The sequence below is a fragment of the Citrobacter sp. CFNIH10 genome, assembly GCF_002934585.1.
In the GTDB taxonomy this organism is placed as follows: domain Bacteria; phylum Pseudomonadota; class Gammaproteobacteria; order Enterobacterales; family Enterobacteriaceae; genus Citrobacter_A; species Citrobacter_A amalonaticus.
This window is the reverse complement of sequence record NZ_CP026216.1, coordinates 4,075,996-4,133,666: the sequence shown is the minus strand read 5'-3', so window position 1 is coordinate 4,133,666 and position 57,671 is coordinate 4,075,996. Positions and strand designations below refer to the sequence as shown.

The window sequence follows — 57,671 nt, the reverse complement described above, 5'->3', positions numbered from 1 at the left end:
TGGGGAAAGTCAGCGTGAGTCCCACGCCCGTTTCTTTGAGATCCACATAACGGGACAGATGGATTTTTGCGGCAAGATCGGTGCAATGGCTGGGATAAAGCGTAGTAGCCGACAATGCGCTAAGATATTTCCCGGTTTCCGAGAGTAAGGATTCATCAGCATTAAGGAGATGAAAGCCGCCTATAACGGAAGCAATTTTCGATTCTCCAGTGACTGATTTTGCGTGCTCAATAATATTACAAATCCCGGCGTGGGAACATCCGGTGACAATCACCAGTCCATCCTTTGTCTTAATTGCCATTGCACTATCATCAATCACGTAATCAGCCGTTAACTCACCATCATGATTATGTGTGTGGCCTACCGGATTTTGCGCTTCAAAATGGTTAAGGCGGGGGATTTGCCCTAAAAAAGTGATGTCTTCGGATAATTTCAGGGGTTGTGTGGAACTGACGATATTAAAGAAGTAATCAAAACAAAGGGCATTATGGTTCATCCCAATGGGTTTCGACTCATAAAATTTAGGCGTAAATGCGGCGGGGTGGGCGATGATATCGACTTTCTTTGCTGGAGATGATGGAAGTCTGTCGTAATGCTGGAATAAATGGTTTAACCCCCAGGTGTGATCGTTATGTCCATGTGATAATACAATTTTATCAATGTGCGTAAGATCGATATCCAGGATCTGTGCATTTTTTAAAAAAATATCAGAATAGCCAACGTCAAAAAGAAGTTTTAAGCCTGAGCATTCAATGTAATAGCAAACGCCAGGTTCTCCGGTCAAATACCTGTCAATGTAAGTATTGTTATCTACCAGTATGGTTAATTTCATCACTCTGCATCCCATTCGGATTCACTATATCGATTGAGGCCATTATCGAACCTTTTGATTTTCTGACGCAAATCATAACCGCGATCTCTGTCACATAAGCGAGGAGCGGAAACGGCGGACGTCAAAACAAGGGGTAGTCGCACAGCGCAATGTGGTGTATAAAAGACTTATACAAAAAGTATAAATTAATACATTATGTATTATCTATGGAACGCAGGAGAGATGCACATGCACCCGGATATCACATTGAACACAACATCCCATGGGCTTCCTCCCGCTGGACACTACTCGGCGAGCGTGACAGCAGGGGGATTTGTTTTTATCTCAGGGCAACTGCCAATCACCCCGCATGGTGAGAAAAAGGCGGGGGCGTCTTTTGAGGAACAGACCAGACAAGTTCTGGAAAATGTCGATGCCTGTCTGAAGGGGGCCGGTGTCTCCCGTCAGCATCTGGTTTCCGTACGTGTCTATGTGACAGATATCAACCAGTGGCCGACGTTTAACGACATTTACGCCGAATGGATTGGCGATTTCCGTCCATCTCGTGTCGTTGCTGGGGTGGCAGAACTGCATTATGGTTCTGCCTTAGAAGTAGAAGCACTCGCGCTGGCGCAATAAGCCCGACGCTTAACGCTATACAGGTGAAAAAATGGTTGAGATTACACTCCCGGAATATGCTGATGTTGCCGCCGCCGCAGGGCGTATTGAAGGATATGCAAACAAGACGCCGGTGATGACCTCCCGGACCGTCAATGCGGAATTTGGCGCTGACGTTTTCTTTAAATGTGAAAACCTACAGCGTATGGGAGCCTTTAAGTTTCGTGGGGCGATGAATGCATTACGCCAGTTTACGCCGGAACAACGTGCTGCTGGCGTGGTGACATTTTCTTCCGGAAACCATGCTCAGGCGATAGCGCTGTCAGCTAAATTGCTGGGTATTCCGGCGACAATCATCATGCCTCATGATGCGCCAGCCGCGAAAGTAGCGGCAACCAAAGGGTATGGTGGCAATGTTGTTATGTACGATCGCTATACGGAAGATCGTGAACAGATTGGCCGTGAACTGGCTGAGAAACAGGGACTGACGCTCATCCCTCCCTACGATCATCCGCATGTTATCGCCGGTCAGGGCACGGCCACCAAAGAGTTAATTGAAGAGGTTGGTCCGCTGGATGTTCTTTTTGTCTGTCTGGGGGGCGGTGGTTTACTTTCAGGTTCAGCACTGGCCGCCCGGCAACTTTCGCCAGATTGCATAATTTATGGCGTGGAGCCTGAAGCCGGTAACGACGGACAGCAGTCTTTTCGAAGCGGAAAAATCGTTCACATCGATACGCCAAAAACGATTGCTGATGGTGCACAGACGCAACATCTGGGGCACTATACGTTCCCTCTGATTCAAAAATACGTCAATGATATTCTGACCGTTTCAGACGATGAATTAATTGCTTCGATGAGGTTTATGGCCGAGCGTATGAAAGTCGTCGCAGAACCCACGGGCTGTCTTGGCTTTGCAGCGGCAAGGGCGAGAAAAGCAGAACTCAGCGGGAAAAAAGTCGGCATTATCATCAGCGGCGGCAATGTGGATATCGCGCGCTACGGTGAGTTTCTGGCCGGGAAATCCGTTTCGTGAGGCTGTAAACGGATAGCAATAATGACAACGGGCATCACTGTGGGAGACCGGCATGCCAAAAAACGACGAGAATTCGCTTCTCAGCCAACTTGACACTATCGCGAAGGGATTAAGCGAAACGTTTTCTCCTTTTTGCGAAGTGGTTGTTCATGATCTCAAGGATCCTGAGCATGCGATTATGTCGATACATAATAATTTATCCGGTCGTGAGGCGGGACAACCGGCGACGGAACTCGGGCTGGCAAGGATTGCCTCTCCGGATTTTCCTGAAATTATTGCGAACTACGGCAATCAGTTTGCTGATGGCCGTCCGGTAAAGAGTACGTCTATTGGCATTAAGGATGAAAAGGGTAATTACGTCGCCGCATTATGCCTTAATGTCGATATGACGCTTTTCCGGGGGATGCAAAGCGCGCTGGCGCGTTTTACCGAAACAGAGAGTTCACCGGTGCGTGAACATCTTGACCCCGGGAGCACTGAAGTCATTCGCCAGCGCATCGATGACTTTGCCGCGAAACGCGCCACCACGGCGCGCGCGCTTAAAACGGAAGACAGAAAGGTTCTGATCCAACAGTTACGCAAAGAGGGATTGCTGAATGTGCGTAAATCCATGGATACGGTGGCACAGCATTTAGGGGTGTCACGGGCGACAGCCTACCTCTATGCGCGCCAGTCCGGGTGAATTCGCCGGTGTGCGATATATCATCTCTTATATATTGCCCAGCATGAATAATGAGCAAACGAACGGTAATAATAAGGGAAAGTCATCCACACCTATTGCAGGGGTAATTTGAGTTATGTATTATCTCGCCCGGTTCTGATAATGAGTAGATTCTCAATCGGAAATAAAAACCGGCAGACCGCCATTAGCTCATCTGGAAGAGCGAACGACTTTTGTTGTAGGGAACGGGGTTCGAGGCCTCGATGGCGGCCCAAATTTGAAGGCCCAGACATCTGTCTGGGCCTTTTTGCTTTCTTCGCTTACCCGCCGGGCTCAAAGCCCTTCCGTCACAATCTTTGCAGCGGCGGCCAGAATATCTTTACGCCCTTTGGCGTCCTGCTGTGGCTGTGTAAAGTAGGTGACGAGGATCAGCGGCGCACGATCTTCGGGCCAGATCACCGCGATATCATTGGTTGTACCGTAATCACCGCCTCCAGTTTTATCGCCAACCACCCAGCCTTCAGGGAGTCCGGCACGAATGCTCTGACCGCCGGTCGTATTGCCTTTCAACCATTCGACAAGCTGTGCACGCTGTGCGCCAGCCAGCGCATCGCCCAGCGTCAGTTTGTGCAGGCTTTTCGCCATCGCCAGCGGCGAGGTCGTGTCGCGCTCATCGCCAGGGATGGCGGTGTTCAGCTCGGGTTCTTTCCGGTCCAGACGAAACGTCGTGTCGCCAATTGAGCGGGCAAAAGCCGTGACGTTACTGGTACCGCCCAGGTGCTCAAGTAATTTATTCATTGCCGTATTATCGCTGTATTGCAGCGTGGCAGCGCTTAGCTCCGCTAATGTCATCTCTTTATCGACATATTTTTCCGTCACCGGATTCCAGTTTGTCAGATCGGCTTTTTTGATGACCATTTTCTGCTGCAAAATATCGTGCTGAGTTTCACTCTGTTTTAATACCGCGGCAGCGACCATTGTCTTACTGGTACTGCACATGGCAAAGCGCTCATCACCGCGATAAAGGATTTGCGAACGATCGGCGGTATTAATCAGCGCAACGCCCAGTCGGCCACCCGATTGTTTTTCTAATGCTGCCAGCTTTTCTTGGACCTGTGCGGGATCCCCCTGCGTGCGAGCCAAAAGCGGTGAACTGGCAGTAAAGAAAGCGAGCACGGCGGCAATAAGTACCGTCTGATGATCTCGTTTTTTAAACATAAATAACATCCTTGATAATCAGTAAATTGATCAATGCACGCACTTTATTTTTCCGCTCAAACAGACAAAAGAAGAAAGAGAATTAAAGGCGCATGATGTGTTTGCGATGCCAGAACTATCCGCTCTCTGCGCTTGCTTAACAAGCGAGAAGAATTTACCCTGGGATAAAGAAAATCTTATGAGTCTTTATTATGCGCTCTAATCTTCCGCTTAATGCCCTACGGGCCTTTGAGGCTTCGGCTCGCCATTTGAGTTTTACTCGTGCGGCACTGGAACTTTGTGTCACGCAGGCCGCCGTCAGCCAGCAGGTACGTATCCTGGAAGATCGCCTGAACAGAGTGCTGTTTAAACGTCTGCCCAGAGGGCTGGAGATGACGGATGAGGCGCAGGCACTGTTTGCCGTCCTGACCGACGCCTTTGGTCAAATCGACACCATTTTTCGTCAGTTTGAGGGTGGGGAATATCGTGAAGTGCTCACGGTTGCTGCAGTCGGTACCTTTGCCGTTGGCTGGTTACTGCCGCGCATTGAACAATTCCGGCAGGCGCATCCGTTCGTTGAGTTACGCCTGCGTACAAATAATAACGTTGTGAATCTGGCGGCTGAGGGACTGGATTTTGCCATCCGCTTTGGCAATGGCTTGTGGCCCGCCACCCATAACGAAATGCTGTTTGAGGCTCCGCTGACTGTCCTGTGCACGCCAGAAACGGCCCAACGGCTCAGGCGGCCAGCCGATCTCTTGCAAGAGAATCTTCTGCGTTCATATCGGGTAGATGAGTGGGATAACTGGTTTGCTGCAGCAGGCGTGACGGCAGAGCGGATCAATGGTGCCGTTTTTGACTCCTCACGTCTGATGGTTGAAACGGTTATCCATACCGGCGGTGCGGCACTGGTTCCGGCAGTGATGTTTGCCAGAGAACTGGCGGCCGGACAACTCGTTCGCCCCTTTGACATTGAGATCCAAATGGGCGGTTACTGGCTCACCCATCTGAAGTCGAAACCGATGACGCCCGCGATGGAAATCTTCCGCGACTGGATCGTGAAAATGGCATAAACGGGAGCCAGCAGACTCCCGTTTGCGGCTCAGCGAACGACCAGCACCGGACAGTGCGCGTGACGCACAACGGCGGCGGCGGTAGAACCTAACAGATATGTTGAAATACCGGGCTGGTGTGACGCGATGATCACCAGGTCAGCACTGACGGTATCCGCCAGCTTCAGGATCTGATCCTTCGGGGGGCCGTATACCACATGCGTCTGTACCCGTCCTTCAGGGATATCGAATTGCTTCACAATTTCGTTGAGTTTTTGTAATGCCTTCGTCTGCAGTCCATTTTTATCCGGGAGTTCGCCAGAGTAGGCGAGCCCCAGGGATGCATAAAAGGGGACTGAGGGAATGACTGACAGAAAATGGACTTTTGCCGTTTTGGCGTGGATTTTGACCTGAGGAATAAGCTGCCGGGTGAGATCGGCTTCTGAGATATCAATGGGCACCAGAACAGAACGATACATAGTCATTACCTCCTGTTTTTTGTCTCCGGTTTCAGTATATCGAATCTGGTTTTTGCATAAAAAGTGACCAGATCAAGTTTCCTTCATTTACGCGCAACAGTGTTGAATAAATTTTATTGTTATAATATAACATTTCATCTTGTTCATTTGATTGAGGGTACGACGTTGGCTATTCATTGGAAAAAATTATCTGTTTCTCTGGGAATGTTGTGGTTCAGCAGTTATGCCTTCGCCCATGGCGATCACGCGCATGGTGTGCCGTTGACGGAGATGGAACAGAAAGCAGCGGAAGGCGAATTTGCGGATAGCAATGTTAAGGACAGGGCGCTTACCGACTGGGATGGCATGTGGCAATCCGTTTATCCTTATCTGGTCAGCGGTGAGCTGGATCCGGTTTTCAAACAGAAGGCGGCAAAGGATAAGGGGAAAACGGCGGAAGAGGTGAAAGCCTATTACCGGAAAGGCTATGCGACGGAAGTCGACACCATTGGTATCGAAAATGGCGTGATGGAGTTTCATACCGGTAAGCAGGTGGCTTCCTGTCAGTATGACTATGCCGGGTACAAGATCCTGACCTACACCTCAGGTAAAAAAGGGGTGCGTTATCTGTTTGAATGCAAAGACGCAAACAGTAAAGCGCCGAAGTTTGTGCAGTTCAGCGATCATATTATTGCGCCGCGGGCGTCGAACCACTTCCATATTTTTATGGGCAATACCTCACAGCAGGCGCTACTGGAAGAGATGGATAACTGGCCAACCTACTATCCTTATCAACTCAAGGCGCAGGCCGTGGTAGACGAAATGCTGCACCACTAAATTCAGGCTCAGCCCGTTGCTTGTCAGCGGGCTTCCTGTCGCGCTAAGGTGGCACCTGACATGATGACGGTGAGGCGATGACATTGAAGATTCCGGATACCCTTCGGAAACAACTGGAAAAGGCGACGGCCATCATTGAACGGATCTTTGAAGAGGATCTGTTGGCTATTCACCTGTACGGATCTGCCGTTGAAGGTGGGTTAAAACCTTACAGCGACATTGATTTGCTGGTCACCACGCGTGTGCCGCTGACGACGGCACAGCGAGAAGCGCTGATGCAGGAACTCCTGTCGGTGTCAGCCTGGCCTGGTACGTCGACGCTCTGGCGAGCGCTTGAGGTGACGGTTGTGGTGCATACCGATGTGGTGCCCTGGCGTTTTCCTCCCCGACGGGAAATGCAGTTTGGCGAGTGGTTGCGCGAGGATATTCTCGCCGGGAAGTATGAACCCGCACAGCAGGATAGCGATCTGGCGATTTTATTGACTCAGGTGCGTAGTGCCAGCATGGCTTTAACCGGCGAGCGTGCGGATTTGCTTTTTGAGCCGGTCCCGGAAAACGACATTCGGAAGACGTTCCGTCAGACGCTGACGCTCTGGCAGGACAACGGTGATTTACAGGGCGACGAGCGCAATATCGTGTTGACCCTGGCGCGCATCTGGTACAGCGTGGCGACAGGTGGCTTTACCGCGAAAGACAGCGCGGCAGACTGGTTAATGCCTTATCTCCCGGACGAGCACGCTTCTCTACTTGCAGCCGCGCGGCTCGACTATCTGGGACAGGCAAGCGTTGACTGGGCAGAGATAATGCCCGCTGTTTCGCGCTTTGTCTGCTATGCAAAAGCAAAAATAGCCGAACAGTTATCGCACGTGGATAAGTGATGCCATATTTCAGGCATCGTGATTGCCGCAACAGAAAAATGGCTGATAATAAAAAAGGCAGATTGCTCTGCCTTTTTTTATCAGGAATTATCTGAGAAGAGCGTTTATTTCAACTCTTCAGCTTCCGGCAATGTAACGTTAAGTTCGAGAATGGAAATATCGCCGTCCTTTTGTTCAAGCTGAACGGTGACCATTTCCGGATCAATTTGTACATACTTACAAATGACCTCAAGAATATCTTTACGCAACTGCGGTAAATAATGCGGCTCAGCGTCACTACGACGACGCTCAGCAACGATAATCTGCAATCGCTCTTTCGCGATGTTCGCTGTACTCTTTTTCCGCGAGAGAAAAAAATCCAGTAATGCCATAACTTATCCTCCGAACAGGCGTTTGAGGAAACCTTTCTTCTCTTCGTCAATGAAGCGGAAAGGACGTTCTTCTCCCAACAGACGATCTACCGTATCGGCATACGCTTTACCTGCGTCTGCATTGATGTCCAGAATGACCGGTTCGCCCTGGTTAGAGGCGCGCAGAACAGACTGATCTTCCGGGATAACTCCGACGAGTTTAATGCGCAGGATCTCCAGCACATCTTCCATACTGAGCATGTCGCCACGGTTAACACGGCCTGGGTTGTAGCGCGTCAACAGCAGATGTTCTTTAATCGGATCTTCACCGTTTTCGGCACGGCGCGATTTAGACGCCAGGATACCCAGGATACGGTCAGAGTCGCGTACCGAGGAGACTTCCGGGTTGGTGGTGATAATCGCTTCGTCAGCGAAATAGAGCGCCATCAGCGCGCCAGTTTCAATCCCCGCAGGGGAGTCGCAAACGATAAACTCGAAATCCATTGCTTTCAGATCGTCGAGAACCTTTGCCACGCCTTCACGCGTTAATGCGTCTTTATCGCGCGTCTGAGAGGCCGGAAGAATAAAGAGATTCTCAGTGCGCTTGTCCTTGATGAGCGCCTGATTGAGTGAAGCATCACCCTGAATGACGTTGACGAAATCATAAACAACCCGACGCTCACACCCCATGATCAGATCGAGGTTACGCAGGCCGATATCAAAATCAATAACGACAGTTTTCTTTCCCTTCTGGGCCAAACCAGTAGCGATGGCCGCGCTGGAGGTGGTCTTGCCAACGCCCCCTTTACCCGAAGTAACTACAATAATGCGTGCCATAGAAATTCCTTGTTAAAAAGGGATCAATTCAACGGTTGAACTGTCAAAGCGTTATCTGCTAACTGCAGACGTGCCGCTTTGCCATAAAATTCTGCTGGGATTTTATCACTCAGCCAGTAAACACCTGCGATAGACACCAGTTCTGCCGTCAGATGGGTACAAAAAATTTGCGCATCCCGGTCACCACTTGCCCCTGCCAGCGCGCGGCCTCTCATCATGCCATAGACATGAATATTGCCATCGGCGATCAGCTCAGCGCCAGCACTGACGTGACTTGTAACAATCAGATCACATTGTGGTGCATAAATGCGTTGACCGGAACGAACGGGTATATCAATAAATCGCGTTTTTGTGACGGGAGTAGCGTTTTGCACTACAGCGGCGGGAGCAATGGGTTCAGCCGGAGCGGAACGCGCCATTTTCTCTTTACCTTCAGTGAGTAAAGGAAGGCCCATTTTGTCGATTTCAGCTTTGAGCCGGGCATCTTTACAACCGCTGACGCCAACAATACGCAATCCCGTCGACGCCACCACCTTCTGCAACTGCGGCCAGTTTACCGGCGCATCAAGGCTACTGACATTCACTACCACAGGAGCATGTTTTAAAAAAGCAGGAGCCTGAGCGATTTTGTCTTCTAACGCCTGACGAATAACCTCGGGTTCTGCTTCATGTAAATGAACCACTGATAAGGTGAAGCTACTGCCTTTAAGTTCGATGGGCGTGTTTGACATCCTGGCCTTACTCAATTTGCTATTTATCATCCCCGATGTGGAGTGATATTCCGAAGTCCAGAAGGCATGTTATAGTCACTATTATATTGAGGCAAGTCGCCATCCGTTTAATTCAGAGTAAAATGTATGTTTTGTGTGATCTACAGAAGTGCTAAGCGTGACCAGACCTATTTGTATGTCGAAAAAAAAGACGATTTCTCACGTGTGCCTGAAGAACTGATGAAAGGATTTGGTCAACCACAGCTGGCAATGATATTGCCGTTAGATGGTAGCAAAAAGTTAGTCAACGCCTCGCTGGATAAAGTAAAACAAGCCTTAACGGAGCAGGGATATTATTTACAACTGCCTCCGCCACCCGAAGATTTATTGAAGCAACATCGTTTCAACGCCTCACAAAACAATCCAGAAACCGATAAATAAACGGTACCCGGCGTCATACCTGTCGGTGCCATTCCTGAAGTCAACGATGACAAATTAGGGGAAAATGAATGTATCAACATCATAACTGGCAGGGTGCGCTGCTTGACTACCCGGTAAGCAAAGTGGTGTGCGTGGGGAGCAACTATGCCAACCACATCAAGGAAATGGGCAGCGTCACGCCGGATGAGCCGGTGCTGTTTATCAAACCGGAAACCGCCCTGTGTGATTTGCGCCAGCCGCTGGTCATTCCGACGGATATGGGCTCGGTGCACCATGAAGTCGAACTGGCGGTATTGATCGGCGCGACGCTGCGTCAGGCGACCGAAGAGCATGTTCGTAAGGCTATCGCTGGATATGGCGTGGCGCTCGATCTGACGCTGCGTGATATCCAGGGCAAAATGAAGAAGGCCGGGCAGCCCTGGGAGAAGGCAAAAGGATTCGATAATTCATGCCCGTTATCCGGATTCATTCCGGTCGCAGAATTTAACGGCGATCCGCAGGCGACGCCGCTGGGTCTGACGGTCAATGGCGAGGTTCGCCAGCAGGGTACAACGGCGGATATGATCCATAAAATCGTCCCCTTAATCGCCTACATGAGCAAATTCTTTACCCTCAAAGCGGGTGACGTCGTGCTGACCGGCACCCCGGAAGGCGTCGGACCGCTCGCCAGCGGCGACGAGCTGGTGGTCAATTTTAACGGTCACACCCTGACAACCCGTGTCCTGTAATGCCTGCTTGCCGCCTTTTTAGGCGGCAAAACTTGCATCAACGTGCCAGACTGGTTATAAGGTGCAGCTTTATAGCAATGGCGGATACCCTGATGAGCGATTTACCTTTCTGGCAACGTAAAACCCTGGATGAAATGACCGATGCCGAATGGGAGTCGTTATGTGATGGCTGCGGTCAGTGCTGCCTGCATAAGCTGATGGACGAGGATACCGACGAGATTTATTTCACCAACGTCGCCTGCCGCCAGCTCAACATCAAAACCTGCCAGTGTCGCAATTACGAACGTCGGTTCGAGTACGAGCCTGACTGTATCAAGCTAACGCGTGATAACCTGCCCACCTTTGAATGGTTGCCGATGACCTGCGCCTATCGTCTGCTGGCGGAAGGGAAAGGACTGCCTGAATGGCACCCGCTGCTGACGGGATCGAAAGCGGCAATGCACGGCGAGCGAATTTCGGTGCGTCACATTGCGGTAAGAGAGTCAGAAGTCCATGACTGGCAGGACCATATTCTCAACAAACCGTCATGGGCGGACTAAACCGCCCGGTCTGATTTCAGGCTAACGGCAAAAAAAACGCTCCCGGTTGGGAGCGTCAGACTGCTGACAAAGAAGGAAAAAACGTAGTTTTTCCTTCTTTGTGGTTATCAGCCGAAAATCGATGAATTGATTTTCCGGGTTTTTAATGAGGTGAACTTTGCTTGTCCGGTATCGGGATGAAGTTTGTCATCGCTCTCACGCTCCCGGCTGGGAGCGTCTGAGATTAACGACCGAACAGATCGCGTCTTTTCGGTTTAAGCGGCTGAGCAATCAGCACCAGAACCGCGACGACCAGATAGGCAACGAAAATGCCTAATAGCCATTGCGGCATTTCCAGAGATAAAAATTCCCACTGACGCTCGGCGCAATCACCAGAGGCGACAAACACCTGTGGTAACCATTTGTCCAGTGGCAACCAGGCAGGGAAGCGAGCCATGAAATCACAGGTCATGAACGGGGAAGGGTGTAACTGGATCATGGTATGTTCCCATGTCAGTTGAACCCCACGCCAGGCACTGTAGATCCAGATAATCAACGCCACATAGCGCAACGGTGTTTTAGGCGCAATAGCCCCAACCAGACCGGCCCCCATGACGCCAAACAGCGCACAGCGTTCGTAGATGCACAGTACGCACGGCTTAAGCAGCATAACGTGCTGAAACCACAGCGCGACCAGTTCAAGCGCTAAGGCAGTAAAAGCCATCAATAACCACGCGCCCCGACCCCGTGAGCACTGGTTCAAATATCGCAACATAATAATTTCCCTGCAACATGCGTAGACACGGCAGTGTAAACCAATTCGATTACCGCGCCACCAGGAGAAACTCAAATATTGTGTAATTGGAGAAATATCACGCAAAAAGGCAAACCGGGCAGTGAAATGCCCGGTTAGTTGTTATGAAAGTGTAGCTAACCAACCGGTTTGCATCATCCACTCGGTCATTGGCGTCAGGGTAAACTCGACGCACAGCAGGCCGACCAGCGTCAGCACGATGGTATAGGGCAGCGCCATCCAGACCATCCGACCATAGGAGAGGCGAATCAGCGGTGCCAGTGCGGAGGTGAGCAGGAACAGGAATGCCGCCTGACCGTTCGGCGTCGCCACGGATGGCAGGTTTGTCCCGGTGTTGATCGCAACGGCTAACAGCTCGTATTGCTGCAGGGAGATCGCACCACTTTCCATGGCCGCTTTGGCCTCGTTAATGTAGATAGTACCGACGAAAACATTATCCGAGATCGACGAGAGCAGGCCGTTGAAGAGATAGAACAGCGTCAGTTGCGCGTGCTCTGAGGCTTGCAATACGTACTGAATAATCGGCGAAAAGAGATGCTGGTCGATAATCACCGCGACAATGGAGAAAAAGACCGTCAGCAGCGCGGTGAATGGCAGAGATTCGGTGAACGCCTTGCCAATGGCATGTTCATCCGTCACGCCGGTCAGCGACGTTGCGAGGATAATCACGGAGAGGCCAATCAGTCCCACTTCCGCCAGATGCAGTGCCAGGGCAATCACCAGCCAGACGCCGATAATCGCCTGCACAATCAGTTTTACTCTGTCCTGACGTGAACGCTGATGGCGGCTCTGATCGTCAAACTGCTGCAATACGTCACGCACTTTTTCCGGCAGTGTTTCGCCATAGCCAAACCAGCGCAGTTTCTCAACCAGTACACAGGTGAGCAGGCCGCAAATCAGTACCGGAACGGTAACAGGCGACATCCGCAGGAAGAAGTCGCCAAAGTGCCAGCCAGCGGCTTTGGCGATGATCAGGTTCTGCGGCTCGCCCACCATCGTCATCACGCCGCCCAGAGCGGTACCCACCCCGGCATGCATCATCAGACTGCGCAGAAAGCCGCGAAATTGCTCAAGCACTGTTTTGTAGTGTTGATCAATGTGACTGTCATCCAGGATGTCGCTATCATCGCCGCGGGAAGAGGCCACGCGGTGATAAATGCCGTAGAACCCGACGGCGACGCTGATCACTACCGCTACCACGGTCAGTGCGTCAAGGAAGGCGGAAAGGAAGGCCGCCGCCACACAAAACGCCAGCGACAGCAGCATTTTAGAACGAATGCTCAGCAGCAGCCGGGTAAAAATAAACAGCAACAGCTGCTTCATAAAATAGATGCCCGCGACCATGAACATCAGCAGCAGTAAAACTTCCAGATTGTTTGCCACCTCTTCGCGAACATGCGCGGCGCTGGTCATCCCGATGATAACTGCTTCAATGGCTAACAAACCGCCCGGTAGCAGTGGATAACACTTCAGCGCCATCGCCAGCGTGAAGATGAATTCCGCCACCAACAACCAGCCCGCAACAAACGGGTTGATGATGAAAATCAGTGGATTAACTATCAGGAAGATCAGTAGCGCAAGCTTGTACCAGTCTGGCGACTGGCCTAAAAAGTTGCGCCAGAGCGCGCGGCCCCATGAGAGTTCCATTATGGTTTCCCTTACCTTATTTATTGAAATGATGTTTTTATGGTTAGCGACAAAGAGTAACGGTCAGTCTGAATGCAGGCAAGCCTTTCACCCCAGACAGCCAGCGTTATCAAGAAAATGAAGCCTTGATCCACTTTTTCTTCGTTGTGTCTCCTATCGGGCATGTAACCCGTCTGGTATGATGAGTGTAACTATGTTTTGCTGTGTAATGGAAATCTCACTATGGTCATTAAGGCGCAGAGCCCGGCGGGTTTCGCGGAAGAGTACATCATTGAAAGTATCTGGAATAACCGCTTCCCTCCTGGCACTATCTTGCCTGCAGAACGAGAACTCTCCGAACTGATTGGGGTGACACGTACCACTTTACGTGAAGTGCTGCAGCGCCTGGCGCGAGACGGTTGGTTGACCATTCAGCATGGCAAACCGACGAAGGTGAATAATTTCTGGGAAACCTCCGGACTGAATATTCTTGAAACGCTGGCGCGTCTCGATCACGAAAGCGTCCCGCAGTTGATCGACAATCTGCTGTCGGTGCGGACCAACATCTCCACCATCTTCATTCGTACCGCGTTTCGTCAGCATCCTGACAAAGCGCAGGAAGTGCTGGCGACCGCGCAGGAAGTGGCCGATCACGCCGATGCGTTTGCCGATCTCGATTACAACATTTTCCGTGGTCTGGCATTTGCCTCCGGCAACCCGATTTATGGTCTGATCCTGAACGGCATGAAAGGGTTGTATACCCGCATTGGTCGTCACTATTTTGCCAATCCGGAAGCGCGCAGCCTGGCGCTGGGTTTCTACCATAAGCTGTCGCAACTGTGCCTGCAGGGCGCGCACGATCAGGTATACGAAACGGTGCGTCGTTACGGTCACGACAGCGGCGAGATTTGGCACCGGATGCAGAAAAACCTGCCTGGCGATTTAGCCATTCAGGGCCGCTAAAAACGAACCCCCTCACGATGAGGGGGTTTTTGTTTACAGGCTGTTCATTCTGGGGGGGCAGCGCTCCAGCAGTTCCACGCTTCCGTCCTCGTTTTGCTGTTCCAGCAACACATCAAATCCCCACAGCCGATGCACATGCTTGAGCACCTCTTTGCGGCCTTTATCCAGCGGCGCGCGATTGTGCGGAATATAACGCAGGGTGAGGGAACGATCGCCCCGCAGATCCACGTTCCAGACCTGAATATTCGGCTCTACGTTGCTCAGATTATATTGCGACGAGAGGCGGTTGCGGATTTCGCGGTAGCCTTCTTCGTTATGAATGGCAGAGATTTCCAGATAGTTATGCCGATCGTCATCCAGCACCGTAAAGAGGCGAAAATCGCGCATCACCTTCGGCGACAGGAACTGGCTGATGAAGCTCTCATCTTTGAAGTCGCGCATGGCAAAATGCAGCGTTTCCAGCCAGTCGGAACCGGCGATATCCGGGAACCAGTACTTATCTTCTTCCGTCGGCGACTGGCAGATGCGCTTGATGTCCTGGAACATAGCGAAACCCAGTGCGTAAGGGTTTATGCCGCTGTACCACGGGCTGTTATAAGGCGGCTGGAACACCACGTTGGTATGGCTGTGTAAAAACTCCAGCATAAAACGTTCGGTGACTTTCCCCTCGTCATACAGGTGGTTCAGGATGGTGTAATGCCAGAACGTGGCCCAGCCCTCATTCATCACCTGCGTCTGTTTTTGCGGATAAAAATACTGACTGACTTTGCGCACAATGCGCAGGATCTCGCGCTGCCATGACTCCAGCAGCGGGGCATTTTTTTCCATAAAGTAGAGCAGATTTTCCTGCGGTTCTGAGGGATAGCGCCGCGCTTCGGCAATCGTCTTCTCTTCCTCTTTTTTCGGCAGGGTACGCCACAGCATGTTCACTTGGCTTTGCAGATACTCTTCACGACTCTGTTGGCGGGCCTTCTCCTCCTGGAGGGAGATTTTCTGCGGGCGTTTATAGCGATCAACGCCGTAGTTCATCAGCGCGTGGCAGGAGTCGAGCAATCGCTCAACCTCGTCCACGCCGTATCGCTCTTCGCACTGAGTGATGTAATTACGCGCGAAGATCAGGTAATCAACAATGGAGCTGGCATCAGTCCAGCTGCGGAACAGATAGTTATTTTTGAAGAACGAGTTATGTCCGTAACAGGCGTGCGCCATCACCAGCGCCTGCATGGTAATGGTGTTCTCCTCCATCAGGTATGCAATACACGGGTTGGAGTTGATCACAATCTCATAGGCCAGCCCTTGCTGACCGTGCTTGTACAGTCGTTCGGTCTCGATGAATTTTTTACCAAACGACCAGTGAGGATAGTTAATCGGCATTCCGACGCTGGAATATGCATCCATCATCTGCTCGGAGGTGATGACCTCAATCTGGTGCGGGTAGGTATCCAGTCTGTAGAGTTTCGCCACCCGGTCTATTTCCGCCAGATAGACATCCAGCAGATCAAACGTCCAGTCGGGTCCATCGCTCAAGCGTGTGGTGTCCTTGTTCATGGAATCAATCGTAGCCATTCGCGCACCCTCATTGTTGGCGGCACTCTCTGTGTGGAGCACCTCATTTCAAGCATAGAACACCCGGTTAAAAACCGTGTCAGTGAAGAAATATTTTCTTTGCGATTTCCGCTGGTCGACTCGCCAGATTACGGGGTGGTCACGATATTTTCTGCTGGATAAAAATAACCCACAGCATGAGATACCAAAGCAGGGAGTTCATTGCTCTGCCTGCTATATGTGAGATATGTCACCATAAAAAAGCCATATGTTGAATAATATTTTCATCTGGGTTATCAAGATGTAATTAGATGATTGTTCTTTTACTGTTACTGTTAACGGAGTGGCTATGCGAGTTGTCATACTGGGAAGTGGCGTCGTTGGCGTGACCAGCGCCTGGTATCTGAGTCAGGCTGGACATGATGTTACCGTCATCGATCGTGAACCCGGCCCGGCGCTGGAGACCAGCGCGGCGAATGCGGGGCAGATCTCTCCGGGCTATGCCGCGCCCTGGGCTGCGCCGGGTGTACCGCTGAAAGCGATTAAATGGATGTTCCAGCGCCATGCGCCGCTGGCCGTTCGTCTTGACGGGACACAGTTCCAGCTAAAGTGGATGTGGCAGATGCTGCGCAACTGCGACACCAGCCACTACATGGAAAACAAAGGGCGGATGGTACGTCTGGCGGAATACAGCCGTGATTGCCTGAAAGCGCTACGTGCGTCGACCGGTATCCAGTATGAAGGGCGGCAGGGCGGGACGCTGCAACTGTTCCGTACCGCGCAGCAGTATGAGAACGCCACGCGCGACATCGCCGTGCTGGAAGACGCCGGTGTGCCGTATCAGTTGCTGGAAGCCAGTCGACTGGCGGAAGTCGAGCCGGCGCTGGCGGAAGTGGCGCACAAACTGACCGGCGGCTTGCGTCTGCCGAATGACGAAACCGGCGACTGCCAGCTCTTTACCCAGCGTCTGGCGCAGATGGCCGAACAGGCGGGCGTCAAATTCCGCTTCAACACACCGGTGGATAAACTGCTCTGCGAAGGCGAACAGATTTACGGCGTGAAATGTGGTGATGAGATCGTTAAAGCTGATGCGTACGTCATGGCGATGGGGTCTTACTCCACGGCGATGCTGAAAGGGATTGTCGATATTCCGGTCTATCCGCTGAAAGGCTATTCGCTGACGATTCCGGTGGCGGAAGAGGACGGCGCGCCGGTTTCGACTATTCTTGATGAAACTTACAAAATCGCCATTACCCGTTTTGACCAGCGCATCCGCGTGGGGGGGATGGCGGAAATTGTCGGTTTCAATACCGAACTGCTCCAGCCGCGTCGGGAAACGCTTGAGATGGTGGTGCGCGATCTCTACCCGCGCGGGGGGCATGTTGAGCAGGCGACATTCTGGACCGGTTTGCGGCCAATGACGCCGGACGGTACGCCCGTTGTGGGACGTACCCGCTTCAAAAATCTGTTGTTAAATACCGGACACGGTACGCTGGGATGGACGATGGCCTGTGGTTCAGGGCAGTTGCTGAGCGATATATTGTCAGGTCGCACGCCCGCCATTCCGTATGACGATTTGAGCGTGGCGCGCTACCACGCAGGCTTTACGCCTTCACGTCCCCAACATCTGCACGGCGCACATAACTAAGAAGGACGAGAGATGACCCGCCCTATACTGGCCAGCCTTGACCTGCAGGCGATGAAACAAAACCTGAGCATTGTGCGTCAGGCCGCACCGGACGCCCGCGTCTGGTCAGTGGTGAAAGCCAATGCTTATGGACACGGCATAGAACGTATCTGGAGTGCGCTGGGCAACACCGACGGTTTTGCCCTGTTGAATCTGGAAGAGGCGGTCACCCTGCGTGAGCGCGGCTGGAAAGGGCCGATCCTGATGCTGGAAGGTTTTTTCCACGCTGAAGATCTGGAACGGTATGACACCTGGCGTCTGACCACCTGCGTGCACAGCAACTGGCAGCTCAAAGCGATCCAGAATGCGAAGCTTAAGGCGCCGCTGGATGTCTATGTGAAGGTTAACAGCGGCATGAACCGCCTGGGATTCCAGCCGGAACGGCTGCAAACCGTCTGGCAGCAACTGCGCGCGATGCCGAACGTCGGTGAAATGACGCTGATGTCGCATTTTGCCGACGCTGAGCACCCTGACGGGATCCACAATGCAATGGCGCGCATCGAGCAGGCTGCGGAAGGGCTGGATTGCCGGCGTTCGCTGTCAAACTCCGCGGCCACGCTGTGGCATCCTGATGCACATTTTGACTGGGTACGCCCGGGCATTATTCTCTATGGCGCTTCGCCGTCAGGCCAGTGGCGCGATATCGCCAATACCGGACTGAAGCCAGTGATGACGCTAAGCAGCGAAATCATTGGTGTACAGACACTAAAAGCGGGAGACCGCGTCGGCTATGGCGGACGTTATACCGCCAGAGGCGAGCAACGCATTGGCATCGTGGCGGCTGGCTATGCGGATGGCTATCCGCGCCATGCGCCTAGCGGCACGCCGGTGCTGGTGGACGGTGTCCGGACCACGACGGTGGGGACAGTGTCAATGGATATGTTGGCGGTGGATTTGACGCCATGCCCGCAGGCGGGCATCGGAACGCCGGTGGAGCTGTGGGGCAAAGAGATCAAAATTGACGACGTGGCGCAATCAGCTGGAACGGTGGGTTATGAGCTGATGTGTTCGCTGGCGTTGCGCGTTCCTGTTGTGACGGTGTAACTTTTATGGTATTGCCGGATGCCGGCGCGATGCGCCTGATCCGGCCTACAGCACACGCTACGCGGCGTCTCAGTAGGCCAGATAAGCGCAGCGCCTTCCGGCAGAGTCACTATTCTTCGTCTTCATCCCCGGCAACGCGGACACCGACTTTGCGCACCTGATTATCCTCTTTTTCGGCAACCGTCCAGATCATCCCGGCAAATTCGACCTGGTCGCCGACGACCGGGGCGGCACCCAGCAGTTGCTGAACAATTTCACCCAGCGTTTGCTGCTTATCGCGGTACTCCGTTCCGTCATCCAGACCATAAATCAGCGCCACATCGGCATACTTAGCGTTGGCTTCCAGAATAAAGTCGCCGAAGAAGCGCTGATCCAGCGCCACCGGCGGCGACTGGCTGAACAGTTTGCCCAGCGCCGGAAGATCGCGTTCACGCCCGATGACGCACAGCACATCGCCTTCACGCAGACGGGTGCTGCCGGTGGGATGAAACAGTACATTGTCACGAAACAGCGCCGCAATACGCGTTTCCTGAGGCATATGCAGATCGCGCAGCGCCGCGCCGACACACCATTTATCGGCACTGAGCTGATAGACAAACTGCTCCCACGGATTGTCCGGATGAATATCCAGACCCACGCGTGAGACCGGCCAACCGACCGGTGGTACCACCACCTTCGCCTTTTTCGCCGCCCAGGAGAGCGACGTCCCCTGCAAAACCAGTGACACCAGCACTACGAAGAAAGCGACGTTAAAGAACAGACGGGCATTTTCCAGACCCGCCATCATCGGAAAGACGGCAAGAATGATCGGTACCGCACCGCGCAGACCCACCCAGCTAATAAAGACGCGTTCACGCAGATTAAAACCGCGGAACGGCAGCAGTCCGATAAATACAGAGAGTGGACGGGCAATGAAAATCATCCCGGCGGAAAGAATCAGCGCCGGAATAGCAATCGGCAACAGGTCAGAAGGATTCACCAGCAGTCCGAGCACAAGGAACATGCCGATCTGTGCCAGCCAGGCCAGTCCGTCGAAGTTTTGCAAAATGCCGTAGCGGTTGCGGATAGGGCGATTGCCCAGTAAAAAACCGCACAGATAGACCGCCAGGATCCCGCTGCCTTCCAGCGCCGTGGTCAGGGCAAACACCAGAATCCCGCCGCTCAGGGCTAATAGCGGGTAGAGTCCGGCGGGCAGAGAGATACGATTAATCATCTGCTGTAGCAGATAGCCGCCGCCCAGCCCAAGCAGGATGCCCAGACCAAACTGTTGAATAATGTGGACAGCGAACATCCAGCTTAAGCCGGTTTCGTGTTGCTGAATCATCTCGATCAGCGTAATGGTCAGAAATACTGCCATCGGGTCATTACTGCCGGATTCAATTTCCAGCGTCGCGCCGACACGCTCGTTCAGCCCCTTGCCGCCAAGCAGGGAAAAAACCGCCGCCGCATCTGTTGAACCGACAATGGCGCCAATCAACAGACCCTGAATCAGATCGAGATTAAACAGCCAGGCGGCAATCATACCGGTTAACCCGGAGGTGATCAGGACGCCAACGGTCGCCAGAGAAAGCGCCGGGCCCAGCGCGACGCGAAACGAACTGGCCTGCGTGCGCATCCCGCCATCGAGCAGAATAATCGCCAGCGCAAGGTTACTGACCATATAGGCGAAGGGATAATTATCGAACGGGATGCCGCCGACGCCATCGACGCCCGCCAGCATGCCAATGGCCAGGAAGATAACCAGAATCGGAATGCCAAGGCGTGATGAAAATGAACTGAGTAAGATACTGCTGGTAACGAGGACGGACCCCAAAATGAAAAGACTGATTATTGCCGCGGCGTCCAACGTTCGATTACTCCTCAATCAGGAATTTTTTGGTGCATTGACATTATCATATTAACGGCTACATCCGGGCGTTACTTAGTCCTGCAGCCGTTTTTTTTTATGATTTCAGAAAGGGATGACCCGAGATCGTCAGTTGTGTACCGTTTTGACTGTTTTGCAATACGGCATGCGCGCCCAACGCCAGCGTAACGGTTCGCGGCTCATGACCAAAATCGAGTCCGGTTATCAGGGGAATAGAGAGGCGTTCACGTAAAAACGCATACACGGTGTTAAGATCGTAACCGGCATCATACTCATTCGGGGTGCTACCGCTGAAACTGCCCAGCACAATGGCGCTCTGCCGGTTCAATATACCGGCGTCAACCAACTGCAATAACATGCGCTCAACGCGAAAAGGGTGCTCGTTAATGTCTTCCAGTACCAGAATGCCGTTTTCTATTTTGGGCATCCACGGGGTACCGATGAGCGAAATCAGCATCGCCAGATTACCGCCCCACAGCGTTCCTTGCGTGTGACAGGCCGGACCGTCGCCTTGCCATTCCACCGTGTACTGCGCGTGACGCAATGCCTGCCAGAAATGGGTTTGCGTAAAGGTATTCAACTCCGGCGCGCCAACGTTCGCCGCCAGCATTGGACCACTGAAAGTGATGACATTGCCCAGCGCCAGCAGACCGCACTGGATCGCCGTAAAATCACTGTGTCCGCAAATAAGCAGCGGATCCCGCTGTTGTCGGGCGGCAAGGGCCTGCCAGTCGATGTGTTGCAGTAGACGGCTCGCTCCATAGCCACCGCGCACCGGCATGACGATGGTGTCCGGCGCGGTGAGATGCACAAGGTCGTTCACGTCCGCCAGACGCTCCGAATCCGTACCCGCAAAGCGTTGATGGCGACGACTGACCACCGCCGTATTATCGACCTGATGCCCGGCCTCTTTAAGGCGCTGGATACCAAGTAAAGCCGCGTGCTGATTGATGCAGTAGCCCGAGGGGGCAATTAAGTGAAACCGGGACATGGCAATTCCTTGCTACAACAGAAACCAAATGTATATCATGCCGCTTATAGTAGAACGTTTTGCCGGAGGGTGCTTTGCTTATCCGGTTTATAACGGTGGTTTTAGTAACAAAGCGTTCCGGCGATAAGGACAGAAGACGTGAAATTGAGATGGTTTGCTTTTTTAATTGTGCTGCTTGCAGGCTGTAGTTCAAAACAAGATTATAAAAATCCCCCGTGGAACGCGGAAGTGCCGGTAAAACGTGCCATGCAATGGATGCCGATCAGCGAAAAAGCCGGTGCGGCGTGGGGCGTTAGCCCACAATTGATTACGGCGATTATCGCCATTGAGTCAGGCGGGAATCCCAATGCGGTTAGCAAATCGAATGCGATAGGGTTGATGCAATTAAAAGCGTCAACTTCAGGACGCGATGTCTATCGTCGGATGGGCTGGAGCGGCGAGCCTACGACCAGTGAACTGAAAAACCCGGAACGGAATATCTCAATGGGCGCTGCCTACCTGAGTATTCTGGAGACCGGCCCGCTCGCCGGCATTGAGGATCCGCAGGTGATGCAGTACGCGCTGGTCGTCTCCTACGCTAACGGCGCAGGCGCACTGCTACGCACGTTCTCTTCCGACCGGAAAAAGGCAATTAACAAAATCAACGATCTCAGTGCTGATGAGTTCGTTGAACACGTCGCGGATAATCATCCTGCGCCTCAGGCGCCGCGCTACATCTATAAATTGCAGCGCGCGCTGGATGCGATGTAATTAGTCGCGTACTTTATTTGATTTTTCGCGCGCTTCACGCTCAAGGGAAAAGATAATCCGCTGAAGTTCCCGCTCCACCGCCGGGCCGACGTTGAGAAAACGAAAGCTCAGGCGGGGAGTGGAAATGGTCTCGTTTTTGCCGTCAATCACTTTGCGTTCGGTGACGGAAATCAGCTGTGCGTCAAAGTGAAACATCCCCCATTCCCCCATATCCAATGCCACCTGCGAAAAACGCATCCCTTCGGTGAGACCTGACGGTTTCGGGCCTTCCAGCAGAGCACCCATTCCGCCGAGGGAAAGATCGTATAAACGAAAACGTAGGGTGCTGTTATCCGGCATCTGTGCCGTACAACCGTAGGGAGGATGGAGCGGCGCGCAGATGCGGAAGTATTCCCGTCGTTGCACAAACCACAGCGCCGGAGGGAGCGGGGTGATAAAGGCGGGAAGCTGCTGATACTCACCGCTCTGCAACTGCTCAAGAGTAAACTCGACCTTCGCGCCCTGGGTTTCGGCGGTAAAGGTAATATTGCGCGCTTTTTGCACGGCGAGATTTTCTTTTTGCTGACTGCCAAAATCCATCACCAGCCTTTCGGCCGAGACGTCAAGGATCTTGCTGATGAATTGTCCGCCGGACCAGGAGACGCGCAAAGGCACCTGGTTGCTGTTTAAGTCGCGAAGAACCCCCAACACCGCCAACGGATTTTGCTTCAGGAACTGCTCATTGTAATGACTCACGCGGAATGCCTCCTGGCTGCCTGACAGTCTATCGAACGGTTATCGGCAAGACGCAGGAGAACTTAATACAAACGCGTGATTTTTTTTACCAAAGACAAATAATTCAGCCTCGCGGAAACAACGGGGATCAAGGGGTTGCCTATACTTAACGGACAAGCGCAAGAAACGGTTGCGTGTGGTTTCCCTGAAAAGAGGGTCTGAACATGGGAATTATTGCCTGGATTGTATTTGGTTTGATTGCCGGTGTTATCGCCAAATTGATCATGCCGGGACGTGACGGCGGCGGATTCATCCTGACCTGTATACTCGGCATCGTCGGTGCTGTAGTGGGCGGATGGCTGGCGACCATGTTTGGTATTGGCGGCACGATCAGTGGTTTTAACCTTCACAGTTTCCTGGACGCCCTTCTAAGAGTCAAGCTGTTATCGGGATACTGTTGATCCGCCTGTTTTGATTGCGCAGTAACGTGTAAACTTCACGGGAGATATATCGCTTTAGACAGCGTATCGCTTCCATTTTTGTATGTCCTTCGGCTACACGCCTGGCGACATATTCCTTTGTTTTTGCGTCAGTTCGTAAGCGTCCGATGGCGATGATGTGAAGTGCACTATTTGCAGCACGATCTCCACCACGATTAAGTCGGTAACGGTTCGTTTTTCCAGAAGAAACGGGGACCGGGCTGACACCACACAGTGCCGCAAATCCTGATTCTGATCTTAACCGTTGAGGATTGTCTCCGGCAGTGATCAGCAACTGTGAAGCGCTTTCGTATCCGATAGCATTACGTTTAATCAGCTCAGGTGCCAACTCGTCGACAATTGCCGCAATCATGACATCCAGATCAGCGATTTCGTCATGTAACTCGAGATAGCGTCGGGCAAGGGACTTTAATGAAATGCGATAAACGTTGGTTACATTGCGGTATTCACTGGCATCAGGTCTCCAGGAACCCAGGGTCCTGATGAGCTGCATGCGCGTCATATTTCTGAGCTGTTCACGTAATTCATCCGGGGCAGAGATAATATTTGAATGGATAATCTGGAGAGCGACTCTGCGGGCTGATATTGCTGTTTTTCGGCAAGTTTTTAATACCCGCAGGGACTCAATCATGCCATCACGCGTTTTGGGAGTAACTGTCCTGATGCCTGAGAATGCTGCATGAGCGGCACATTCAGCATCAATTGTGTCACTTTTACCCCGTTTGCGTCGCTCCATCCGGTCTGGAGCAGTCACCTCAAGAACTTCTAACCCGGCGTTCTGAAAATAACGAAGCAAACCGGAACCATAGGTACCTGTGCACTCAACACCAATTCGCTTTAATGTCCCAAACGAGGTCATCCATGCCAGCATCTGCCGGTAACCTTGTCGTGTTGTGGAGAAATACTGAGTCCCAAGGACTTTATTGTTCTGATCTACGACAGCGGCAACGTGCAAATCTTTATGTGTATCCACGCCACCCACAACGGCAGCTTCGGTAACTTTATCAACCATGACAGAGCTCCTGTGAGGAAACAGAGTTGAATCTCCAGACAGATAACCCGGACAGGACAGTAACGAGACAAGCCGTCAGGCCCTTCTTGAGTCACGCGCATCGGTGAGGAGATGCCTCGCATGAAGGCGCTTCCGGCAACCGACGGGTCCAGGGCAGGACACAAAAGGTCGATCGCTGTGTGAGTCAGGATGCGGGAAGGTCTTCACTGCATCAGTAATCACACCAATCTGGTTAAACGGCAAACTAAGTGGTGGTAAAGACTGACATCGGCATTATTACTGTCGCTGTGGTGGGCGCCATTGTGGTGCTGGTGGTATACCGGCTCGTACGCCGCGATTAATAACAATACGGCTCCTGCGAGAGCCGTGTTTTTAATGGTATTCCCCTTCAATTCCTCTCTTGATTTACCCATTGAAATGAGAATAATTGGCATTCCAATTCAAACTGATAATTATTCTCACTATGACAACTTCTTGTTTTCGACTTTGCGCGCTTTCTGGCTGTATCTCACTGGCTCTGACCACATTGTCATATGCGGCGGACACCAACGAATCGACTATTGTCGTTTCAGCGACAGGTCAGGAGAGCCTGCTGCCTGCCTGGACTAACAGCGCCACCAAATCTGCTGTCCCGGAAAGTAAAACGCCGCAGGTGATTAATACCATCGATAATCACGAGATCGCGTTACGTCATGCGAATTCCGTCAACGAGATCCTGCGCTATGCGCCGGGGGTGTCGACAGAAATGCGCGGCAATACCTCCTACCTGAGCGAGTACAAGATTCGCGGTTTCTCTGTCGATCAGGAGTACTACAACGGCCTGCAGTTGCCGTACAACGTCACTGGCAACACCAAAGCACGTATCGACCCGCTGCTGGTGGAAAGCGTCGATATTCTGAAAGGGCCCGCCTCTGTGCTGTATGGCAGCGGTTCGCCAGGAGGACTGGTGAATATTCAGGGCAAAAAACCGCAGGCTGAACAAAAAACGGAGATCGGCTTTAATACCGGTACGCGAAATCTGAAAGAAGGCTATCTGGATTCCACCGGCAAAATCAGCGACAGCGACTGGAATTACCGTCTGCTGGGCAAGGCGACGGAGGGCGACGATCAACCGCGCACCACCCGTTATGAAGACTATCTGTTGGCGCCCTCCGTCACCTGGCAACCAGATAGCAAAACGCGCCTGACGCTGGATGCGCTGGTGCAAAATACACCGTCGTTGTCGCCGTCAAACCCGTTACCCATTGCCTATTTGCGCTCGGGGTATGCCGATCGCCGTGATTACGCCGGTGATGAGTGGAGTGGCTTTAAGCAGCGTCAGTGGATGGTGGGTTATCATTTCGAACATGAATTTGACAGCGGTTGGGGATTCAGTCAGCGGGCGCGCTATTTTGATGTTGATACGCACCAGCGCAGCGTCTATTCAACCGGCAATGGCACAAACCCGGTCTGGATGCTGAACCGCTTTGCCTATACCACCGATGAAGATCTGAAAAGTTTCAACATTGACAACCAGGTAACGAAAGCGGTCACGCTGGGCGACTGGCAGCACCATATTCTGGCCGGTTTTGATTATCAGAAACTCGACAGCCATTACTTCTACCGTTACGCCAGCGCCACGCCGGGAATCGACATGCGCGACCCGGATTTCCATCAGGTGCATACTGCCGATCTGGGGTTGTACACCGCACAGAAAAACCGCCTTTCTTATCAGCAAAATGGCTACTACTTGCAGGATCAGGTGGCGTTTGGCGGCTTAAATCTGTTGGCCAGTCTGCGTTACGACGACTATCGGTCAACGACGACCGACGCGCTGCAAAATGATGAGAAAACCTGGATCGCCCAGGACCGGGTGACCAAACGTTTTGGCGCGCTTTATGCCTTTGAAAACGGTATTTCACCGTTTATCAGTTATTCCGAAGGCTTCAAACCGATTTCACCGCAGGGCACGCTGACGTCAAAAGAGGTGAAGCCGACAACCAGCAAACAACTGGAGGGCGGGGTGAAATACCTGCTGGCCGATTACGCGACCACGCTGACGGCATCCGTGTTTAACATCCGTCAGAAGAATGTTCTTTCCGCCACGCCAACCTGGGATTATCGGCAGACCGGGGAGATCGAATCAAAAGGCGCGGAACTGTCGGTGATTAGCCGACCAGGTGACAACGTCACGTTGGTTGCCAACTACGCCTATACTCATGCGATCAATACTGAAGACGAAACATACGAAGGCAAACGCCCGACACAGGTGCCGGAGAATGCGTTTAATCTGTGGGGCGATTACACCTTCGATGCGACCATACTGCGCGGGCTAACAATGGGCGCAGGGGCGCGCTATACCGGGCCGATGGAAATTGCGCCGGATAACAAGAGCGGTAAACTCGGAGGCACAACGCAGTACGATCTCGCCGTGTCATATCAGCTGGGCGAGGCGCTGCCTTCATTGCGCGGCGTGACGTTAAAAGCCAGCGCGCAGAATATCACCAACAAAGAAACCTTCAGTTGCTACGACAGCACCAATTGCTGGATTGGTCGTGATCGTACCGTTCAGGTCGGGGCAAGCTACCGTTTCTGATCGCGTGAAGCGAAAACCGGCCTGGTATTTCCAGGCCGGTCAGGCGTTGGCTATTACGGCGTTGCCTGTTTTTGTGTCGGTTCGGTGGAGGTCTGGCGAGTCACAGGACGTTTTTCCGGCACGTTGTCGCATGGATTTTCCTTCGGACAGATCAGGTCGAGCATCTTCAGCGTGACGCCGTTGCTCCAGCCAAAACCATCCTGTAACGGATATTCACCGCCGCCACCGCCGGTTCCGGTGCTGCTGACGTCATATTTTTCCACCAGCTTTTGCTCGCGATCGTAGGTGTGCTGCACGTTGGTCAGAAATCGCCAGCTTACCTCCATTGCCACCTCACTCTGTCCATAGTTCTGTAAGCCCTCGGTGGCGACCCACTGCAACGGCGCCCAGCCGTTTGGCGCATCCCATTGCTGTCCGCTTTTCACCGAGGTGGTGGCAAGCCCGCCCGGCTGCAGCAGATGCGCGCGAGTGGCCACGGCCATTTTGCTGGCGCGATCTTTCGAGGCCGCGTTGACATACAGTGGGAACAGGGCGGCAGCGGTCAGTTGATTACGCACCTGCTTGCTCTTCAGATCGTAATCCGCATACCAGCCTTCTTTGTCATTCCACAGGTAGTGCTCAATCGCTTTCTGTCTGGCGTTCGCCAGCGAATCGTACTGGTTGGCTTTTGCTTCATCCCCCGCGGCTTTGCTGGCGCGCGCGAGGATTTTTTCCATCTTGTACAGCAGCGCGTTAAGATCCACCGGAACGATGCTGGTGGTCCGCAGCGTGCCGAGCTGCTGTGGGTTATCCATCCAGCGCGAACTGAAATCCCAGCCAGATGCCGCCGCAGCGCGCAGATCGCGATAAATGTCGGTGGCCGGACGGTTTGGATTGCTTTTTGCCGTGGCGATATCCTCAACCCAGGATTCCGGTCGTGGCGTATCCCGCTCATCCCAGTAGCGGTTCAAAATGGTGCCATCATCCATTTTCACCACCCGTTTGTTCTGTTGACCTGCCTGCAGCGTTTCGACACCTTCCATCCAGTAGAGATACTCTTTTTGCAGTTGCGGCAGGTATTTTTTCAGCGCATCGTCGCCGTCATGCTGCGCCAGCAGTTCCACCATCAGGGAGAAGAAGGGGGGCTGGGAACGGCTCAGATAGTAGGTGCGGTTGCCGTTCGGGATATGACCGAAAGCATCAATCTCCCAGGCAAAGTTCGCCACCATATCGGCAATTTTGTCCCAGTGATCGCTTTCGGCAAGTCCCAACATGGTGAAGTAGCTGTCCCAGTAATAGACTTCCCGGAAGCGCCCGCCGGGTACCACGTAAGGTTCAGGCAGCGGCAGCAACGAATCCCATTTTCCCGCGCTTTCGGTAGAGCGTGTTAATACTGGCCACAGCCCGTCGATATGTTCGCGCAGCGATTGTCCTTCCGGCGGAACATATTTTTCTCCCTCTTTTGGCAACGTGAAGTTGACGCTCACAAAGTGGCGTAAATCGAAACTGGATTGATTTTTTTGCATCCGGTAATCCGCAAGGATCATCAGCGGATCGCTGTTTGGCACGGCATCAGCAAAGGTCTTTTGATCGGGGAACAGTCTGGCATTCTGCACATCGTTAAACAGCGGGCCGAGCAAAATATCCGGCGGTTGCGGCGGGGTAACCGGCATCTCTTCTGCGTGCACAGACAGTGAAGAGAAGGACAGAAGGGTGCCGGAAACCGCTAATTTTATGACCCACGACAGCGAACCAGACGTGCAAAAAGCAGGGGTATGCATTGATTCATCTCCTTAGTGTGTACCGAAAAACGGTATCTACCATGAGAAAATCGTAGTCCAGGATCGCCCCCGGCGCGTTGTTACCCTCCTTTTTTTGCGACGTTACAGGGTTTTCCTTTCCCTGACGACGCGATTTTGCGCCACATCAAGGGTCAACCGCTCACCCGTCTGCACATCGTCAAGTGCGTCGCCCTGCTGGCATATCCAGGCGATGCCCATCTCGCGGGCGATCAAGGCGCCATGCGCGAGCGGACTGCCTTCACGCAGGCAAATGCCTTTCACCACGTTCGGGTCGAATTCCGGCACCGTTGAGGGAAACAGATTGTCGGCGACCAGGATGGCAGGCGCGGTGAAATCAGGCAACGTCAGCGGGCTTTGCAGCAAATGACGTAGCGTGCGATGCAGGAGATCGTCGATATCGATGTAGCGCGCCTGCAGATAGGCATCATCCAGTTGCCGATACTGCATGCTGAGGCTGCTCAGCACCTGCTGCCAGGCATATTCCGCCGTACAGTGTTCGCTACGCAGGATCCCGCAGGCGGTATCAAACAACTCTGGATCGTCCAGCAACATATGGTGACCAGAGAAAATGGCCGCCAGGTCACCAGGCCAGTGTTCTTCCATGCGGGTGAGCAGCGTCATCAGATCGAGCAGGGTGAGATCCAGCGCGTTACGCAGTCGCGCCTGTTCTGCAACGGGACTGAGATCCGAGGCTTGTCGAACCGGCGGCAGTGTTGGGGTGTAACAGAACGCGCTGCCCGTAATCTTCTCCGTCGACGATGCGGTAATTGCGGCATCGTCCAGCGATTCACCGAAGTTCTCCGCAGCCAGTTGGCTAAATGCGGCGAGCGCGTCATCCGCCTGCGCTCCGCTTGCCAGCAGACGGATCGTGTCATTACAGCGAACCTGCAACAGCGATATCTGATTAAGGCTATCCGGCGTGACGCACTTGCCGTTTTTTTCCAGCAGCAGATCCGCGTCAAAGGCTGACAGCGTTGCCACAAGCCGGGACGCCGGACGAATGTGCAAACCGTTAGGGTTTTTGATCACCACGGACACTGATTTTGCCGCTGCGTCCGGTGTGCTAAAAACCGGAGTCATGCGGCGCTCATCAGCAGAAGAGGGTAAACCCAGTTGCTCGCGCTTAGCTTCAAGGGCGTTCATCGCATCGGCGATGACCTTTTCGATATCCGCGCCCGCGGCGGCGCTCACCGTTGCCGCCAGCGTCCCTTCAACCAGTGGCGCGGCGCACAGTCGCACTTTCCCGGCAATGCTCGGGTCGAGAAGATCCAGCGCCGTTTCCGCACTGAGCAGGGCACTGCCGATGTCCATCATCACCAGCACGTGGTCGGTATCAGCAACAGACTCGATCGCCTCCATCACCTTGATAGGGTCGGTACCGATGGGGTTTTGCGGATCGTCTATACCGGCGGCAACGGCGATTTTACAGTCGCCGCCCATTAACATCTGTTGCGCCAGTTCGCCCACCCCCTCACCGAGGCGGGCGCTGTGAGAGACTATCACCAGGTTTACCATCTTACTGTCCTTACTCTTTTGCTGCGGCTGCCAGCATCTGGATCATAAACATCACCGAGGTTGCGCCCGGATCCTGATGCCCGATGCTGCGCTCGCCCAGATAGCTGGCGCGACCTTTGCGGGCTTGCATCGTAATTGTGCTTTGCGCGGCGGCTTCAGCCTGAACGGCGGCGGCGTCCAGCGCGGCGGTGACGGAGAGGTTCTGTTCGCTCGACTGGCGCAGTGACTCCGCCACCGGCACCCAGACATCGCACATCGTTTTATCACCCGGCTCGGCTTTACCCCGGCTGATCACGCCATCGGCGCCTTCACGCATCATTTGATAGAGTTCATTTAGCGACAAACTCTGGTGCGCCTGAGTGACCTGCGCGGCGCGGATAAAAAAGGTGCCGAACAGCGGGCCGCTGGCTCCCCCGACGTTTGACAGCAGCGTCATCCCGGTATTTTTTAAAATGAACCCAATATCTTTATCCGCAATGGACGGTAATTTTTCGACCACTTTGCTAAAGCCGCGATGCATATTCAAACCGTGGTCGGCATCGCCAATCTCGCGATCCAGCCCGGTGAGATAATCACTCTCTTTGCTGAAAATCTCCCCGCAGCGATAAAGCCAACTCACAATTTGTTCTCTGTTCAGTGACATGACGCTCTCCTTAGTTGCCCCAGTTCAGGCCTGGGGTATGAACCGGTGCGTCCCAGAGTGCCAGCGTCTCGTCATCCACTTTTAACAGGGTGATGGAAAAGCCGGTCATATCCAGTGACGTACAGTACGAACCAATCAAATTACGTTCGATAACGATACCCGCCTGCTGGCAGCGTTCGTCAAGGCGGTTATAGACGCCATACAGTTCAGAAAGCGGCGTGGCGCCGAGGTTATTGACCAGCGCGATGACGCGATCGCCACGCTGCAAAGGCTGTTTGCCTTGCTTATCCTCCTGCCAGACGCCCTGAGCGGGATCCCAGTGGCGCAGCGTGCGGCTATAGGTGCCGTTTTCCAGCAGGGTATCGAACATCTCGTCAACGGTCTGATCGAGGGAGACGAAAGCGCGACGGTCGATGCCGGGCTCGCCGTGGATCCCGACACCGAACTCCATTTCATTGTCGGCAAGGGTGAAAGAGGGCTGACCGGCGGCCGGAACCGTACAGGCAGCGAGGGCGATACCGATCGAATGGCCGTGATTATTAAGTTTACGGCCAAGTTCCGCACACGCTTCCAGGGAATCGCCGCGCTCTGCCGCCGCCCCGACCAGTTTTTCAATCAGCACGGTGTTGGCGACGCCGCGTCGTCCGGCGGTATAGAGACTGTCTTTGACGGCCACGTCGTCATCCACCACCACAGTGGTGACTTTCACGCCACTTTCGTGCAGCAGTTCAGTGGCGGTTTCGAAGTTAAGAATATCGCCGGTGTAGTTTTTCACGATCAGCAGCACGCCTTCGCCGCCGTCAATCTGCATGGCGCATTCAAACATTTTGTCGGGCGTTGGGGAGGTAAAAATTTCGCCGGGGCAGGCGCCAGACAGCATGCCCTGACCAATATAGCCGCAGTGCATGGGTTCATGCCCGCTGCCACCGCCGGAAAGCAGCGCGACTTTGCCCTGAACGGGGGCATCTGCACGGGTCACATACACCGGATCCTGATGCAGGGTCAGCGACGGGTGCGCTTTTGCGAGGCCAGCCAGTTGTTCACTCAGTACGTCTTCCACACGGTTAATCAGCTTTTTCATTTTCTTGCTCCGGGTCTTAGGCTCCAGGGGATCGATGGTGTACAACGCCACGGCGACCGCTCGCTGCCGATAACGTAATTGTGCCCCAGCGCGCGAAAAAGAAAATTCATCGATGTTATGTTCCAAAAGAGAACATTTATTTTGATGAATGTTCCATAACGGAACGTAAAAGCGCGAGATACCGCAGAATTGCGAGCGACCGCACCCTGAAATGAGGGAAAACAGACAGTGAATAACAGCGTGAACATAAGCGATGAATCGAATATCCCTGAATTTATTCGCGACTCGTGGCTACGCTGCGGCAAAATAATGCAGCGTGATTTCTGGGCGCAACCGCACCGGGCACAGGGACTGACGTTTGATTCGATTTGTCGGCGTAAGACGGCGATGCTCACGCTTGGACAGGCGGCGCTGGAGGACGCATGGGAATACATGGCGCCGCGAAAGTGTGCGCTGTTCATTCTGGATGAGAGTGCGTGTGTGCTGAGCCGCTGTGGCGATCCAAAAACGCTCGGGCAACTGGCGGAACTCGGTTTTGTCGACGGCACCTATTGTGCCGAAAGCATCATTGGCAGTTGTGCGCTGTCGCTGGCCTCTGTCGTAGGGCAACCGGTAAAAACGCTGCCCGATCACCATTTTAAACATGCGCTCGGTGCGTGGTGTTTTTGCTCAACGCCTGTTTTCGACAACCATGGACGCCTCTTAGGATCCATTGCGCTGGGCTGTCCGGCAGATCACGCATCGCCTGCCGATCTGCCATTAACCCTGGCGATTGCGCGTGAAGTGGGAAACTCGCTGCTCACCGACAGCCTGCTTGCCGAATCAAACCGTCATCTCAATCAACTGTACGGTTTGCTGGAGAGCATGGATGACGGCGTGATGACCTGGAACGCGCAGGGCAGTCTGCAATTCATCAATGCTCAGGCGGCACGGCTACTGCATCTTGATGTGACGGCTGCCCATGGCAAAAACCTCAATGAACTCCTGACGCTGCCCAGCGTGCTGGTGCGTGCGATCCGCCATCAGCGCCCGCTGCATCATGTTGAGGCGACATTTGAAAGCCAGCATCAGTTCATTGATACCGTGATTACTCTCAAACCGATTGTCGAAACGCAGGGCACCAGTTTTATTCTGCTGCTGCATCCGGTGGAGAAGATGCGCCAGTTGATGACCAGTCAATTAGGTAAAGTGAGCCATACCTTCGCGCAAATGGCGCAGGACGATCCGCAGACCCAGCGTGTCGTTCATTTTGGCCGTCAGGCGGCGCGGGGCAGTTTTCCGGTGTTGTTATGCGGCGAAGAGGGCGTGGGTAAAGAGTTGCTGAGTCAGGCAATTCATAATGCCAGCGAACGGGCAGAAGGCCCGTATATTGCGGTGAACTGTCAGCTGTATGCCGATCAGGTACGGGATTTTATCGCCAGTACGGCGGATGATGACAGCGAAGGGCGGTTGAGCCGCCTGGAACTGGCGCACGGCGGTACGCTGTACCTGGAAAAAATTGAGTATCTGGCGCCAGAACTGCAGTCGGCGTTGTTACAGGTGATTAAACAAGGGGTGATCACTCGCCTGGACGCGCGGCGGGTGGTGCCAGTTGACGTGAAAGTGATTGCCGCCACAACGGTGGATCTGGCGCGGCTGGTGGAACAAAACCGCTTTAGCCGCCAGCTCTATTACGCGTTGCACGCCTTTGAAATAATGATTCCACCGCTGCGACAGCGGCGTAACAGCATTCCTTCGCTGGTGAATCACCGCCTGCGTCGCCTGGAAAAACGCTTTTCGACCCGCCTGTTTATGGATGACGATGTGCTGACTCCGCTGATTGCCTGCGACTGGCCGGGGAATGACTTCGAGCTCAACAGTGTCATTGAAAATACGGCGCTGAGAAGTGACAACGGGCGTATTCACCTGAACCATCTGCCGGAATATCTCTTTAACGAGCACCGTGCCTCAGAACCCGCGACCGATCGTTTCTCTGCCAGCGTCGCTTTCAGTGATATTGAGAAAGACGCCATTATTCACGCGGCAAGGGTGACCGGTGGGCGGATTCAGGAGATGGCCAGCCTGCTGAAAATTGGCCGCACCACCTTGTGGCGAAAAATGAAATTGTACCATATCAACGCGGCTCATTTTAAGTTGAGCTCCTGATACGCGGGATTGTTGCCAGGAATTTTAAGCGATTCCCGTCAGGCGTCGGTTAAAACCAGACAATGACAAAACTGCCATTTTCGCGGCGTCGAATCGAAGCCGTTTTGCCTTTACGTGTCAGTTCAGCGATACGCTGTCTGGCGATGTCACTATCCTCTTCATGCAGTTGGCTGAGCAGAATTTCAGGCGTATCCATGAGCTTTCGCATTTGCACAGGATTCAAGCGTTTCTGCATCTGAAGACGTCCGAACTGAAATTGGTCAATGTGCTTTTGTATTTCCACACTGACTTCATCGTAGCTGTTTTTAATCATGGAGGCGGTTGGTAGCCTGATGTCGTGCCGGTATTTTTTATCACGGTTATTACGTAATACGGCGGTTTCTATTTTCTCGGCGACTTTCTCCGCCAGGATCTCCAGCCTCTGGCCAGTGCGCCTTTTCCAGCGGTACCAGGAGAGTTCGCACGATTTTTCCTGGTGCCATTCAAGATAAGCTTCTTGCAGAAGCGCCAGCCCATAAACATATTTAATTCCCTGGGCCAGGTTATCAATTTTTATCAGGCGTGCACTCTGGAGCAGTCGAAGGTCCGCAAAGTCGGGCTCGTTAAGTTTTGATGCCGATGAGATCCGCATAAATGTGCTCTGGTCACAGGCTAACTGTTTTTCAGCTTCGAGATTCGCGTTATGTCCCCGGCTTAACTGATAGCGGACATGTTCCACGATTTCATCGACATGCGCTTGTGTCATGTCCGGATTAAGACGTATAGAAAAATTAAGTTCGTTTTTAATTTCAACATGACGTTGGGGTGAATAATTGTCCTGGAATTGCATCATCATGACCTCTTCCATTTCCGCTTTTGAGATATCAGGCGAAAAGGGGACGGCATGGCGGTAATAAGCATTTTCAGGGATGTCAACTTGCTCAGTCGCGTAATGAAAAGAGATGGGCAAATAGCTGTCATAAGAGCGGATATGGTCGGTAACGGATACGGGAGATGTGATTTGAGTAATATACCCGCCGTCAAAAAAATCGTCCCATACTCTGTCAAAACCACTCTTTTCCTCCCATCGTTGTAGCTCACGATAGAGGGAAATATAGTCATGCCAGTGGATCAGTAACGCGGGGGGATAGCGATAGGGGATGCTGGACTGAAAGGTTTTATAGTTATTAAAGATGCCGTTAACCCCTTTCTTTAGCTGAGTGCTCAATTTATCGTCTGGCTCTTCTATTGAACGCTTAAGGTAGTCTACGCCGTTTTGCATACGGGTTTTGAGTGCAGCCATCGGTGGGCGGACGACCACACAGTCAAAAATTTCTTCTTTGAACCGATTGAGGGTCTCGCTATCTGTGTAATCACTAAGAAACTGGAATGTACGCGAGATGTCCGCGTAAATCTCGATGATACGTGTGAACTCCTCCGGGAACTGTTTGATCACCGCCAGCTTATAGACCTCCTTTGCCAGAAGATCCCGGATGGCAGAGAGCGCATTCTTTCTGTTGTTTTCCAGTATTTTTCCCATTTGATACTCACTCTGTTCTCGCTGCCCTAAACCGCAAAATGTAGCGTAAGTAATTATGCAATAACAGGCGCTATTTTATCGGTTAAATGAGGATTTATTGCGAAAAATGGATGGGTATATTTTCCTCCGGGAAGCGCAGAATGCCCTGGCCCGAGGTCTTACAGCATCGCTGCGTTTTAAACGTGAACGAGTAAAAAGAGGTAGTAATCAATGAGTAACAATACGAACATCCATGTCTTTACCGATGAGACGCTGGCCGAGCATGACTTTGAAATTGCGGTAAAAGTGAATCAGGCAACCACAAAGCATGTTGCGAGACAAATGGTGCGGATGACCGCGCCGCAGCAGGTACGTGCTCAGTCGCATCGGGGCATCGAGGAGTTGATGTTTGATGAACAAACGCTGGACACGATTCTGGCGCATATTCCTCGCTGACTTGCGGAAAGCTCGGTTTGCGATGTGCTGCAATTATCCGTAGAGCCATGTCATCCAGAATGATGTTGAAAGTTGCTACAAAGGGTACCCATGACGGGTGCCCTTTGTGCGATCTGCAGTCTGGTACCAGGGAGACGGGTCTGTTCTGAACGGTGAGTCCAACGGGTCGATGGACACTATCCCTGATACCCGGCTAAATATGCTTCGTTATAACAACGTGATAAGGTTAAAAACCTGCCATAATGGCAGATTCCTTTCATTCTTAATTAGAGGTTTGCAACGTTATGATAGACTTTTTGAACATCATCGTCATCTTCAAGGGCATTAACAAGACCTTCAAAGATTTCTAAATCTTCTGGTGAAAGTTCAACTTCAGATTGAGCAATCATTTCTAATTCTGTTGTTGAGAATTCGGTAATACCTGCTGCTTTTAGCGCTGCAATTCCTTTGTGAAGGTCTGTAGGTTCAGTATAAATAACGATGTTTCCTTCTTCTTCGGTTACATCGCGAACATCAACTTCAGCTTCAAGCAAAATTTCAAAAATATGGTCAGGGTCTGTTCCTTTAAATACAATCACGCCAGTATTGTCAAACATATAGCTTACAGAACCTGCCGCGCCGATATTGCCGCCTTTTTTATTGAAAATTGTGCGGACATTAGCAATCGTACGGTTAACATTCGACGTTAACGTTTCAGCGATAACCATTGCACCATTGGGGCCAAAGCCTTCATAACGCCCTGGCACGAACGTTTCATCTCCGCCACCTTTAGCTTTATCAATGGCTTTATCAATAACGTGTTTTGGGACCTGTGCTTGTTTTGCACGTTCAATAACGAACTTTAAAGATGTGTTTAATTCAGGGTCTGGTTCACCTTGTTTAGCCGCGGCATAGATTTCTACACCGAACTTTGCATATACGTTAGATGTTGCACCGTCTTTAGCCGTTTTTTTAGCAACAATATTGGCCCATTTACGTCCCACTGGAATAGTCCCCTCGAAAATTTAATCACAAAGCATACAGGTTAATAACCTGCGTGCTTTTCCTCGCACATTATATCATGATATGTAAATTCTCGTCTATGAGAAATAAAAATATCCCATTTCATGGAGTGTTGTTTTAATACTATCAATTGTTAATATTATGGATAAACTATATTCGAAATGTTTCTGATTCTTTTTCTATTCTTAATTGTTGAACCGCAGCAATAATACATACGACAAGAGAAACAAAAGTGATTAACCTGGCAAAATACCTTTTTAAAGGCTTTCGATAACGCATTAACTAAACAGCTATCAAAAATGCTGGATTTGGCATTGTGCAGGCCACAGGAGAGATCGGATTATGAAGGTTGTCATTTCAAATGGCATTCATGCAAGTACCGCCTTCGCCTTATATAACACGTTCACGTCTGCTGTTGGCTCGCAGAGGATAGACTGGCTGGTCCTCAGGTCTGCTATGAACGATAAACGAAGGTCAGAAGCGCCTGAAAACTCGCTATTAGAAGAAATACTCTTCATTAACTACACCATGAAATACCTTTTGGTGATAGGGTTATATTTCTCATAACAGGAGATAAAACTAATGATTGTAAGAACCTGGCACGGCTGCGTTCCACTTGAACATGCGGATGGCTTTGCTATGCATCTGGAGAAAACAGGAGTAGAGCATTCAAAGAGCATCCCAGGAAACATAGGCGCGTTTGTTCGCAGAGAAACGCAGGGTGGTTGGGAACATTTTTTTCTTGCTACCTACTGGCAGGATCTCCAGTCGGTGAAGGCGTTTGCTGGAGAAAACTATCACGTGGCGGTCACCTACCCGGATGACGAAGAATTTGAACTACTTTCTGATCCTTACGTTTTCCAGCATGTTGTTGAGTCCGTCTCACCCCTTTAATCCCATGTCGGGGCAACCTGTCTGTAACCCGGAAGTTGAATAACACCCGTACTAATTACTATCAGCAACGTCCGCTCATGGCACATAGCCGACGTGATATTGATTTCCCCTGGCGACGAGTTTTGCCCAACATTTCAAAGAAAATGTGGGCAGCATGTCGATGGACTACCCTATGCGTTAGCGCATGTTGTTGGCCTGCGATCGTCTGAAAAATACCGAAACATCGTCGTACTGATTGCCAACGCGTTGGATTACGAGTCTGACAGTGCGTTTGGTAAAGTCTTTAAACGTCTGATGGGCTGTTCATCCAGATTGCACCGCCAGGTAAGCGGCAGCAATTAAAAATCCACGCCAGGCGTGGATTTAGAGGGAATGCGAGAGCAGGGGATTAGTGTTCACGCCTTGCCATCAACAGTGCCAGGTCGACGAGGCGGTTGGAGAATCCCCATTCATTGTCATACCACGCCAGAATTTTGACCATATTTCCGCCAATCACCAGCGTCGACAGGCCGTCGATAATGGAAGAACGCGGGTCGCCCTGGTAGTCGCTTGAGACGAGTGGTTCATCGCTGTAACCGAGGATCCCTTTCAGTGGTCCCGCTGCGGCGGCTTCACGAAACGCATTATTGACCTCTTCCGTCGTCACATCCCGCTCAAGCGTTACGGTTAGATCGACAATGGAAACCACCGGAACCGGTACGCGCAGCGAGTAACCGGTCAAACGACCATCCAGCTCAGGAATGACTTTGCCAAGCGCCTTCGCGGCACCGCTGGAGTAAGGCACAATCGACAATGCGGCAGCGCGAGCGCCACGAAGGTCTTTTTCCGGCTGGTCATGCAGCGCCTGACTGTTGGTATAGGCGTGGGTGGTGTTCATCAGACCATGCTTAATACCGAAATGCTGGTGCAGAACCTGCGCGGCAGGTGCCAGACCGTTAGTGGTGCAACTACCGTTGCTGACCACGACGTGTTTATCCGGGGAGTAGAGGCCATCGTTAACGCCCATCACGATGGTTAAATCTTCGTTTTTACCGGGGGCGGAGATAATCACGCGCTTTGCGCCACCGCTGTGGATATGCACCGCTGCTTTGTCACGGTCAGTGAAGAAGCCGGTTGCTTCAATAACAATATCAACTTCGCTTTGACGCCATGGGATGTTGGCGGGGTCGCGTTCGCTGAACACGGTAATGGGTTTACCGTCAACGACAAGCTGCCCTTCACCGGCGGTGACGTCGGCATCGAGTTTTCCGAGCAGCGAATCGTATTTCAGCAGATGCGCCAGTGTCTTACTGTCTGTCAGATCGTTGATTGCCACAATCTGAATATCCGGGTTACCCAGCGCTGCACGCAGTACGTTGCGTCCGATACGGCCAAAACCGTTAATACCGACCTTTACCATGATCAACTCCTTATCTGTTGTCTCTGAAGGTAATGTAGGTCGGTCATCAGTTGGCGTAAATGACAAAAAAGGATCACTTTACGCCATTTTACGACAGTGAAAGCGCTGACGATATTCTCCCGGCGTGAGCTGGAGCTGTTTCTCAAACAGTCTCCGTAGGTTAATGCTGCTGCCAAATCCCGTTTGTTCAGCGATACGATCCAGCGTCTCGTTGGTCTGCTCCAGACGCTGTCGTGCAGCAGCCAGACGGGCTTCGGCGACGTAACGGGCCGGCGAAGCGCCGGTTTCCCGGGTAAACACGCGGGTGAAATTACGCGGGCTCATGGCGACTTTTGCCGCCAGTTTATCCACACTGAGGTCGGCGGTGAGGTTTTCGAGCAGCCAGGCCTGTAGATCGCTAATGGGGCCCTGGGTACTGCTCTGCTGAAGGTTGTAGCGGCTAAACTGCAACTGGCCTCCGGGTCGGCGCAGGTACATGACGAAGTCCTGAGCGATGTCGCGTGCCAGACTGAAGCCGTAGTCCTCTTCAACCAGGGCAAGCGTCAGGTCAAAGCCGGAACTGACTCCGCCTGACGTCCAGATGTGTTCGTCCTGAATGTAGAGCGGACCGCCTTCGACGCGCACCTGAGGGAATTCTGCCTGCATGGTTTCCAGTAGCTTCCAGTGGGTGGTGGCTCGTCTGCCGTCCAGCAGTCCGGTTTGCGCCAGCAGCATCGCGCCGCCGCAAATGGATGCAATGCGGCGGGCATGGGGAGCGGCAAGGCGCAGCCAGTCAACCACTGCAATCCCTTCCTGCGGATTTTGACCTCTGCCGGTGATAATGATGGTATCCAGAGGCTCACGAGGGTCAATTTCATGCAGGCGATGATCTGCCAGTAAATTTAAACCAGACTGACCATGGATCACCTGATGCGGTTGAGTTGTTGCTAACTGCACCTGGTAACAGATGTCCGTAGCACCTTCCGGATGCAGGCGATTGGCCTGCATCAGAATGTCGGCAATACCAGCGGATTCAAACAGCATACCGCCATCGGGGACAATGATGAGTATCTTCTTCATGTCCTGAAAAGTAATCTTTTTACAGAATAAGTCAACAGCACAGACGCAGATGGAAGCGGTCTTATCCCTGCCGCAGAGACTGTCCCGCCTCTGACCGCCAGTAAACGGGCGGTGAATCGTGACAATAAGCGGCGAAGAGAGGGTCAATCAATTCATCAGGCTGGCGTAGAGGCATTCGCGGTGGTCCTGACCCCCGACAGAGGCATTACTGACATTGGCGTTTACTCAACGGGCAACCGGCATTGCGGCGCCATGCGCCGGGGGCCTGACCATACTGACGCTTGAAGCTGCGGTTGAATGACTGCTGAGAGTCAAAGCCCAACGCGATCGCCACGTTCAAAATCGGTTCGTCGCTGTGGGTTAAGCGTTCAACCGATTTTCGCAGCTTTTGCGCGCGAATATACCCGGCGATGGGATAACCCGTATGTTCTTTGAAGATGCGCTGAAGGTGCCATTTCGAATAACCGGCTCGTCTGGAAACGGTGTCGATGTCCAGGCGGTTATCAAGGTTGTTATTAATCCAGTCGAGTAAATCGTGAATAAATGCGCCAGTGTTCATCTCGCTTCCCCCGGGCTGCGTATCAAAAAGCATCTTTATCTGTTGCATTTAAAGGTGGCTCCTTTTGAAAATAATTGCAAGTTTTATTGTTACATTTAAATCCCTACCTGAAACAAGTCTTTTCACATCCGCTCAAATAGCACATAAAGTGCAACAATTATTCTTGCACTTAATTAAGCGCCTTCCTACAATCGCCGCGATAGTGTATTTGCAACTGTTACAGTTTTGTGGCGATGAACGACACAAATGGCCTTAAGTCAGCTACCGGACAAAGGAGGTGGCGCGGCGTCTCCCGCAGCGTCTTGCCCGGCGGCTACCAATACCGGAATAAAAATAATGAGCCTGCAAAAAACCTGGGGTAATGTTTATCCGAGCGCGCTGGGGGCGATGTTGCTCTCTATGTTGCTTGTCGGATGTGATAACAGCGTCGCGCAAAACGCCGCGCCGCCTGCGCCCGCCGTCAGTGCTGCTGACGTGGTCGTAAAATCCATTAGCCAGTGGGATAGCTTTAACGGTCGGATTGAAGCGGTGGAGAGCGTCCAGCTACGCCCCCGCGTCTCTGGTTACATTGATAAAGTGAATTACACCGACGGTCAGGAAGTGAAAAAGGGCGAGGTGCTGTTCACGATTGATGACCGAACCTATCGCGCGGCGCTGGAACAGGCGCAGGCGAACCTGGTAAGAGCTAAAACGCAGGCAAGCCTGGCGCGAAGTGAGGCAAACCGCACCGATAAACTGGTCAACACGAATGTGGTATCCCGCGAAGAGTGGGAGCAGCGCCGTTCGGCCGCCACCCAGGCGCAGGCCGATATTCGCGCTGCCCAGGCGGCGGTTGACGCCGCGCAGCTGAATCTGGACTTCACCAAAGTCACCGCGCCTATTGACGGTCGCGCCAGCCGGGCGCTGATCACCAGCGGGAACCTGGTGACTGCGGGCGACAGCGCCAGCGTCCTCACCACGGTGGTCTCGCAGAAGACGGTTTACGTCTATTTTGACGTGGACGAGTCAACCTATCTCCACTATCAAAATCTGGCCCGCAGCGGGCAGGGGGTGTCCAGTCATCACACGGCGCTGCCGGTTGAGATTGGCCTGACGGGCGAGGAGGGCTATCCCCATCAGGGCAAAGTGGACTTCCTGGATAACCAGCTGACGCCGAGTACCGGCACCATCCGTATGCGCGCGCTGCTGGATAACGCGCAGCGTCAGTTCACACCGGGACTTTTTGCCCGCGTACGCCTGCCGGGTAGCGCGGAATTCAAAGCCACGCTGATTGACGACAAAGCGGTGCTGACCGATCAGGATCGTAAGTACGTGTATATCGTGGATAAAGAGGGTAAAGCACAGCGTCGTGATATTACGCCGGGGCGTCTCGCCGCCGGCTTACGCATCGTGCAGCAGGGACTGAACCCTGGCGACAGAGTCATCGTCGAGGGCTTACAAAAAGTGTTTATGCCGGGTATGCCGGTTAACGCCAAAACCGTTGCCATGACCGCCAGCAGCGCCCTCAACTGATCCCTTGACCTGAGAATCCAACCCATGGACTTTTCCCGCTTTTTCATCGACAGGCCGATTTTTGCCGCCGTCCTGTCGATTCTGATTTTTATCACCGGGTTAATCGCCATCCCGCTGCTGCCGGTGAGCGAATATCCTGACGTCGTGCCGCCAAGCGTGCAGGTGCGCGCGGAATACCCCGGCGCCAACCCGAAAGTGATTGCCGAGACCGTGGCGACGCCGCTGGAAGAGGCGATCAACGGCGTTGAGAACATGATGTACATGAAGTCCGTCGCGGGCTCCGACGGCGTGCTGGTGACCACCGTCACCTTCCGTCCGGGAACCGACCCGGATCAGGCGCAGGTTCAGGTGCAAAACCGCGTTGCGCAGGCCGAAGCGCGTCTGCCGGAAGACGTGCGGCGTTTGGGCATTACCACCCAGAAACAGTCCCCGACGCTGACGCTGGTGGTGCATCTGTTTTCGCCCAACGGTAAGTACGACTCCCTGTATATGCGTAACTACGCCACGCTGAAGGTGAAGGACGAGCTGGCGCGCCTGCCGGGCGTCGGCCAGATCCAGATTTTCGGCTCGGGTGAATACGCGATGCGCATCTGGCTGGATCCCAACAAGGTGGCGGCGCGCGGGCTGACCGCGTCGGATGTGGTGACAGCGATGCAGGAGCAAAACATACAGGTGTCCGCCGGGCAGCTTGGTGCCGAGCCGCTGCCGAAAGAGAGCGATTTTCTGATCTCCATTAACGCCCAGGGCCGTCTGCATACAGAAGAAGAGTTTGGCAATATTGTCCTGAAAACGACGCAGGACGGTACGGTCGTCCGCCTGCGCGACGTGGCGCGTATCGAAATGGGGTCCGGCAGCTATGCGCTGCGTTCCCAGTTGAACAATAAAGACGCGGTCGGGATTGGTATCTTCCAGTCGCCGGGGGCGAACGCCATTGATTTGTCTAACGCGGTACGCGCGAAAATGGACGAACTGTCCACGCGCTTCCCGGCAGATATGAAGTGGGCGGCACCTTACGATCCGACGGTCTTTGTACGTGATTCGATTCGTGCGGTGGTGAAAACGCTACTGGAAGCGGTGGTGCTGGTGGTGCTGGTGGTGATCCTGTTCCTGCAAACCTGGCGCGCGTCGATTATTCCGCTGATCGCGGTGCCGGTTTCGGTGGTGGGTACTTTCAGCATTCTCTACCTGCTGGGCTTCTCGCTGAATACCCTGAGTTTGTTCGGGTTGGTATTAGCCATCGGTATCGTGGTGGACGACGCCATCGTGGTAGTGGAAAACGTCGAGCGAAACATTGAAGAGGGGCTTGCGCCGCTTGCGGCAGCGCATCAGGCGATGCGAGAAGTGTCCGGGCCGATTATTGCGATTGCGCTGGTGCTGTGTGCGGTGTTTGTGCCGATGGCGTTTCTCTCGGGCGTCACCGGGCAGTTCTACAAGCAGTTTGCGGTGACGATCGCGATTTCCACGGTCATCTCTGCCATTAACTCGCTGACGCTCTCTCCGGCGCTGGCGGCTCTGCTGTTAAAACCGCATGGCGCGCCGAAAGATTTCCCGACCCGGCTAATCGATCGTCTGTTCGGCTGGATTTTCCGTCCGTTTAACCGCTTTTTCCACCGCAGCTCGAACGGCTATCAGGGGCTGGTGGGTAAAACGCTGGGACGACGCGGCGCGGTATTTGCGGTGTATCTGCTGCTGCTTTGTGCCGCAGGCGTCATGTTTAAAGCGGTGCCCGGCGGGTTTATCCCGACGCAGGATAAGCTGTATCTGATTGGCGGCGTGAAAATGCCGGAAGGTTCGTCGCTGGCGCGCACCGACGCGGTGATCCGCAAAATGAGCGAAATCGGGATGAATACCGAAGGCGTGGACTATGCGGTTGCGTTCCCGGGGCTGAACGCGCTGCAGTTCACCAACACGCCGAATACCGGGACGGTCTTCTTCGGCCTGAAGCCGTTCGATCAGCGTAAACATTCCGCGGCGGAAATTAACGCGGAGATCAACGCGAAAATTGCGCAAATTCAGGAAGGTTTTGGCTTCTCCATTCTGCCGCCGCCGATATTAGGGTTGGGGCAGGGCTCCGGGTATTCGCTGTATATCCAGGATCGCGCAGGTCTGGGTTATGGCGCGCTGCAAAACGCGGTGAATACCATGTCCGGGGCGATTATGCAGACGCCGGGAATGCATTTTCCGATCTCAACTTATCAGGCTAACGTTCCGCAGCTGGATGTACAGGTCGATCGTGATAAGGCGAAAGCGCAGGGCGTGTTGCTGACCGACCTTTTCGGTACGCTGCAAACCTATCTGGGCTCGTCGTACGTGAATGACTTCAACCAGTTTGGCCGTACCTGGCGCGTGATGGCGCAGGCTGACGGGCAGTTCCGCGACAGCGTGGAAGACATAGCCAATTTACGCACCCGTAATAGCCAGGGCGAAATGGTGCCAATTGGCAGTATGGTGAAAATCACGACCACCTACGGGCCGGATCCGGTAATCCGCTACAACGGCTACCCGGCGGCGGATCTGATTGGCGATGCCGACCCGCGCGTGCTCTCGTCTGCGCAGGCGATGACGCAGCTGGACGCGATGTCTAAGCAGATCCTGCCGAACGGGATGAACATTGAATGGACGGATCTGAGCTTCCAGCAGGCCACCCAGGGCAACACGGCGCTAATCGTCTTCCCGGTCGCGGTGCTGCTGGCGTTCCTGGTCCTGGCGGCGCTGTATGAAAGCTGGACGCTGCCGCTGGCGGTGATCCTTATCGTCCCGATGACCATGCTCTCCGCGCTGTTTGGCGTCTGGCTGACCGGGGGTGATAACAACGTGTTCGTGCAGGTGGGACTGGTAGTGCTGATGGGGCTGGCCTGTAAAAACGCGATTCTTATCGTAGAGTTTGCCCGCGAGCTGGAAATTCAGGGCAAAGGCATTATGGAAGCCGCGCTGGAGGCGTGCCGCCTGCGTTTACGTCCGATTGTGATGACCTCCATCGCCTTTATTGCCGGGACTATTCCGCTGATCCTCGGCCACGGCGCGGGCGCAGAAGTGCGCGGCGTCACCGGGATCACGGTCTTCTCCGGGATGCTGGGCGTGACGCTGTTTGGTCTGTTCCTGACGCCGGTGTTTTACGTGACGCTGCGTAAGTTCGTTACGCGCGGTAAACCGATAAGGGATGTTTTGCCGGTTTCTTAAGGAATTGCACATAACATAAAACCGCCTTCACCGTTAAGGCGGTTTTTTGCGGTTAAGGAAATAATTAATGCGCTTTTTTAGACTGGGTATCAATCTCAGGGACCGGATCGCACCCGCTGGTATCGGCTTTTTTGACCTTCTCCAGCGCGCTTGCCACGGTATGGCGAGCTAATACCTCTAACGAAGCTTGCTCCGCTTCATCGGCGATAGATTTGAAGTACCAGCAAGCGTTGGCGCTGACCACGCAGCGAGCCGGTACGTCAGGACGCGATGCCCATAGCTTTTTATCTTCAATAACAGAAAGGTAGATATCACGCAGGGTGATCTCTTCCGCCGGGCGACCAAGATGAATAGAACCGTTGCGGCCAAGCGTTGAGACGATGATACCGTCTCGCGTGAGCGGAACCATTAATTTGCGAATAAAGCTCGGATTTGCTTCCAGACCATAGGCCAGAATTGCACTTGTCGAACGTTCACCCGATTGCTCCGCCATCGCTACGCTGAGAACCATCTGCAAAGCTGTCGGGAAGCGGTAATCTAACATTTTATTGTCCTGGGTTGCGGTGAATCTTGTTCTTTTTGGCACCGCGGAGGTGGATAATCAGTAAGCATCAATATAACAAAAACGGTAATTTTTTTGAAGCAGTCAACATTTGACCTGACATGCCAGACGAACAGCCTGGGATCTCAGTCCAGAGAATCAGACACTGAAACGATGTTATCGAACCAAAGGAGTGAAACCCTGTTTTACACATTGTTATAAACCCAGATGACGTCAGATAATTCTGTGCTGAACGTGGTTTGTATTCGTTATAGCCATACTCATATTTAGTGGTGAGTTTCATTGCCTGAACAATATCGCCGAATCTGCGTTCACTTATAACACCAAATGTACGCTATACGTAGGGGGGAAAAATATCATCAATTCAGGTCTGTGGAGTAAAAATATCAGTCTATCCTTTCTGAAACTTTCAATGGATTAAAGCCTGTCGTTTAAGAATAGTGGTGTTTTCTTTTTATCGGAATACGTTAGTATCAATGTTAACTATTTTCGATGCAATTAATGGAAGTGGGTTGAGGGGGTATCATTAGATTAATATGGAATCGGTTGTTGTTTTTTTATTCTTTTGTTTCCAGTATGAAATTATGCGATAAAAACTGAGTTGTCTTTTTCAATTAAAAAACAACAAGATACGGTTTATTTTACACGCGATTTCCTGTCTCGTTTCACAATGTCAATGTTTTTCTAAGAGAATGGTCACGTTAAAGTCCTCTCCCTTTCTGCCGATAGATACGCTGGCACATGTTTAAAACATGATCAATTTCAATATGTTAGCTTGACTCCGACCTTAAGTCGAACGCTCCCGGCATTGTTCTGGTTTTTTCAACGGGTGGCAGGGAAAAGGTGACTTTTTTTGTATGAGATAGCAAATGAAAATAAATGATTTTGGTGTTGGTACCCGAATGGGAGTTGGCTTCAGTATTGTTCTCACCCTTGTCGTTATTATGGCTGTAACGGGGATCGTTAAATTAAATGGCATATTGAAAGAAACCCATGCTATTACGGACAGGTTGTTGGTGCTGGAGCGACTCACGGGGGCGTGGGGGGCGGCAATTGACTATAATGGTGCGATGGGGCTATCTGTACTGACTTCCTCTGATGATGGAATTAAAAAATTTGCCCAGTCAAAGATGAAGGTAATGTCAGAGCGGGTGAGTGCCATTCAGAAGGAACTGGCAGAATTAATTGTCTCTGATACGGGTAAGTCACTCCTGGCGACCGTGGGGGATAAAAGAAAGCTGTACATCGATATCCGCAATGAGGCGATTCGCATCAGTGAACAAGGGAATGGTGATGCCACCAATGCATTTATTCGCCAGAAACTCATTCCCGCCATGGAGGTCTATTCCGGCAGCGTAAAAGCACTGGAAAATTACGATAAAGCACAAATTGATGAAGCCAGTGGGTCCATTCAGGAGAATGGCTCGGCGGCAATTCAGGCTCTGATTGTTCTTGGCGTCATCGCTATTGTCGTCGGCAGTCTGTTAGCGTGGTTTATCACACGTGGGATAACTCGCCCATTGCTGTCAGCCGTTAATGTGGCTCGGGAAGTGGCGTCCGGTAATCTGGGTATCGACGTCAAAGTGGAATCCCGAGACCAGCCTGGACAACTGATGCTCTCCCTGAGGGAAATGACAGAGAGTCTGCGTAATACGGTACGCAAGGTTCGTGAAGGGGCCGACAGCATTGCGTTAGCCGCGGCTGAAATTAATAGTGGTAACACCGATCTGGCCTCTCGCACGGAAGAGCAAGCGGCAGGGGTAGAAGAGACTGCCTCGACGCTGGAAGAGCTGACGGCAACTATTAACAATACTGCAGCAAACACGGCGCAGGCGCATCGTTACGTGAGTGAGACAGCCTCTGTCGTGAAACAGAATGGCGCCGTTATGAGTGAAGTGTCTTCCCGGATGCAGGAAATTTACGATTCCTCATCAAAAATGGCGGACATCATCCAGGTTATTGATGGTATAGCCTTCCAGACCAATATTCTGGCACTGAATGCAGCAGTAGAAGCTGCGCGAGCGGGTGAATCCGGACGTGGTTTTGCTGTGGTGGCTGGAGAAGTCCGAACACTGGCACAACGCAGTGCGTCAGCTGCCCGTGAAATTAAGGAATTGATCGATGATTCTGTCTCCCGTATTGCCTCTGGCCGCAATCTGGTTGAAAAAGCAGATGCTGGCATGATGGGAATTGTTTCCAACGTCCAGAACATGACTCAACTGATTGAGGAAATCGCACAAGCGAGTCGGGAGCAGAGTGATGGGATTGCCCAAATCAACAGTGCGATGGGACAGATTGATACCACCACACAGCAAAATGCCGCGCTCGTTGAAGAGTCAGCTGCAGCTGCCTCTTCAATGCAGGAGCAGTCTCGTGTACTCCAGGATATGGTGAGCGTGTTCAGTCTGAATGAGGAAGGAATACAAGCCGCAAACATGACCTCAGAAAAACGTGTTAGTCGCCAGAGGGAGAGGAATAATGGCGAAAAATACGTGGTGTCCAAAAAGATAGCTTCAGAAACAGACAACTGGGAAACGTTCTGAGCACCCTAATACGAAAAATCCACGCAATTGCGTGGATTTTATAGTTTTTTTGTGATTCTCATGAGATTCAGCGAAATCTCATGAGACAACAGAAACGAATTAGACGTTGAACAGGAAGTTCATCACATCGCCATCTTTAACGATGTAATCTTTCCCTTCAGCACGCATTTTACCGGCTTCTTTCGCGCCTTGTTCACCTTTGTAGGTGATGAAGTCGTCAAACGCGATCGTCTGTGCGCGGATAAAGCCTTTCTCGAAATCGGTATGGATTTTACCTGCCGCCTGCGGTGCGGTGGCGCCGACAGGAATGGTCCATGCACGCACTTCCTTCACACCAGCGGTGAAGTAGGTCTGCAGGTTCAGCAGCTTGTAACCAGCACGGATCACGCGGTTCAGGCCCGGTTCTTCCAGCCCCAGTTCCTGCATGAACTCGTCGCGCTCGTCATCGTCGAGTTCAGCGATGTCCGCTTCAACGGCGGCGCACACCGGAACCACGACGGAACCTTCCTTCGCGGCAATTTCACGTACCTGATCGAGATACGGGTTGTTTTCGAAACCGTCTTCGTTCACGTTGGCGATATACATGGTCGGTTTCAGCGTCAGGAAGCTCAGGTAGCGGATCGCCGCTTTATCTTCGTCAGTCAGATCCAGAGAACGCAGCATGCCAGCTTCAGAGAGTTGCGGCAGGCATTTTTCCAGCGCGGCCAGCTCGGCTTTTGCGTCTTTATCGCCGCCTTTGGCTTTCTTCTGTACGCGGTGAATAGCGCGTTCGCAGGTATCGAGATCAGCCAGCGCCAGCTCGGTGTTGATCACGTCGATATCTTCCGCCGGGTTCACTTTGCCCGAAACGTGAATAATGTTGTCGTTTTCAAAGCAGCGCACCACGTGGCCAATCGCTTCGGTTTCACGAATGTTGGTCAGGAACTGGTTACCCAGACCTTCACCTTTGGACGCGCCTTTTACCAGACCGGCAATATCAACAAATTCCATTGTGGTCGGCAGGATACGTTGCGGTTTAACGATCTCAGCCAGCTGCTCCAGACGCGGGTCGGGCATCGGCACGACGCCGGTATTCGGCTCAATCGTACAGAATGGGAAGTTTGCCGCTTCAATACCGGCTTTGGTCAGCGCGTTGAACAGGGTAGATTTCCCGACGTTGGGCAAACCGACGATACCGCATTTGAATCCCATGATTTAAATCACCTTAATATCTTAATAATCAACCTGTTGTAGAAAACAGATTGTAGAAATGGAAATAACTTTGCCTATTATACACAGCGTACGGCAAAAATGCCGCACATCACTGCTTATTGCGCTTTAAAGGCGTGCAATCGATTCGTTGCTTTGGTCAAACCATCTTTGAACCATACTTCAGTGCAACGCGCCGCTTCGTCAATCGCGTCGTCAATTAACTTCTGTTCTGAAACAGGCGGTTTACCTAATACAAAGCCGACAACTTTATTTTTATCGCCCGGATGACCGATTCCGACACGTAAGCGATGAAAGTTAGGGTTATTGCCGAGCTTGCTGATAATGTCTTTCAGCCCGTTGTGTCCGCCATGACCTCCGCCGAGTTTAAATTTTGCCACGCCAGGGGGAAGATCCAGTTCATCGTGGGCCACTAAAATTTCGTCGGGATTGATGCGATAAAAACTCGCCATTGCGCCGACCGCTTTGCCGCTCAGATTCATAAACGTGGTGGGAACTAATAAACGGACATCTTCACCTTCCAGACTGACTCTGGAGGTGTAGCCAAAGAATTTCGGCTCTTCGCGCAGAGGAGCACGCAACCGCTCTGCCAGTAAATCGACGTACCATGCGCCCGCATTATGTCGGGTGGCTGCATATTCAGCGCCGGGGTTCGCCAGGCCGACAATCAGTTTAATCGTCACGTTTTTATCCTGAGTGTTTCAATAACTGGCGCGTAGTTTACTGTCTGTCGCCCCGCTTGACAAAGCACCGTGTCACTTTACCCGGAAACTGAATAATTGCCTTTATTGATTATTAGAAAGTCAAGGTGTTCAGAGGCTTATTTGTAAAGATTTGTTGAATAATGGGGTGTAATTGTGATCGCAGGCGCACTACCAAAGTGGTGTGTTGTCTATACTTTACACATATGGATTAGGGGTATTCCCTGAAGCAACCCAAAAGTTCCGGAGGTGACACATGAAACGCAAAAACGCTTCGTTACTCGGTAATGTGCTCATGGGTTTGGGGTTAGTGGTTATGGTGGTTGGTGTGGGTTACTCCATTTTAAACCAGTTGCCGCAATTTAACCTGCCACAATTTTTCGCACATGGTGCAGTGCTCAGTATCTTCGTCGGCGCCATTTTGTGGCTGGCGGGTGCCCGCGTAGGGGGGCATGAACAAGTCAGCGACCGCTACTGGTGGGTGCGCCATTACGACAAACGTTGCCGCCGTAACGATAATCGTCGTCACAGTTAACGTTCCCTGCAAGATAATGACCAGCCAGCATCAGGCTGACTGGTCACGGTTTGCGATTTCTTTCTCGCGTTATTGTTGTGCGCGTCTTTTCATCCGCAGCATCATCCATAATAACGCCAGCATGATGGCGAGATACCCCATGACGTACATTCCCTGATGTTTTCTCGCCGTCAGGTCGGGATCGGCCGCCCAGGTCAGAAAGGCGGTGACATCCCGTGCGTATTGTTCTTCAGTTTGCGCGACATGCGATTCTGACTGCCATTCGATTTCGCCGTCCGCCAGCGGTTTTGGCATGTTAATCACCCCACCAGGATAATAACGATTCGCCTTCAGTTCTGGGTCATCAGGCAGATAACCGGTTAAGAGCGCGAAGAGGTAATCCGCGCCTTGCTCAGTGTAGGGAATAAACGCGTCCAGCAGAAATTGCGGAAAGCCGCGATCGTAGGTTCGGGCGCGAACGATATAACTTAAATCCACGGGCAGGGCGCCGTTATTCAGGTGTCTCGCTTCCTGATCGTTGAGATAAGGCGAAATAAAGCTGTCGTTCAGGGTGCCGTCCCGCTCACCGGGTTGACCGTCATCCTGAATAATCGGAAAGACATAGCCGCTGGCGAGATTTTTCGCGTCTTCTGTCGTTAGTTCCGGGCCGCCGGGTTTGGTCAGCGTGCGAAACGTCAGGTATTTCATGCCGTGACAGGCCCGACACTTCTCTTCATAGACCTGCAAACCGCGTCGCAATTGCGCCTTATCATATTCTCCGGAGAGACCGCTGAAGCTCCACTCCTGGCGCGTGGGAACAGGCTCTTGCGCGAATGTGGGGCTCATCGCGCAGAGTACCACCCACAGCATGCTGCATCTGAGTAATTGTCTCATCATCTTCAGTCCTGCTTTTCCAGAAAACGACGACAGGGCAGCACCAGTAAAAACCAGGCGAAATAGCCGATTGTCGACAGTTGCGAGACCGCGCGGATCCATCCCTCTTCATTACGAATGCCCTCCGTCAGATCGGGGCCAACCAGGGCTTTTGATCCCAGCCACCCAAGAAAACAGACGTTCAGCACCCACAGCCAGAAACCCCATTTCACCCATTTGCTGTAGTGACGAAAACGTGCGCGGGAGGTATCCAGCCACGGCAGAAAATAGAAGATCAGCACCGCGCCGCACATCGCCACCAGCCCGACGAGTTCGTTCGGGAAGCAGCGCAGAATGGAAAAGAAGGGGAGAAAGTACCACTCCGGGGCAACAATCGCCGGAGTCACCGTGGGATCCGCCGGGATGAAGTTATCCGCGCTGCTCAGATAGTGCGGCGCGAAGAACAAAAACCAGGTGAACAGCATCAGGAATAACGTGATTTTAATAGCATCTGCATCCGTGATTCGGTAATCGAAGAGCAGACGACGAGACGCTTTCTCACTGAAGGCCCGTTTCATCGCGTGAGCAAAGGCCGACTGTACCGTACGGACGTGGAAAATCGTCATCACCACGACCACAACGGGAAGAATAAAGTGCAGGACGTAAAAGCGCCCAAGCGTGGAGGTGCCAGGCGCATAGCCGCCTACCAGCAAGGTATACAACCCGTCGCCCACTACCGGAATAGCGCGGGCGAAACTGGTGATCACCGTCGCTGCCCAGTAGCTCTTTTGCCCCCAAATCAGGCTGTAGCCAAGAAACGCGGTGATCATCAGCAGCACGTACAACGTGACGCTAACCATCCACATCGTCACATACGGTCTGCGGTAGACGCTGTAATACATGCCACGGAAAATATGCAAATAGCAGGCAAAGAAAAACAGCGATGCGCCGATGGCGTGCATATTGCGCAGCAACGCTCCGTGACTGACCGCGCGCATGATGTGGATGATGGAATCAAACGCCAGCGATGTCGTCGGGACGTAAAACATCGCCAGCACGATACCGGTCAGGATCTGTATTCCCAGCATCACCAGCAGGATCGCACCAACGGCAAACAGCCATACACCGGCGATGGAGCGCGGGAAAGGAATGCGCCAGCGGATCATCTCACACGTCCTTAGCGCCTATACGCACGGTCAGACCATCAGGATGAAAGGCAAACTCAGGAACGGCCAGATTAGTGGTTGCGGGGCCGCGGGTGACCCGTCCGGACGTATCAAACTCCGAACCGTGACACGGGCAAATCCAGCCCTGTCCACCGGGTCTGGTATTGGGAACACAGCCGGCATGCGGACAATACCCCTGAACAACCAGCCACTGCGGATAGTCAGACGCGACCCGTTCGCTGTCCGATTGCGGATCGACAAGCGTGCTGTGGTCACCCGTGCGGGCCGCGACGATCTCTTCCGGCGTGCGATGATGGATGAGGATCAGCTTCCCTTGCCAGATGCGTCTGAGGGTTTGTCCTGCGGCGATCCCCGCCAGCGAGACGTCTATCGGCTCATTTTCTCCGCGCGTTGTTTCGTCCGGACCTAATGCGGAAATTAACGGCCAGACGGCGGCGGTCACTCCCGCTGCGCCAACAAATTTTGTCAATTTGCACAGGCAGTTGCGTCGTTGCTGCTGAATGTCTTTATCCGGCTGTTTGTTCTCCACCACCACAGCGCTCTCCCTTACTGTTTATCAATACGCGAATAGATATCCTGAAAGCGCTTATTAGCGATCCCGGGGGCCGTAAACGCGCGATAGCTGTCCGGCAGGGTGGCGTTGCCGACTTTAATCAGCATGACCATCCCTTGCGCATAATGCGGGGTGCATTTAATGCCGTAGAAGCCCGCGTTGTCATACTTCACTGCGATCTCCTCATCGATTTTGCCGATAAATCCCGGGTAGCCCGCAGGCGAGAGTTCAGCAATCGAGGCTGCGTTGTGACTCTTATGTTTGCGGATAAATTTCACCGTATCGCCAGGCTGAATCTCCAGGTAGTCTGGCTCATAGACCATGGGGCCTGCTGAACCGCGATTCTTCATCAGTACTTCGTGGGTTTGCGCGAAGGCAGAGGCGGTGAGGAGCAGCAAACACAATACGTTCAGGCTCTTTTTCAGAGAGTTCATGGGGGGCTTCCTTAGGTTTCTTCAGGTCTTTGATAACGAATAAAACAGTTCGCACCATGGCGATCGCGCTCGACGATGGCGTCAATGCCAAACCAGGCGCGGAGATTCTCGCGGGTGAAAATGGTGCAGGGACGGCCCTGCATTTCCAGACGACCGGCGTTCATCACGATGATGCGATCGCAGAACATGGCAGCATGATTGAGATCGTGGAGAGCGGCGACAACCGTCAATTTTTCGCGTTTCACCAGACTGAGAAGGCCAATCTGATGTTGAATGTCGAGGTGATTAGTGGGCTCGTCCATCAGTAGCAGTTGTGGCTGCTGAGCGAGCGCGCGGGCAATATGCAGGCGTTGTTTTTCGCCGCCGGAAAAGGTGTGCCAGCAGCGATGGCGAAGATGCTGAAGATCGACTTTCTCCAGCATGGTCTGGACGATATCGTCATCGTTGTCCGACCACGGATTCAGTAGGCTCAGCCACGGGGTTCGCCCCAGCGAGACGGCCTGTATCGCGGTCAGGCGCTCACTGGTTTCTGCCTGCTGCTCAACCAGCGCGACCTGCTGCGCCAGTTGACGACGTGAATAGCGATGCAGCGCTTTTTGCTGCAACAGGATGTGACCGGCGGTGGGCTTCAGCAGACCGGCCAGCAATGAAATCAGCGACGTTTTCCCGGAACCATTGGGGCCGATAATACCGACAAACTCACCCGGCGCCACGCTGAGTGAGACGTCATTGACGATCACTTTGCCTTTCACCTGCCAGTGCAGACTTTTCGCCTGAATTATCGCATCGCGGGTGGCAACCAGAGTCGGTACAGGATTGACGGTCATTTGGTCGGGTTTCCTCTGATCAGGATGATGGAAAACGCGGGCGCACCAACCAGGGCCGTAATAACGCCGATAGGCAGAACTTGTCCGGGGAGAAGCGTGCGGGAGATAACATCGGCGACGATCAGGAAAATGGCGCCGATCAGCGCGCTGACAGGCAGCAAACGATGGTGCTGATTGCCTACCAGCAGACGGGCGGCGTGAGGGATCACCAGTCCCACAAAGCCAATTGCGCCGACGATGGAGACCATAATGGCCGTCATACCCGTTACGGCGGCAATCAGCACGCCACGTGTGCGTTTTACCGGAATCCCCAGTGAGGCGGCGGACTCCGCGCCAAAAGAGAAGGCATCCAGATGGCGGGCATAACAGAAGCATATCGCAACGCCAACTAACGCTGTGGGGATCGCCAGCACCACATCCGGCCAGCGGACGCCGCTCAGATTCCCGAGTAACCAGAACATAATGCCGCGTGCCTGTTCCGCGTTAGCTGAACGGGTGATGATCAGCGAGGTCAGCGCATTGAATAACTGGGAACTGGCAATCCCGGCGAGAATGATTTGCGTCGTCACCCCACCGCCTTGTCTGCCGCCTGCCGCTACCGCCAGAAGGGCCACAAACAAAAAGGCAGTCAGGGCACCGACAAATGCGCCGAACGACATGCTGATCATCCCGGCGCCCAGTCCGGTCAGCGCAACCAGCACCGCACCGGTTGATGCGCCTGCGGAAATGCCCAGCAGATACGGCTCGGCAAGCGCATTGCGCAGTAACGACTGTAAAACCACGCCGGACACGGCCAGGCAGGCGCCACAACTGGCGGAGACCAGCGCACGGGTCAGGCGATAGTTCCAGACGATCCCGGCATCCAGCGCATCAACCGGATAATCGGTATCAAACAGATGGTTTGCCAGCGTGTTGAATACGTGCTGCCAGGGAATAAACGTCTCGCCAATGGCGATCCCTGCCAGCAGGACGCCACACATCAGCACGCTAACCCAGAGGGCGTGGCCGCAAACATTGACTGCCAGCCGACTAACGGCGTGACGTGGCCTGCGTAAATCGCTCATAGTCACCTGCGTTTCGGAGTGCGCAACACGCGCCAGCCCCGTCAGGAACTGGCGCGAAACGAGGGTTAATGCGCGGCTTGAGGATGCGCTAAACCATACTCAACCAGGGCGTCAGCCAGTTTTTCAACACCGTCAATCGTTCTGATTCCGGCATTCATGGTCTGTACATCAATCACGGGTAAATGATCGGCTTTTACGGCGGGGATCAGCTGGGTGACCGGGTCGGATTTCAAATAATCCATTTTCACCTGCCAGTCATCGGCCGGGAAACGTCGACGACTCATTTCCCCCAGCACAATCACTGTCGGTTGGGCTTTGGCGATGGTTTCCCAACCGACCGTTGGCCACTCCTCTGCGGAATCAATGATGTTTTTGATACCCAGGGTCTGCGCAATCCAGGCAGCAGGCCCTAATTTCCCGGCGACATACGGATCCAATTGCAGGTCGGCGCTGGAGAACCAGAAAACGGCAGAGACACTGTTGTCCATCCCGGCGATTTTGTTCTTCGCTGCCGTTTCACGTGCTTTGAGGCTGGCAATCAGTTCTTCGCCCTTATCCTGAACGTCGAAGATCCTCGCTAAGTCGGCCACTTCCTGATAGACCATTGCGATATCAAACATGCCTTTGCGCACGCCGTCACCGCCATCTTCGTTATCTTTCGCGCAGTCTGCCGGTGCGGTATAGACCGGGACTTTCAGTTCGCTGAACTGTTCATAAGACGCCACCGTGCCCGCAGGGCCGATCTGCCATTCGAACTGGCTGGCGACCAGATCCGGTTTTTTGGCAATGATGCCTTCGAAGCTGGGGATGTTCTGCGCAATAACTGCAATCTTGTCATTTGCCGTCTTATACGCGTCGGGAACGGGCCCGAACCACAGCGATGTGCCTACCACGCGATCGGCCAGGCCCAGCGCATACAGGATCTCAGTGCTGTTTTGTCCTACGGTGGCAACACGTTTTGGCGCTGCGTGAAATGTCATATCCCGACCACAGTTTTTTATCGTCAATGGATATTCCGTTTTGGCTGCATGAGAAAGACCTGAGGTGAGAAACAGTGCGGCACCAGCAACAACCAGAAGCATTTTTTTATAAGGTAAAGAGGTAACATTAGCGTGCATTATTATCATCCCGTTCATGCCAGAATCTGAACGTCTGGTCATGGATTATATCGTTCCATATATCGGGAGAGTTCATGACGATAGATGACAGGACATCGTGAAATTTATGCATGACGTTATGCAAATAAAGAAAGTCAGCGGTTCA

At 52.8% G+C, this 57,671-nt stretch carries 54 protein-coding genes and 1 tRNA gene (1 of these 55 running past the window's edge); 23 read left to right on the top strand and 32 right to left on the bottom strand.

The features are described 5' to 3' along the window. Positions 1-832: the 5' portion of an MBL fold metallo-hydrolase gene (locus tag C2U53_RS23800; protein WP_044257654.1), read on the bottom strand. Its footprint begins 5 nt before the window's first position; the window shows 832 of its 837 coding nt (coding positions 1-832); it begins with the start codon at positions 830-832; its stop codon lies off the left edge, out of view. A 228-nt stretch (positions 833-1,060) separates the two neighbouring features. Between C2U53_RS23800 and C2U53_RS23795 the strand changes: the two genes are divergently transcribed. The 4 genes from C2U53_RS23795 (at position 1,061) to C2U53_RS23780 (ending at position 3,397) form a co-directional block, all read left to right on the top strand. After that, positions 1,061-1,450, top strand: coding sequence for a RidA family protein (locus tag C2U53_RS23795; protein ID WP_043000428.1), 390 nt, complete (start codon positions 1,061-1,063; stop codon positions 1,448-1,450). Between the two features lie 31 nt (positions 1,451-1,481). After that, the gene (locus tag C2U53_RS23790) at positions 1,482-2,462 is read left to right on the top strand and encodes a threo-3-hydroxy-L-aspartate ammonia-lyase (RefSeq protein WP_044257655.1); all 981 of its coding nucleotides are present in this window, start codon (positions 1,482-1,484) and stop codon (positions 2,460-2,462) included. 52 nt (positions 2,463-2,514) lie between these two features. Next, the gene (locus tag C2U53_RS23785; protein ID WP_043000430.1) at positions 2,515-3,144 is read left to right on the top strand and encodes a transcriptional regulator; all 630 of its coding nucleotides are present in this window, start codon (positions 2,515-2,517) and stop codon (positions 3,142-3,144) included. Between the two features lie 178 nt (positions 3,145-3,322). Next, a tRNA-OTHER gene (locus tag C2U53_RS23780) sits at positions 3,323-3,397 on the top strand. A 59-nt stretch (positions 3,398-3,456) separates the two neighbouring features. Here C2U53_RS23780 and blaSED read toward each other — a convergent pair. Beyond that, positions 3,457-4,341: an SED family class A beta-lactamase gene (gene blaSED / locus C2U53_RS23775; protein WP_104446524.1), complete on the bottom strand. Its 885-nt coding sequence runs from the start codon at positions 4,339-4,341 to the stop codon at positions 3,457-3,459. Positions 4,342-4,532: 191 nt separating this feature from the next. On the opposite strand from blaSED, the gene C2U53_RS23770 reads away from it, so the two are divergent. Beyond that, positions 4,533-5,393, top strand: coding sequence for a LysR family transcriptional regulator (locus tag C2U53_RS23770; protein WP_044327690.1), 861 nt, complete (start codon positions 4,533-4,535; stop codon positions 5,391-5,393). A gap of 29 nt (positions 5,394-5,422) precedes the next feature. Here C2U53_RS23770 and uspF read toward each other — a convergent pair whose 3' ends face one another. After that, positions 5,423-5,851: a universal stress protein UspF gene (uspF, locus tag C2U53_RS23765; protein WP_043000433.1), complete on the bottom strand. Its 429-nt coding sequence runs from the start codon at positions 5,849-5,851 to the stop codon at positions 5,423-5,425. A 165-nt stretch (positions 5,852-6,016) separates the two neighbouring features. Between uspF and zinT the strand changes: the two genes are divergently transcribed. Beyond that, entirely contained in the window at positions 6,017-6,667 is a 651-nt protein-coding gene (zinT, locus tag C2U53_RS23760; protein ID WP_043000434.1) for a metal-binding protein ZinT, read from the top strand. Between the two features lie 77 nt (positions 6,668-6,744). Further along, the gene (locus C2U53_RS23755; protein WP_043000435.1) at positions 6,745-7,545 is read left to right on the top strand and encodes an aminoglycoside nucleotidyltransferase ANT9; all 801 of its coding nucleotides are present in this window, start codon (positions 6,745-6,747) and stop codon (positions 7,543-7,545) included. A gap of 104 nt (positions 7,546-7,649) precedes the next feature. Here C2U53_RS23755 and minE read toward each other — a convergent pair whose 3' ends face one another. The 3 genes from minE to minC are packed head-to-tail and all read right to left on the bottom strand — an operon-like array spanning position 7,650 to position 9,463. Next, positions 7,650-7,916: a cell division topological specificity factor MinE gene (minE, locus tag C2U53_RS23750; RefSeq protein ID WP_043000436.1), complete on the bottom strand. Its 267-nt coding sequence runs from the start codon at positions 7,914-7,916 to the stop codon at positions 7,650-7,652. A 3-nt stretch (positions 7,917-7,919) separates the two neighbouring features. Next, positions 7,920-8,732, bottom strand: coding sequence for a septum site-determining protein MinD (gene minD / locus C2U53_RS23745; protein WP_043000437.1), 813 nt, complete (start codon positions 8,730-8,732; stop codon positions 7,920-7,922). Positions 8,733-8,755: 23 nt separating this feature from the next. Continuing rightward, entirely contained in the window at positions 8,756-9,463 is a 708-nt protein-coding gene (minC, locus tag C2U53_RS23740; protein WP_104446523.1) for a septum site-determining protein MinC, read from the bottom strand. A gap of 126 nt (positions 9,464-9,589) precedes the next feature. Here minC and C2U53_RS23735 point away from each other — a divergent pair, with 126 nt between their 5' ends. The 3 genes from C2U53_RS23735 (at position 9,590) to C2U53_RS23725 (ending at position 11,150) form a co-directional block, all read left to right on the top strand. After that, positions 9,590-9,883, top strand: coding sequence for a YcgL domain-containing protein (locus tag C2U53_RS23735; RefSeq protein WP_043000439.1), 294 nt, complete (start codon positions 9,590-9,592; stop codon positions 9,881-9,883). A gap of 68 nt (positions 9,884-9,951) precedes the next feature. Continuing rightward, the gene (locus C2U53_RS23730) at positions 9,952-10,611 is read left to right on the top strand and encodes a fumarylacetoacetate hydrolase family protein (protein WP_044257661.1); all 660 of its coding nucleotides are present in this window, start codon (positions 9,952-9,954) and stop codon (positions 10,609-10,611) included. A 92-nt stretch (positions 10,612-10,703) separates the two neighbouring features. After that, positions 10,704-11,150 (top strand): YcgN family cysteine cluster protein, encoded by a 447-nt coding sequence (locus C2U53_RS23725; protein WP_042318693.1) that lies wholly within the window; start codon positions 10,704-10,706, stop codon positions 11,148-11,150. Positions 11,151-11,373: 223 nt separating this feature from the next. Here the strand turns inward: C2U53_RS23725 and dsbB are convergent, their stop codons facing one another. Next, on the bottom strand, positions 11,374-11,904 hold the full coding sequence (gene dsbB, locus C2U53_RS23720; protein WP_043000441.1) for a disulfide bond formation protein DsbB: 531 nt from the start codon (positions 11,902-11,904) through the stop codon (positions 11,374-11,376). A gap of 141 nt (positions 11,905-12,045) precedes the next feature. Beyond that, positions 12,046-13,590 (bottom strand): Na(+)/H(+) antiporter NhaB, encoded by a 1,545-nt coding sequence (gene nhaB / locus C2U53_RS23715; RefSeq protein WP_043000442.1) that lies wholly within the window; start codon positions 13,588-13,590, stop codon positions 12,046-12,048. A gap of 222 nt (positions 13,591-13,812) precedes the next feature. Here nhaB and fadR point away from each other — a divergent pair, with 222 nt between their 5' ends. Continuing rightward, a complete protein-coding gene (gene fadR, locus C2U53_RS23710; RefSeq protein WP_042318544.1) occupies positions 13,813-14,532 on the top strand; it encodes a fatty acid metabolism transcriptional regulator FadR in 720 nt (239 codons plus the stop codon). Between the two features lie 33 nt (positions 14,533-14,565). On the opposite strand, the gene C2U53_RS23705 is transcribed toward fadR, so the two are convergent. Continuing rightward, positions 14,566-16,098, bottom strand: a complete 1,533-nt coding sequence (locus C2U53_RS23705) for a SpoVR family protein (RefSeq protein ID WP_043000443.1) — start codon at positions 16,096-16,098, stop codon at positions 14,566-14,568. Between the two features lie 328 nt (positions 16,099-16,426). Between C2U53_RS23705 and C2U53_RS23700 the strand changes: the two genes are divergently transcribed. Beyond that, positions 16,427-17,725: a D-amino acid dehydrogenase gene (locus tag C2U53_RS23700; RefSeq protein WP_044257663.1), complete on the top strand. Its 1,299-nt coding sequence runs from the start codon at positions 16,427-16,429 to the stop codon at positions 17,723-17,725. Between the two features lie 12 nt (positions 17,726-17,737). Next, complete coding sequence (gene dadX / locus C2U53_RS23695; protein ID WP_044257665.1) at positions 17,738-18,808, top strand: catabolic alanine racemase DadX; 1,071 nt, start codon at positions 17,738-17,740, stop codon at positions 18,806-18,808. Positions 18,809-18,917: 109 nt separating this feature from the next. Here dadX and C2U53_RS23690 read toward each other — a convergent pair whose 3' ends face one another. Both C2U53_RS23690 and ldcA read right to left on the bottom strand, forming a co-directional pair. Next, positions 18,918-20,654, bottom strand: a complete 1,737-nt coding sequence (locus tag C2U53_RS23690) for a potassium/proton antiporter (RefSeq protein ID WP_043000446.1) — start codon at positions 20,652-20,654, stop codon at positions 18,918-18,920. Positions 20,655-20,751: 97 nt separating this feature from the next. Next, the gene (ldcA, locus tag C2U53_RS23685) at positions 20,752-21,666 is read right to left on the bottom strand and encodes a muramoyltetrapeptide carboxypeptidase (RefSeq protein ID WP_043000447.1); all 915 of its coding nucleotides are present in this window, start codon (positions 21,664-21,666) and stop codon (positions 20,752-20,754) included. Between the two features lie 138 nt (positions 21,667-21,804). Between ldcA and emtA the strand changes: the two genes are divergently transcribed. Then, positions 21,805-22,416, top strand: a complete 612-nt coding sequence (gene emtA / locus C2U53_RS23680) for a membrane-bound lytic murein transglycosylase EmtA (RefSeq protein WP_042318553.1) — start codon at positions 21,805-21,807, stop codon at positions 22,414-22,416. Here the strand turns inward: emtA and C2U53_RS23675 are convergent, their stop codons facing one another. Beyond that, the gene (locus C2U53_RS23675) at positions 22,417-23,151 is read right to left on the bottom strand and encodes a flagellar brake protein (RefSeq protein WP_043000448.1); all 735 of its coding nucleotides are present in this window, start codon (positions 23,149-23,151) and stop codon (positions 22,417-22,419) included. It abuts the gene before it with no gap. Between the two features lie 203 nt (positions 23,152-23,354). Here C2U53_RS23675 and C2U53_RS23670 point away from each other — a divergent pair, with 203 nt between their 5' ends. Beyond that, positions 23,355-23,591 (top strand): GlsB/YeaQ/YmgE family stress response membrane protein, encoded by a 237-nt coding sequence (locus C2U53_RS23670; RefSeq protein ID WP_104446522.1) that lies wholly within the window; start codon positions 23,355-23,357, stop codon positions 23,589-23,591. On the opposite strand, the gene C2U53_RS23665 is transcribed toward C2U53_RS23670, so the two are convergent. After that, positions 23,566-24,642 carry an IS110 family transposase gene (locus C2U53_RS23665; RefSeq protein ID WP_000227969.1) on the bottom strand — a complete coding sequence of 359 codons (1,077 nt, stop codon included), beginning with the start codon at positions 24,640-24,642 and terminating at the stop codon, positions 23,566-23,568. The two genes, C2U53_RS23670 and C2U53_RS23665, sit on opposite strands and share 26 nt — an antisense overlap. 463 nt (positions 24,643-25,105) lie before the next feature. On the opposite strand from C2U53_RS23665, the gene C2U53_RS23650 reads away from it, so the two are divergent. Then, positions 25,106-27,217 carry a TonB-dependent siderophore receptor gene (locus C2U53_RS23650; RefSeq protein WP_104446521.1) on the top strand — a complete coding sequence of 704 codons (2,112 nt, stop codon included), beginning with the start codon at positions 25,106-25,108 and terminating at the stop codon, positions 27,215-27,217. Positions 27,218-27,270: 53 nt separating this feature from the next. On the opposite strand, the gene C2U53_RS23645 is transcribed toward C2U53_RS23650, so the two are convergent. The 4 genes from C2U53_RS23645 to dhaK all read right to left on the bottom strand — a co-directional run bounded on the left by C2U53_RS23645 (position 27,271) and on the right by dhaK (position 32,237). Next, positions 27,271-28,977: an alpha,alpha-trehalase gene (locus C2U53_RS23645; protein ID WP_104446520.1), complete on the bottom strand. Its 1,707-nt coding sequence runs from the start codon at positions 28,975-28,977 to the stop codon at positions 27,271-27,273. 102 nt (positions 28,978-29,079) lie between these two features. Continuing rightward, a complete protein-coding gene (gene dhaM, locus C2U53_RS23640) occupies positions 29,080-30,513 on the bottom strand; it encodes a dihydroxyacetone kinase phosphoryl donor subunit DhaM (protein WP_104446519.1) in 1,434 nt (477 codons plus the stop codon). Between the two features lie 10 nt (positions 30,514-30,523). Continuing rightward, positions 30,524-31,156 carry a dihydroxyacetone kinase subunit DhaL gene (gene dhaL / locus C2U53_RS23635; RefSeq protein ID WP_043000453.1) on the bottom strand — a complete coding sequence of 211 codons (633 nt, stop codon included), beginning with the start codon at positions 31,154-31,156 and terminating at the stop codon, positions 30,524-30,526. Between the two features lie 10 nt (positions 31,157-31,166). Further along, positions 31,167-32,237 carry a dihydroxyacetone kinase subunit DhaK gene (gene dhaK / locus C2U53_RS23630; RefSeq protein WP_043000454.1) on the bottom strand — a complete coding sequence of 357 codons (1,071 nt, stop codon included), beginning with the start codon at positions 32,235-32,237 and terminating at the stop codon, positions 31,167-31,169. Between the two features lie 240 nt (positions 32,238-32,477). Between dhaK and dhaR the strand changes: the two genes are divergently transcribed. Further along, a complete protein-coding gene (gene dhaR, locus C2U53_RS23625; protein WP_104446912.1) occupies positions 32,478-34,382 on the top strand; it encodes a dihydroxyacetone kinase operon transcriptional regulator DhaR in 1,905 nt (634 codons plus the stop codon). A gap of 49 nt (positions 34,383-34,431) precedes the next feature. On the opposite strand, the gene C2U53_RS23620 is transcribed toward dhaR, so the two are convergent. Then, positions 34,432-35,901 carry a hypothetical protein gene (locus C2U53_RS23620; protein ID WP_043000455.1) on the bottom strand — a complete coding sequence of 490 codons (1,470 nt, stop codon included), beginning with the start codon at positions 35,899-35,901 and terminating at the stop codon, positions 34,432-34,434. A gap of 210 nt (positions 35,902-36,111) precedes the next feature. Between C2U53_RS23620 and C2U53_RS23615 the strand changes: the two genes are divergently transcribed. Beyond that, positions 36,112-36,336: a hypothetical protein gene (locus tag C2U53_RS23615; protein WP_043000456.1), complete on the top strand. Its 225-nt coding sequence runs from the start codon at positions 36,112-36,114 to the stop codon at positions 36,334-36,336. A 266-nt stretch (positions 36,337-36,602) separates the two neighbouring features. On the opposite strand, the gene C2U53_RS23610 is transcribed toward C2U53_RS23615, so the two are convergent. Further along, complete coding sequence (locus tag C2U53_RS23610) at positions 36,603-37,319, bottom strand: YebC/PmpR family DNA-binding transcriptional regulator (RefSeq protein ID WP_043000457.1); 717 nt, start codon at positions 37,317-37,319, stop codon at positions 36,603-36,605. A gap of 601 nt (positions 37,320-37,920) precedes the next feature. Between C2U53_RS23610 and C2U53_RS23600 the strand changes: the two genes are divergently transcribed. Continuing rightward, a complete protein-coding gene (locus C2U53_RS23600) occupies positions 37,921-38,232 on the top strand; it encodes a hypothetical protein (RefSeq protein WP_043000459.1) in 312 nt (103 codons plus the stop codon). A gap of 388 nt (positions 38,233-38,620) precedes the next feature. Here the strand turns inward: C2U53_RS23600 and gap are convergent, their stop codons facing one another. From gap to C2U53_RS23585, 3 genes are all read right to left on the bottom strand, one after another. After that, on the bottom strand, positions 38,621-39,631 hold the full coding sequence (gene gap / locus C2U53_RS23595; protein ID WP_043000460.1) for a type I glyceraldehyde-3-phosphate dehydrogenase: 1,011 nt from the start codon (positions 39,629-39,631) through the stop codon (positions 38,621-38,623). 78 nt (positions 39,632-39,709) lie between these two features. Further along, the gene (locus C2U53_RS23590; RefSeq protein WP_043000461.1) at positions 39,710-40,690 is read right to left on the bottom strand and encodes a GlxA family transcriptional regulator; all 981 of its coding nucleotides are present in this window, start codon (positions 40,688-40,690) and stop codon (positions 39,710-39,712) included. Between the two features lie 205 nt (positions 40,691-40,895). After that, entirely contained in the window at positions 40,896-41,249 is a 354-nt protein-coding gene (locus C2U53_RS23585) for a helix-turn-helix domain-containing protein (protein ID WP_043001911.1), read from the bottom strand. A 336-nt stretch (positions 41,250-41,585) separates the two neighbouring features. On the opposite strand from C2U53_RS23585, the gene C2U53_RS23580 reads away from it, so the two are divergent. Together C2U53_RS23580 and oqxB are read left to right on the top strand one after the other, a co-directional pair. Further along, the gene (locus tag C2U53_RS23580; protein ID WP_104446518.1) at positions 41,586-42,761 is read left to right on the top strand and encodes an efflux RND transporter periplasmic adaptor subunit; all 1,176 of its coding nucleotides are present in this window, start codon (positions 41,586-41,588) and stop codon (positions 42,759-42,761) included. A gap of 24 nt (positions 42,762-42,785) precedes the next feature. Continuing rightward, the gene (gene oqxB, locus C2U53_RS23575) at positions 42,786-45,941 is read left to right on the top strand and encodes a multidrug efflux RND transporter permease subunit OqxB (protein ID WP_043000463.1); all 3,156 of its coding nucleotides are present in this window, start codon (positions 42,786-42,788) and stop codon (positions 45,939-45,941) included. Positions 45,942-46,005: 64 nt separating this feature from the next. On the opposite strand, the gene C2U53_RS23570 is transcribed toward oqxB, so the two are convergent. Beyond that, positions 46,006-46,485 (bottom strand): Rrf2 family transcriptional regulator, encoded by a 480-nt coding sequence (locus C2U53_RS23570; protein ID WP_044257678.1) that lies wholly within the window; start codon positions 46,483-46,485, stop codon positions 46,006-46,008. Between the two features lie 887 nt (positions 46,486-47,372). Between C2U53_RS23570 and C2U53_RS23565 the strand changes: the two genes are divergently transcribed. Then, on the top strand, positions 47,373-49,046 hold the full coding sequence (locus C2U53_RS23565; protein WP_104446517.1) for a methyl-accepting chemotaxis protein: 1,674 nt from the start codon (positions 47,373-47,375) through the stop codon (positions 49,044-49,046). A 99-nt stretch (positions 49,047-49,145) separates the two neighbouring features. On the opposite strand, the gene ychF is transcribed toward C2U53_RS23565, so the two are convergent. Together ychF and pth are read right to left on the bottom strand one after the other, a co-directional pair. Further along, positions 49,146-50,237 (bottom strand): redox-regulated ATPase YchF, encoded by a 1,092-nt coding sequence (gene ychF / locus C2U53_RS23560; protein ID WP_043000470.1) that lies wholly within the window; start codon positions 50,235-50,237, stop codon positions 49,146-49,148. Positions 50,238-50,353: 116 nt separating this feature from the next. Beyond that, positions 50,354-50,938, bottom strand: a complete 585-nt coding sequence (gene pth / locus C2U53_RS23555; RefSeq protein ID WP_043000471.1) for an aminoacyl-tRNA hydrolase — start codon at positions 50,936-50,938, stop codon at positions 50,354-50,356. 274 nt (positions 50,939-51,212) lie between these two features. Here pth and ychH point away from each other — a divergent pair, with 274 nt between their 5' ends. Continuing rightward, the gene (gene ychH, locus C2U53_RS23550) at positions 51,213-51,491 is read left to right on the top strand and encodes a stress-induced protein YchH (RefSeq protein WP_012132144.1); all 279 of its coding nucleotides are present in this window, start codon (positions 51,213-51,215) and stop codon (positions 51,489-51,491) included. Positions 51,492-51,560: 69 nt separating this feature from the next. On the opposite strand, the gene C2U53_RS23545 is transcribed toward ychH, so the two are convergent. From C2U53_RS23545 to C2U53_RS23515, 7 genes are all read right to left on the bottom strand, one after another. Beyond that, positions 51,561-52,364, bottom strand: coding sequence for a cytochrome c1 (locus tag C2U53_RS23545; protein WP_044267231.1), 804 nt, complete (start codon positions 52,362-52,364; stop codon positions 51,561-51,563). A 5-nt stretch (positions 52,365-52,369) separates the two neighbouring features. After that, positions 52,370-53,509, bottom strand: a complete 1,140-nt coding sequence (locus C2U53_RS23540; protein ID WP_104446516.1) for a cytochrome b N-terminal domain-containing protein — start codon at positions 53,507-53,509, stop codon at positions 52,370-52,372. A gap of 1 nt (position 53,510) precedes the next feature. Next, positions 53,511-54,062: a ubiquinol-cytochrome c reductase iron-sulfur subunit gene (petA, locus tag C2U53_RS23535; protein WP_044257819.1), complete on the bottom strand. Its 552-nt coding sequence runs from the start codon at positions 54,060-54,062 to the stop codon at positions 53,511-53,513. Positions 54,063-54,076: 14 nt separating this feature from the next. After that, positions 54,077-54,517, bottom strand: coding sequence for a pseudoazurin (locus C2U53_RS23530; protein ID WP_044267213.1), 441 nt, complete (start codon positions 54,515-54,517; stop codon positions 54,077-54,079). Positions 54,518-54,528: 11 nt separating this feature from the next. Beyond that, positions 54,529-55,344, bottom strand: a complete 816-nt coding sequence (locus tag C2U53_RS23525; RefSeq protein WP_104446515.1) for an ABC transporter ATP-binding protein — start codon at positions 55,342-55,344, stop codon at positions 54,529-54,531. Beyond that, complete coding sequence (locus C2U53_RS23520) at positions 55,341-56,408, bottom strand: iron ABC transporter permease (protein WP_043000475.1); 1,068 nt, start codon at positions 56,406-56,408, stop codon at positions 55,341-55,343. The genes C2U53_RS23525 and C2U53_RS23520 overlap by 4 nt, the downstream gene beginning before the upstream one ends. 65 nt (positions 56,409-56,473) lie before the next feature. Further along, on the bottom strand, positions 56,474-57,526 hold the full coding sequence (locus C2U53_RS23515) for an ABC transporter substrate-binding protein (RefSeq protein WP_104446514.1): 1,053 nt from the start codon (positions 57,524-57,526) through the stop codon (positions 56,474-56,476). Between the last annotated feature and the right edge of the window lie 145 nt (positions 57,527-57,671).

Coding starts and splice junctions, on each gene's coding strand:
- C2U53_RS23795 (WP_043000428.1), top strand. CDS start 1,061: ATGCACCCGGATATCACATTGAACACAACATCCCATGGGCTTCCTCCC.
- C2U53_RS23790 (WP_044257655.1), top strand. CDS start 1,482: ATGGTTGAGATTACACTCCCGGAATATGCTGATGTTGCCGCCGCCGCA.
- C2U53_RS23785 (WP_043000430.1), top strand. CDS start 2,515: ATGCCAAAAAACGACGAGAATTCGCTTCTCAGCCAACTTGACACTATC.
- blaSED (WP_104446524.1), bottom strand. CDS start 4,341: ATGTTTAAAAAACGAGATCATCAGACGGTACTTATTGCCGCCGTGCTC.
- C2U53_RS23770 (WP_044327690.1), top strand. CDS start 4,533: ATGCGCTCTAATCTTCCGCTTAATGCCCTACGGGCCTTTGAGGCTTCG.
- uspF (WP_043000433.1), bottom strand. CDS start 5,851: ATGTATCGTTCTGTTCTGGTGCCCATTGATATCTCAGAAGCCGATCTC.
- C2U53_RS23755 (WP_043000435.1), top strand. CDS start 6,745: ATGACATTGAAGATTCCGGATACCCTTCGGAAACAACTGGAAAAGGCG.
- minE (WP_043000436.1), bottom strand. CDS start 7,916: ATGGCATTACTGGATTTTTTTCTCTCGCGGAAAAAGAGTACAGCGAAC.
- minD (WP_043000437.1), bottom strand. CDS start 8,732: ATGGCACGCATTATTGTAGTTACTTCGGGTAAAGGGGGCGTTGGCAAG.
- minC (WP_104446523.1), bottom strand. CDS start 9,463: ATGTCAAACACGCCCATCGAACTTAAAGGCAGTAGCTTCACCTTATCA.
- C2U53_RS23735 (WP_043000439.1), top strand. CDS start 9,590: ATGTTTTGTGTGATCTACAGAAGTGCTAAGCGTGACCAGACCTATTTG.
- C2U53_RS23730 (WP_044257661.1), top strand. CDS start 9,952: ATGTATCAACATCATAACTGGCAGGGTGCGCTGCTTGACTACCCGGTA.
- C2U53_RS23725 (WP_042318693.1), top strand. CDS start 10,704: ATGAGCGATTTACCTTTCTGGCAACGTAAAACCCTGGATGAAATGACC.
- dsbB (WP_043000441.1), bottom strand. CDS start 11,904: ATGTTGCGATATTTGAACCAGTGCTCACGGGGTCGGGGCGCGTGGTTA.
- nhaB (WP_043000442.1), bottom strand. CDS start 13,590: ATGGAACTCTCATGGGGCCGCGCGCTCTGGCGCAACTTTTTAGGCCAG.
- fadR (WP_042318544.1), top strand. CDS start 13,813: ATGGTCATTAAGGCGCAGAGCCCGGCGGGTTTCGCGGAAGAGTACATC.
- C2U53_RS23705 (WP_043000443.1), bottom strand. CDS start 16,098: ATGGCTACGATTGATTCCATGAACAAGGACACCACACGCTTGAGCGAT.
- C2U53_RS23700 (WP_044257663.1), top strand. CDS start 16,427: ATGCGAGTTGTCATACTGGGAAGTGGCGTCGTTGGCGTGACCAGCGCC.
- dadX (WP_044257665.1), top strand. CDS start 17,738: ATGACCCGCCCTATACTGGCCAGCCTTGACCTGCAGGCGATGAAACAA.
- ldcA (WP_043000447.1), bottom strand. CDS start 21,666: ATGTCCCGGTTTCACTTAATTGCCCCCTCGGGCTACTGCATCAATCAG.
- C2U53_RS23670 (WP_104446522.1), top strand. CDS start 23,355: ATGGGAATTATTGCCTGGATTGTATTTGGTTTGATTGCCGGTGTTATC.
- C2U53_RS23665 (WP_000227969.1), bottom strand. CDS start 24,642: ATGGTTGATAAAGTTACCGAAGCTGCCGTTGTGGGTGGCGTGGATACA.
- C2U53_RS23650 (WP_104446521.1), top strand. CDS start 25,106: ATGACAACTTCTTGTTTTCGACTTTGCGCGCTTTCTGGCTGTATCTCA.
- C2U53_RS23645 (WP_104446520.1), bottom strand. CDS start 28,977: ATGCATACCCCTGCTTTTTGCACGTCTGGTTCGCTGTCGTGGGTCATA.
- dhaM (WP_104446519.1), bottom strand. CDS start 30,513: ATGGTAAACCTGGTGATAGTCTCTCACAGCGCCCGCCTCGGTGAGGGG.
- dhaL (WP_043000453.1), bottom strand. CDS start 31,156: ATGTCACTGAACAGAGAACAAATTGTGAGTTGGCTTTATCGCTGCGGG.
- dhaK (WP_043000454.1), bottom strand. CDS start 32,237: ATGAAAAAGCTGATTAACCGTGTGGAAGACGTACTGAGTGAACAACTG.
- C2U53_RS23620 (WP_043000455.1), bottom strand. CDS start 35,901: ATGGGAAAAATACTGGAAAACAACAGAAAGAATGCGCTCTCTGCCATC.
- C2U53_RS23615 (WP_043000456.1), top strand. CDS start 36,112: ATGAGTAACAATACGAACATCCATGTCTTTACCGATGAGACGCTGGCC.
- C2U53_RS23600 (WP_043000459.1), top strand. CDS start 37,921: ATGATTGTAAGAACCTGGCACGGCTGCGTTCCACTTGAACATGCGGAT.
- gap (WP_043000460.1), bottom strand. CDS start 39,631: ATGGTAAAGGTCGGTATTAACGGTTTTGGCCGTATCGGACGCAACGTA.
- C2U53_RS23590 (WP_043000461.1), bottom strand. CDS start 40,690: ATGAAGAAGATACTCATCATTGTCCCCGATGGCGGTATGCTGTTTGAA.
- C2U53_RS23585 (WP_043001911.1), bottom strand. CDS start 41,249: ATGAACACTGGCGCATTTATTCACGATTTACTCGACTGGATTAATAAC.
- C2U53_RS23580 (WP_104446518.1), top strand. CDS start 41,586: ATGAGCCTGCAAAAAACCTGGGGTAATGTTTATCCGAGCGCGCTGGGG.
- oqxB (WP_043000463.1), top strand. CDS start 42,786: ATGGACTTTTCCCGCTTTTTCATCGACAGGCCGATTTTTGCCGCCGTC.
- C2U53_RS23570 (WP_044257678.1), bottom strand. CDS start 46,485: ATGTTAGATTACCGCTTCCCGACAGCTTTGCAGATGGTTCTCAGCGTA.
- C2U53_RS23565 (WP_104446517.1), top strand. CDS start 47,373: ATGAAAATAAATGATTTTGGTGTTGGTACCCGAATGGGAGTTGGCTTC.
- ychF (WP_043000470.1), bottom strand. CDS start 50,237: ATGGGATTCAAATGCGGTATCGTCGGTTTGCCCAACGTCGGGAAATCT.
- ychH (WP_012132144.1), top strand. CDS start 51,213: ATGAAACGCAAAAACGCTTCGTTACTCGGTAATGTGCTCATGGGTTTG.
- C2U53_RS23545 (WP_044267231.1), bottom strand. CDS start 52,364: ATGAGACAATTACTCAGATGCAGCATGCTGTGGGTGGTACTCTGCGCG.
- C2U53_RS23540 (WP_104446516.1), bottom strand. CDS start 53,509: ATGATCCGCTGGCGCATTCCTTTCCCGCGCTCCATCGCCGGTGTATGG.
- C2U53_RS23530 (WP_044267213.1), bottom strand. CDS start 54,517: ATGAACTCTCTGAAAAAGAGCCTGAACGTATTGTGTTTGCTGCTCCTC.
- C2U53_RS23525 (WP_104446515.1), bottom strand. CDS start 55,344: ATGACCGTCAATCCTGTACCGACTCTGGTTGCCACCCGCGATGCGATA.
- C2U53_RS23520 (WP_043000475.1), bottom strand. CDS start 56,408: ATGAGCGATTTACGCAGGCCACGTCACGCCGTTAGTCGGCTGGCAGTC.
- C2U53_RS23515 (WP_104446514.1), bottom strand. CDS start 57,526: ATGCACGCTAATGTTACCTCTTTACCTTATAAAAAAATGCTTCTGGTT.